Raw genomic sequence first — 43,852 nt, 5'->3', positions numbered from 1 at the left:
CCGTTCCCATGCCGAACACGGAAGTTAAGCGTCTCAGCGCCGAAAGTAGTTGGGGGATCTCCCCCTGTGAGGATAGGACGTTGCCAGGCAACAACGCAGTAGACGATCAAGCATATGCTTGATCGTCTTTTTTTCATAGTCAATAGTTAAGGAGGAATAACAGATGGCTCCTTCTCGGAAAAATCCTTTTACATTTCTAGAGTCTCTAGAACAGCATGTGAGTGAACATCGCGTATCCTTTCACGTCCCTGGGCATCATAATGGTACCGTGACTGATCATACGTTACCGAGCGCATTTGCCAAGGTGATGCCATATGACCTGACAGAACTAGCGCATTTAGATGATTTGCATGACGCTTCTGGGATTATCGATCAAGCAGAAAAAGCATTGGGTGAACTGTATGAAAGTAAAAGTAAGTGGCTCGTCAATGGTTCAACTGTTGGAAATTGGAGCATGCTTGCGGCAACTGTAAAACGTGGTGAGCGAGTATACGTTCAACGAAACTCACATAAGTCGGTCTGGAACGCAATTGAATGGTTAGGGTTAAAACCAATCCTATTAACACCTACAATTGAACGTGGTACAGGAATTCCAACCGTGGTGACATTAGAAACGATTGAACAGGCTGTTCAAGAATTCCCGGGAGGACGAGCCGTCATGTTAACGTCTCCTACGTACTATGGAGACATGGCCGATATTCGTGCGATTTCAAATTATTTGTCTTCACTTGAGATTCCATTACTCGTCGATGAAGCACATGGTGCCCATTTAATTCATCCTAAATTGCTTCAGCGTTCTGCGATTTTTGAGGGAGCGAGTGCAGTTGTACAGTCTGCACATAAAACACTACCTGCATTGACGATGGGAGCTTGGATTCACTATAAAGAAGACATCGATGAAATTCGGTTAAAGCATGCATTATCTTCATTTCAGACATCAAGTCCTTCTTATCTTATTATGGCTTCATTAGACTATGCACGGTCCTATTTAGAAAGTCTAACGGACGAAGCATGGTCTTCTATTCAAAAGAGTCATGCTCATTTTGTACTTGAGCTGAAGCGTGCAGGTTTTACTGTCAAAGTGGGGGACGATTTTACGAAAGTAACGGTCATGACGTATCCGAAAAATGGATTAGTCTTTAGTGAACATCTTGCATCAATCGGAATCGATATTGAATTAGCTGCAGTGGATCATGTGTTATTCTGTTTGCCATTAAGGGAAATAACAAAGCAGGAAATTGAGCATTGGATTAAATTGATTAAAAAGGCAGCTACACATGTCCCGATCATTGATGAGGATGAAACGATTTTTCCTTTCCCTCAAACACAACGTGTATCTGAACTCTATACGTTAGTTGGGAATGAACAAGTGCAACGTTTATCCTTCAAACAAGCAATCGGATTTGTTTCAGCAGAAACGGTGATTCCATATCCACCAGGGATTCCATGGATTCTAAAAGGAGAGCGGATTACTGAGGAAAAAATACGAGTGCTCCTAGAGTGGATTTCTTTAGGGAGGAAGCTTCAAGCAAGTAAGCATGTTATGATAGAGCAAATTGACGTTATTGTAGAGGAGTTTTAAAAAGTGAGCGGAATGTTTATAACGGTTGAAGGACCAGATGGATCAGGTAAGTCTACACAACTTCAACTATTAGTCGAGAGTCTAAAACAAAAAGGATATGACATCGTTGTGACCCGTGAACCTGGAGGAACAACTGTGGGAAATCAAATCCGCGAAGTCTTATTATCCCCGGATCATCATGAGATGACACCACGAGTGGAAATGATGCTTTACGCTGCTTCACGAGCACAGAATGTGGAACAAGTGATTCGTCCGGCATTGGAGCGAGGGGCAATCGTTCTATGTGATCGATTCATCGATGCATCTATTGCTTATCAAGGATACGGTTTACAATATGACCTTGATCAAATCCAATCGCTGAATGAATGGGCAACGAACGGTTTGACACCGGATTTGACTTTCTTGTTTGATTTAAGCCCTGAAAGAGCGAGTGCACGAATGAAAGATCGAGGGCAACTCGATCGGATTGAAAGTCGTGATCAAGCGTTCCATGAGCGTGTTTACGAAGGATTTCAAACGTTACTTAAACAGTACCCAGAACGAATCATCCGAATTGATGCCGATCAATCGATTGAATGTATTCAAGATGAGGTACTCGATTATACAATAGAACGATTACAACAAGGAGGCGTACAACAATGATGAAAATGGTGATTGCAATTGTACATGATAAGGATAGCGCACGTTTGTCTGACGCATTGGTCGAACAAGATTTTCGTGCAACGAAATTAGCTACAACAGGTGGATTTTTAAAAGAGGGGAATACAACGTTTATGATGGGTATTCCACAGGAACGCCTCGATGATTTAATGGATGTGATTCAATCGAACTGTTCGAGTCGTGATCAAATGATTACGCCAATCTCTCCAATGGGAGGACATGCTGATTCGTATATTCCTTACCCAGTCGAAGTACAAGTTGGAGGTGCGACTGTATTCGTCTTGCCGATTGAAGGATTCCATCAGTTTTAATGGGAGTTGGGCATATGCGTTTTCAGGAATTAAATGAGTCGCAAACAGTGGTTGCTCGAATCATTCAAAATTCAATCATTTCGAATAAAGTTGGGCATGCGTACATCTTTTCGGGCGATTATGAACCCTACTTAATTGAAACAGCCACATTGTTTGCGAAAGCCTTGTTTTGTGAATCACCACAGGGAGCAGAACCGTGTGGAGTGTGTCGAAACTGTCGACGCATGGATTCAAAAAACATTGTTGACTATATCGAAGTGGAGCCGGATGGGGCTAGCATCAAAAAAGAACAGATTCAACAATTACTCAGTGACCTATCGTTACGAGGTGCTGAAGGAGATCGCCAAGTGTATGTCATCCATCAAGCTCATAAGATGACGACTCAAGCGGCAAATAGTTTATTGAAGTTCTTTGAAGAACCAGGTGTGGGGAAGCTTGCTATTTTGGTGACGACACAACCACAGTTACTTCTTCCGACGATTCGTTCGCGAGCTCAACAACTTGCTTTTCGCCCGATTGACCGCGCGAAGTTAGCACAAACGATGTCAGAAGAATTGTCATGTACGTACGATATGGCTTACCTTGCTTTGACCGTTTATCCAAAATGGGATGATGCGAAAGAAGCAGTTGAGCAGGAGTGGTTTGTACAGGCGTATGGGCTAGTGGTACAATTAATTGAAGTATTGACGAAACGACCTCAAGAGTTGCTCTTGTTCGCCCAGGAAAAATGGTTAGGACATTTCAAAGGACGAAATGAGTTACGAGTTGGCCTCGAATTATTCGAACATTGGTTAGAGGAGGCACTTCATCTCAAAGTGCGAGATACGTATACTCCAAAGCTATTTAAGAACGAGGCGGCTTTATATCACGCATTTATTCAGAATCGATCTGTCTCTAAACTCACACATGCAATTGAAAGTGTGCATGCGGCAATTCGACGTCTCGAGGCAAACGTCAATCCTCAATTAACTTTCGAACGACTTTCGTTCGATTTGCAGAAAGGATAGAAGCGCGTGCTTGAAGTAGTTGGAGTCCGCTTTAAAGAAGCGGGAAAAATCTATTACTTTTCACCAGGCGATGCAACGCTTAAACGTGGGGAACATGTCATCGTTGAAACGGTACGTGGCATTGAGTATGGCGAAGTCGTCCAAGTCGATAAAAAGCTCGGCGAAGATGAAGTCGTCATGCCGTTGAAGACAATCCTTCGCGTCGCGGACCAAAAGGATGCGGATATCGTACGCGATAATCGACTGGCAGCCGTTGATGCTCACGCCGTCTGTGAAGAAAAAATTCGAGAACATCAATTAGACATGAAGTTAGTCGATGTTGAGTATACATTTGATCGCAATAAAGTGATCTTTTATTTTACTGCCGAGGGTCGCGTCGACTTTCGAGAATTGGTAAAGGACTTGGCTAGCGTGTTTCGGACACGGATCGAACTCCGACAAATCGGTGTTCGTGACGAAGCGAAGCTACTAAGTGGGATTGGACCATGTGGTCGAGTTCTTTGCTGTTCGTCATTTCTTGGGGAGTTTGAACCAGTCTCCATCAAAATGGCCAAAGACCAGAATCTTTCGTTAAATCCGAATAAAATTTCTGGAGTGTGTGGTCGTTTGATGTGCTGTTTAAAATATGAGAATGACACGTACGAAGAATTAAAACGCGATTTACCAGACGTCGGCAAGCGAATCAAAATTCCAGAAGGTGATGGTCGTGTAATCGGTCTCAACATTTTGGACCAACTTATTCAAGTTGAACTCCACGATCGGACGCGTGTCGTCACATATACGATTGATGAACTTGTTGAAGTGGGTGCGATTAAACGAAAACCGTCAAAACAGTGATGGGGTGCTGAGCAGTGGAAAGAATGGACAAAAAAGAAGTGATGATGCGTGTAGATGCGATCGAGCAACAGATGCAACTCTTGACGGAGCACTTAGGCGTATTAAAAGAACAGCTCGCCTATTTGCTTGAAGAGAATCAGCATATGTATCTAGAGAATCATCACTTGCGCGAAAAAGTCGAACAATTGGCAGAAGTTGATACGACAAATGGTGATTCACAAATCGCATTGTCTGGAAAAGGGCAGAACAATTTGGCTGCGCTGTATCAAGAAGGATTCCATATTTGTAACCTCCATTACGGACAGGTACGAAAAGATGGGGATTGTCTCTTCTGTTTGTCGATGCTCAATAAACATTAATACGTGGCGATAGATAGGGATTCCCTATCCGTCGCCTTTCTTTTATAGAAGGAGGAAACAATGGTAACGGTAAAGGATGGAGAGCGCCTCGATGATTTGCTTGGACGCCCTGGCAAGATTATTCAAAGTGACGATGTGTTCTCGTTTTCATTAGATGCGGTACTACTGGCAGAGTTTGTATGGGTACCGATTCAAAAAGGGCAATTGGTCGATTTGTGCGCCGGTACGGGAGCAATTCCACTTTTCTTGTCGTATCGTACAAAAGGAACGATTACAGGTGTAGAGATTCAATCGAAACTCGTTGATATGGCGAATCGAAGCATGGCGGTCAATCGCCTCGAGAATCGCATTCAAGTTGTAGAGGGGGACGTCAAAGCGGCAGCGGCACAACTCGGGCACGCTCGTTATGATGTGGTCACGTGTAATCCCCCGTATTTTCTAGCAAATGAAACGTCATTGCGGAATCAAAACGAACATCATACCATTGCACGCCATGAGGTGTTGTGCACGCTAGAAGATTGTATTAAAACGGCTAGTCAACTCGTCAAACCAGGAGGGAAAGTGGCGTTCGTGCATCGGCCAGAACGCTTACTCGATATCCTGACATTGATGCGTACCTACCGAATTGAACCGAAGCGAATGCAGCTCGTATATCCGAAAGCTGGACGCGAAGCGAATACGTTATTAATCGAGGGATCGAAAGATGGAAAAGCAGGTCTTAAAATTTTACCACCATTTGTTGTATATGAAGAAGACGATACGTATACGGAAGCGATGCGAGCCATTCTCGATGCCTAAACATTATACGTATATCGTGGAATGTCAGGACGGGACGTATTATACAGGCTATACAACGAACGTGGAAAAGCGAATCATTGCACATAATGCCGGGAAAGGGGCGAAGTATACGAAAGCTCGACTTCCCGTAAGACTTCGGTATGTGCAATCGTTCGATACGAAACGGGAGGCCATGCAATACGAATGGTCCATTAAACAATTGACCCGCGCGCAAAAAGAGAAGTTGATGGAGGGGACGACTAATGAATTCACAGAAGAGTTATCAAACTGAACAACCAACGTTGTATGTCGTACCAACGCCAATCGGCAATTTGGAAGATATGACATATCGAGCGGTGCGAACGCTTCAAGAAGTGGATTTAATCGCAGCGGAAGACACTCGCCAAACGATGAAGCTTTGTCGCCACTTTGAAATTCCAACAAAACTGATTAGCTATCATGAACACAACAAAGAAGTAAGTGGACCGAGACTGATTGAGGATCTGTTGGCTGGAAAGTCGGTTGCGGTTGTTTCGGATGCTGGAATGCCTGGTATTTCAGATCCGGGGAGTGATCTCGTACGGTTAGCCATCGAGGCAAACATTCCGGTAGTCGTCTTACCAGGTGCCAATGCAGCACTTACGGCGTTGGTTGCTTCAGGTCTTCCGACAGAACGTTTCCTCTATTACGGTTTTTTACCACGTAAAAAGAAAGATCGCGTCGATGTCCTCGAGTCGATTCAATATGAACAGGGTACGATTATTTTCTATGAAGCCCCTCATCGATTAAAGGAGATGTTAACGGCGATTCGACAAGTGTTTGGTAACCGTCAGCTTGTATTAGGTAGAGAGTTAACCAAAACGTTCGAAGAGTTTTTGAGAGGATCAGTCGATGAAGCGTTACAGTGGTGCGAAGGTGAAGTACGCGGAGAGTTCGTCGTTCTTGTGAGCGGTGCGACAGAAGCGGCACCTACGACAATGTGGTGGGAAGCGCTCTCTGTCTATGAACATGTTGTTCATTATATAGAAGAGGGATTGAAGCCAAACGCGGCCATTAAACAGACCGCAAAAGATCGTGGTGAATCACGAAACGATGTCTATGATGCGTATCATCAACTGCACAAAAAAGAGTAAGCAAGGAAATCCTTGCTTACTCTTCGCTGTAGTAGTTTTCGAGCATGTTCTTCAATTCAACGAGAACACGTTGTGCACCTTCTGGTGACAAGATAAGTTTGCCGTCTGCCAATTTGAAGTTATCGTCTGATACTTCACCTGTAACTTGGCAAGTCATGTTTGGCTTATATTTTTTCAAAACGATTTGATCGTTGTCGACGTAAATCTCGAGAGCATCTTTCTCTGCGATCCCAAGTGTACGGCGCAATTCGATTGGAATAACGACACGACCAAGCTCATCAACCTTACGAACAATACCTGTAGATTTCATTTGTGTTTCCTCCTCCAATGGTGTCGAAATCTCATGGTGACATGAATCGTCAAAATTCGACAATGTGACTACAGCAAAAAGCATACTAAACTTTCCAATTGCAGTCAACTGCTTACTATCTGGAAAAGCAATTTTTCGAAATTTGTCGAATCAAGAGCGATATATACCTAAATTTCCCCGATAGTTTGAACTTGAAACAAAGAAAGGGTATTTTTGGAACATTTATGACGAACTAAACGCAAAATAATTCCAAACAATTAGGTTTGGAAATTCTTTTGTCGAACCGTGTATAATGAGAATTGCATATGTCGAAAGGATGGAGAATAAATCATGGCGAAGCCGACTTTTTATATTACAACCCCAATTTATTATCCGAGTGCAAAATTGCATATCGGACACGCATATACCACGGTAGCAGGTGATGCGGTTGCTCGCTACAAACGTTTAAAAGGATTTGACGTCCGCTATTTGACGGGAACGGATGAGCATGGTCAAAAGATTCAAGAAAAGGCGAAAGAAGCAGGCGTGACGCCACAAGCCTTCGTCGATGAAGTTGTCGAAGAAATCAAAATCCTATGGGACCGTCTTGAGATTTCATACGATGATTACATCCGTACGACAGAAGACCGTCATAAGAAGGTTGTCGAACACGTCTTTGAAACGTTACTTAAAAATGGAGACATTTATCTTGGTGAATACGAAGGATGGTATTCTGTACCAGATGAGACGTATTATACAGAGTCTCAGCTTGTCGATGGAAAAAGTCCTGACAGCGGACATCCGGTCGAGCTCGTGCGCGAAGAGTGCTATTTCTTCCGTCTCAGCAAATATGCGGATCGCTTGATTGAATATTTCGAGTCACATCCTGATTTCATCTTGCCAGAATCTCGTAAGACAGAGATGATCAATAACTTCTTGAAGCCAGGTCTTCAAGATTTAGCGGTATCACGTACGACGTTTGACTGGGGCGTACAAGTCCCATCGAACCCAAAACACGTTGTTTACGTATGGGTCGACGCGCTCACGAACTATATCTCGTCACTCGGGTACGGGACAGACAACGACGAGCTCTTCAATCGCTATTGGCCGGCTGATGTCCATTTAGTCGGAAAGGAAATCGTTCGTTTCCATACGATTATTTGGCCAGCTCTCTTGATGGCGCTTGACCTTCCGTTACCAAAACAAGTGTTTGCGCATGGTTGGTTGCTCATGAAAGACGGGAAGATGTCGAAATCAAAAGGAAACGTGGTGGATCCGATTCCGTTGATTGACCGCTACGGATTGGATTCTGTTCGTTACTACCTTCTTCGTGAAGTACCATTCGGAGCAGACGGTACGTTCACACCGGAAGCGTTCGTCGATCGCTTGAACTTTGATTTAGCGAACGATCTCGGGAACTTATTGAATCGTACGATTGCGATGATTAAAAAGTATTTCGATGGGAATATTCCGGCGTACAACGGAAATGTCACAGCGTTTGATGACGCGTTATTGAGCATGGTGAAAGAAACGACTCGTAAAACAGAAGAAGCTATGGAGCACATGGAGTTTTCGGTCGCCCTCACAAACATCTGGCAGCTCGTCAGCCGTGCGAATAAATATATTGATGAGACACAGCCGTGGGTACTCGTGAAAGATGAATCGAAGCGCGAAGAACTCGCTTCTGTCATGACACACCTCGCGGGCGTACTTCGTCACGTTGCCATCATGATTCAACCGTTCATGACACGTGCACCGAAAGAAATGTTCCGTCAGCTCGGACTCGAAGGGGAAGACATGTCTTGGGAAGCGCTAGAGACGTTTGCCGACTTCAATAACGCTGTTGTAACAGACGGGACACCAATCTTCCCACGTCGTGACGTGAAGGAAGAAGTGGATGCGATCCAAGAAATGATGCGTCAAGCGTCGAAAGCGCGGATTGAGGAAACGGAGACAGCGACAGAAGAAGTCGATGAAGACGTTCGTCCTGAAATCACGATTGATGTCTTTGATCAGGTCGAATTCCGTGTCGGTCAAATCGTGGAAGCCGATAAGATCAAAAAAGCGAAAAAACTGTTGAAACTTCAAGTTGATCTCGGGAAAGAGACGCGTCAAATCGTGTCAGGTATTGCTGAATGGTATGCCCCTGAAGATTTAGTTGGCAAGAAAGTGATCGTTGTCGCAAACTTGAAACCAGTCAAGCTCCGTGGAGAATTATCACAAGGAATGATTTTAGCTGCGGACCGTGACGGCAAGTTAGAACTTGCGACAGTCTCGGATCAAATGCCGAACGGTGCCATCGTCAAATAATGAAATGGGGGAGACCACGGTCTCCCTCTCTTTTTCTAAGGAGGAACCAAGATGTTGATTGATACACACACGCACATTAATGCGGAGCAGTTCAATGAAGATGTGGAGGAGACGATTGAGCGGGCAAGAGAAGCCGGCGTTTCTCCGCTACTCGTCGTCGGATTTGATACGCCGACCATCGACCGAGCCATCGAGCTAGCCGAAACACATGAAGACATCTATGCCATCGTCGGATGGCACCCGGTCGATGCGATCGACTGTACGGATGCAGATTTAGAACGGATCGAGACTCTCATGAGTCACCCAAAAGTGATGGCACTCGGTGAAATCGGTCTCGACTATCATTGGGATAAGTCACCGAAAGATGTACAACAGCGCCTATTCCGTCAACAGATTGCCATCGCGAAACGGACAAATATGCCAATCGTCATCCATAACCGCGAAGCAACGGCAGACGTGCTCGATATTTTGGAAGAAGAACATGCGGAGGAAGTCGGTGGGGTGTTCCATAGTTACAGCATGTCGGTAGAACTTCTCCCTCGTTGCCTAGACTTGAACTTCTATATTTCTTTAGGAGGACCGGTCACGTTTAAAAATGCGAAAGTTCCAAAGTTAGTCGCACAAGAAGTACCGTTAGATCGTCTTCTTGTCGAAACGGACTGCCCATACTTGACGCCGACTCCGTTCCGCGGAAAACGAAACGAACCGGCCTATGTGAAGTACGTTGCGGAAGAAATCGCGTCACTTCGAGACATCTCGTATGAGGAGTTGGCAGAAGCGACGACGGTCAACGCGAAGAAACTGTTCCGCCTCCCATGATCAAGCGTGTATTCGCCAGTATAGGCGTGATTGTGACTGCAGCTGTCGCATACGTCATGTTGCAACCTGAACCGATCAAGGTCATCGATGATGATGTGGTAATTGAACATGAGACACGGGCTGATTCCGTCCTTGAGGTACTCGAGGAATTGAATATCACATTAGACGAAACGGATTATGTTACTCCGGCATTGAGTGAGGACGTTCCAGAAGATCGACTCATTCGAATCGAACGTTCACATGAGGTTTCGCTTCAAATCGGATACGGACAAACAGAAGTCATTCAAACGAGAGAGCGGACCGTAGAAGATGTCTTATTGCGGTACGGGGTGACTGTACGGGACGGAGATACGGTTTATCCGTCTGTACGCACTGCCGTCACGAATGGGATGACAATTCGCTACCAGCCGGTTGTTGCCGTCAATTTAATCGTCGGGCAAGATGCGTCGACCGTCTATACGATGGCAACGGATGTAGCGCAATTACTGAGGGAAGCGAATGTTGACGTGACAGAACGTGACACAGTGCTACCAGACGCATCGACACCGATACGGGATGGCCTGACGATCACGGTCAATACGAATCGTGACGTCGTTCAATACGAGAGTCAATTGATTCCGTACGACATGGTCGAGGAAGAGGATGACACGCTAGAAGAAGGTGTGAAGCAAACCGTGCAGGTCGGAGTTCCTGGACTCGAACGGACAAGGTATGCACTTACTGTGGAAAATGGTACAATTACAAATCGTACGAAAACGGATGTCGAGACGTTACGTAAAGCAATGCCACAGATCATCAAAGTCGGGACGAAAAAGGTCACAGAGCCCGTTACAGAGCCTACGACAGCGGACGAGTCGAGCCCGTTCATCCCGGAAGCTGAAGTCGAGATAGCAGAGCCACCGAAAACGGACGATGTGTTAGATTTCTCATCCGCGAAGCAGTTACTCGTAGAAGCAACAGCTTATACGAACAATCCAGAAGACACGGTGACGTATGACGGACGAGTACTGACAAGAAGCGGTTATGATGTGACGGATACGATTCTCTTCGAGGGTATGCGCATCATTGCCGTCGACCCGGCAATCATTCCTCTCGGTACCCGCGTGTATGTGGAAGGGATTGGCATGGCGATTGCGCTAGATACGGGAAGTGCGATCAAAGGTCAAAAAATCGACATCATGATGGATGAAAAGGAGGAGGCCGTGACGTTTGGTCGCAAGCCGCTTACCATTTGGGTCATTCCAAAGCAGGAAGAAGAGAAAGAAGGAACAGACAATGCGTGAGAAAATACAAGAAATTATCGTCGTAGAAGGGCGTGACGATACGGCGCGGCTTCAGGAAGTGTTTGAGGTCGATACGATTGAAACGAACGGCTCTGCCGTATCCAATCAGACGATTGAACGAATTCGCCGTGCGCAAGAGAAGCGTGGGGTCATCATTTTGACCGATCCGGATTATCCAGGAGACCGTATTCGAGCAATCGTCGAAGAGCGGGTCAAAGGGTGTAAGCATGCCCATCTGCCACGTGCTGAGGCAAAAGGGAAACGTGGGAAAATCGGGGTGGAACATGCGACCCCGGAGTCGCTTCGTCGAGTCTTACGCGCCGTATTTGAACCACGTGTTGAAACGAACCAGCCGATTGTCACGCGAAAAATGGTGTTGGACGCGGATTTAATCGGTGGAGAAGCGGCAGCGAAACGTCGAAAGCGACTCGGTGTATTGCTTCGAATCGGTGAGCCGAATGCGAAACAATTCGTGAAACGAGTCGAGGCGCTCGGCGTCACAGTCGAAGAGTGGGAGCAAGCACTTGCTCAATTAGAGGAGGAACAGGGTTGAAAGATATTGCAACAATCCAACGAACGAAAGCCATTTTAGAGCGACATGGTTTTTCATTTAAAAAATCGCTCGGTCAAAACTTTTTAATCGATTTAAATATTTTAAGTAAGATTGTCGGTGCGGCGGAACTCAGTGAATCGAGTGGTGTCCTCGAAATCGGACCCGGGATCGGTTCTTTGACTGAACAATCGGCCAAGCGCGCCAAGAAAGTTGTAGCACTTGAGATCGATCAGCGTCTCTTACCGATTCTGGAGGATACGATGTCTCCGTATCCTCACGTGAAAGTTATCCATGGAGATGCTTTAGAATTAAATTTACGTGAGATTGTAGAGCAAGAATTTTTGAAAGAAGGCATTGAAGACATCTCGGTTGTTGCCAACTTACCATACTATGTCACCACACCGATTATCATGCGATTGCTTGAAAGTGGTGTGAAATTCCGCTCGCTCGTGATGATGATTCAAAAAGAAGTGGCAGAACGGATTGGGGCAAAACCTGGGACGAAGGCGTACGGTTCGCTATCGATTGCGATTCAGTATTATGCAGAGGCCGAAGTCAGTTTTGTCGTTCCAAAGAACGTGTTTATTCCGGCGCCGAACGTCGATTCGGCAGTCATTACACTCCGTATGCGCAAAGAGCCGGCGGTGCAGGTGAAAGACGAAGCCTTTTTCTTTGATATCGCACGCGCAAGCTTCGCACAACGCCGTAAAACCATTCTGAACAACTTAACAAACTATATTGGAAAAGAACACAAAGTCGAACTTGAACGCGCGCTTCATGAGGCAGGAATCGATCCGAAACGTCGGGGAGAGACGTTAAGCCTAGAAGAATTCGCACGATTGTCTGACACAATTTTACCACTTAAAAATAGTTGACGACCTTAAAACGAGTCGTTATAATATTAAACTTTATTTTCATATTCAATTATGCTATACTTGTAACAGTGAGGTGAAGCGTATGCCAAAGACGTTACAAGAAATCAGACAGAAGCTCGAATCGCATGTTGGTGAACGATTGACGTTGAAAGCAAACGGCGGTCGTAAGAAAGTCGTTACTCGGTTTGGAACGCTCGTTGAGACATATCCTGCGGTGTTCGTTGTGAAATTGGATGAAGACCTGCATAATGTGGAACGTGTCTCGTATAGCTACGCTGATGTCCTAACGGATACAGTTAAAATTGAATTCGGCAATTGATTTATAAATGAGGGGCGGATGCATTGGCAGCTGCTTCTTTTTTTGTGCGCCTGTTTACGGTACAATGTCGAACAGGAGACAAATGGGAAGGGTGAACGTGATGCGCACGATCAGTGTGAAAGCGCCGGCAAAAATTAATTTGACGCTCGATGTCCTCGGAAAGCGTCCGGACGGCTATCATGAAGTAGAAATGGTAATGACGACAGTCGATTTAGCAGACCGCTTAGAGTTGACGATTTTAGATTCGAATGAGATTCGGATTCAATCAGAGCACGCCTACGTGCCAAATGATCATCGAAACTTGGCATATCGTGCAGCAGAGTTGTTGCGGGAGCGTTTTAATATTCAACAAGGTGTGGAGATTGTACTCGATAAACAAATTCCAGTGGCAGCTGGGCTTGCTGGTGGCTCGAGTGATGCAGCGGCGACGCTTCGTGGGATGAACGAGTTATTCTCGTTAAACCTGTCATTAGAAGAGCTAGCAGAGCTCGGTGCGGAGATCGGGTCTGACGTTTCATTTTGTGTCATCGGTGGGACAGCCATTGCCCGAGGTCGTGGTGAACAGTTAGAAATGATTCCGGCACCGCCGCCATGCTACGTCGTACTCGGAAAGCCCAAGCTAGGAGTATCGACTGCAGATGTGTATCGCGCCGTGCGTATGGATGAAGTTCATCATCCGAACACAGGTGCGATGGTGGAAGCGATTCGTCAAAAAGATTTTCATGGGATTTGCGAAAATCTTGGAAACTCACTCGAGAGTGTGACGCTCAAGCTTCATCCGGAAGTGAAACAAATCAAAGAAACGATGCGGCATTGTGGGGCAGAAGGTGTGCTCATGAGCGGTAGTGGACCGACTGTGTTTGCACTCATTGAGCATGAGCAAAAGGCGCATCGCATCTACAACGGTCTAAAAGGATTTTGCCCAGAAGTGTTCGTCGTTCGGATTCTCGGCAAAAGACATTGAACAAAAACGAATGAAAGTGATATATTCTCAATAGAACATTCGTTTATTATTGAAGATGTGAAGGAGAATCCGTATGAAAATTCGTAGAAGTGGTCGTCTCGTCGATATGACCCGTTATTTGCTTGACCATCCGCATCAGCTTGTCTCGTTGTCGATGTTTTCAAGTCGCTATAAAGCCGCAAAGTCGTCAATCAGTGAAGATCTTGTCATCGTGAGTGAGATGTTATCTCATGATGGGATCGGAAAGCTTGTGACCGTTCCTGGTGCAGCGGGTGGTGTGATGTTTATCCCAGGCTGGAGTAAGGAAAAATCGCTTGAGATGATTGATACGCTCTGTGAGCAATTATCAAAACCGGAGCGTCTCTTACCAGGGGGTTATCTCTACCTTACAGATGTACTAGGTAATCCGAGTCAGGTGAAACCGATGGGACAAGTCTTTGCGTCTGTATTCGCCGATCGTAAAGTCGACGTGGTCATGACGATTGCGACGAAAGGAATCCCCCTTGCTTATGCTGTCGCAGAACAATTAGGTGTACCATTCGTCATCGTCCGTTCAGATAGTCGTGTAACGGAAGGATCGACAGTCAGTATCAATTATGTATCAGGTTCTTCGAAGGCGATTCGCACAATGGCGCTCGCACGTCGTAGCCTGCCGCGTGGCGCGAATGTGCTCTTGATCGATGACTTCATGAAAGCAGGGGGAACGATTCGGGGGATGATGAGTCTCTTGAACGAATTCGAGGCGAACCTGGCAGGTGTCGGTGTGTTGATGGAAGCAGAAGGCGCCGAGAAGAAGATGGTCAGCGAATACGTCAGCTTGATGAAATTGACGAACGTCGACCCGGATGAAGGGCTTGTCACCATTTCACGGGGGAATGTGGAACAGTTCCTAAAATGATTGGCAAAATTTTGATTTCGATTTATGATTAGAGGGTATAGAGTTATCAATATCGAGTCATGACGTTCGTTCGAAACCAACTGAACCTTATAGAAGACCACACCATGGCATAGACAACGATGAAAAAGGGGATGCGAAACATGCAGATCACAGACGTAAAAATTCGCAAAGTCGCGACAGAAGGCAGAATGAAAGCGTTGGCCTCAATCACACTTGACCATGAATTCGTTGTACATGACCTTCGAATCATCGAAGGAAGTAGCGGTCTATTTGTCGCCATGCCGAGCAAACGGACACCAGAAGGTATTTTTCGGGACATCGCGCATCCGATTAACGGGGAGATGCGACAAAAAGTTGAAGCAGCTGTATTGGAAACCTATTCCAATATGGAAGTGGAGGTGCTGGACCCTCAGCACGTGTCGTACGGCACGAATGAATGACAGCAAACAGCGGTTAGGTTACCTACCGCTGTTTTTTTGCGTTTCATTGGTTAAGGAACGGTACAACTATTGAAACGAAGGCATGGTTTCGATATAGTAGAAACGGTGTAAATAGGATTTAGTTGCAGAAAAGCCGAACTATACAGACCAATCACAGCTGTTGTGAGATAGGAGCGAATGAAGAATGGAGCGTTTTGCAGTCATTTTGGCAGCAGGAAAAGGGACGCGAATGAAGTCGAAGCTTTATAAAGTACTTCATCCGGTTCTAGGAAAACCGATGGTCGAGCACGTTGTCGACCAGTTAGACCAAATCGGTGTCAGTCGTCAAATCGTGATCGTTGGCCATGGGGCGGAAGCGGTACAAGATACGCTCGGCACACGAGTGGAATATGCGGTCCAAGAAGAACAACTTGGAACAGGGCATGCTGTTCAAATGGCGGAAGCAGAGCTTGCGGGTAAAGCAGGGGCGACACTTGTCGTCTGCGGAGATACACCGTTACTAACGGCAGAAACGTTGGAAGCCCTTCTCGCTCATCACGAAGCGCAACAAGCGAAAGTTACTGTGTTGACTGCGATTGCAGATGATGCGACAGGATACGGTCGTGTTGTTCGTGGTGAAGATGGGAACGTGACGAAAGTCGTTGAGCATAAAGATGCTTCTGAGACAGAACTTGCCATCAATGAAATCAATACGGGAACGTACGTGTTCGATAACGAGTTATTGTTCGACGCGCTCAAACAAGTCGGAAACAATAACGCGCAAGGCGAATACTACTTGCCTGACGTCATCTCGATTGCAAAAGAAGCTGGCGAAGTCGTCGCAGCACATACAGCGCCAACGTTTGATGAGACAATCGGGGTCAATGACCGCGTTGCCTTGTCACAGGCGGAAGCAATCATGCGCAAACGCACGAACGAACGTCTCATGCGTGAAGGCGTCACGTTCATGGACCCGGCATCGACGTATATTTCTCCAGATGTGGTGATTGGTTCGGATACAATCATCTATCCGGGTACGGTCATCCTTGGGAAGACGACAATTGGTTCGGAATGTGTCATCGGACCGAACTCAGATATCCGCAACAGTGTGATTGAAGATCATGCAGTCGTACGTCAGTCTGTCGTGACAGATAGCAAAATCGGTGAAGCGGCTCAGGTCGGACCGTTCGCTCACTTGCGCCAACAAGCTGTACTTGGTGCGAACACACGCGTCGGAAACTTCGTCGAGATTAAAAAATCGTCGTTTGGTGACGGTGCGAAAGCTTCGCACTTGAGCTACATCGGGGATGCGTCAATTGGCGAACGTGTCAACTTAGGTTGTGGATCAATCACGGTCAACTATGACGGCAAAAACAAGTTCGAGACAGTGGTAGAAGACGATGCGTTCGTCGGCTGTAACGTCAACTTGATTGCCCCGGTAAAAGTCGGAAAAGGTGCGATTGTCGCAGCCGGTTCGACAATTACAAATGACGTACCGGAAGAGGCGCTCGCGATTGCGCGTGAACGCCAAACAAATAAAGAAGGTTACACAAAACGATAACTTGCTGCCAATCACTATGGAAAACGATGGAGGAGAATCCTAAACATGTCTACTGTATACGAACGAGAAATTCGTCTATTTAGCTTAAACTCGAACCGCCCGCTTGCTGAAGAAATCGCGAAAGAAATTGGTGTCCCGCTCAGTGATTGCCAAGTCAAACGTTTCAGCGACGGTGAACTCTATATCAACATCGAGGAAAGTGTTCGTGGAGATGATGTGTATGTCATCCAATCAACAAGCTCACCTGTAAACGAAACGCTCATGGAATTGCTCGTCATGATTGATGCACTCAAACGTGCTTCTGTCCGTACGATCAACATCGTGATGCCGTATTACGGGTATGCACGTCAAGACCGTAAAGCGCGTTCGCGTGAGCCGATCACGGCGAAACTTGTCGCTGACCTTCTGACGGTAGCAGGTGCGACACGCGTCATCACAATGGACTTGCATGCAGCGCAAATCCAAGGATTCTTCAATATTCCGGTTGATCAATTACTCGGTGTGCCGCTCATCTCGACGTACTTTGAAACAGAAGAGTTTCAAGCGAAGGATATCGTGGTTGTCTCTCCAGACCACGGTGGCGTGACACGTGCGCGTAAATTGGCAGAACGTTTGAAAGCTCCGATTGCCATCATTGATAAGCGTCGTCCGAAAGCAAATGTCGCTGAAGTGATGAACATCGTCGGAAGCGTTGAAGGGAAAACAGCAATTTTGATTGATGATATCATCGATACAGCGGGAACGATCACGCTTGCAGCGGATGCAATCGTCCAAGCTGGCGCGAAAGAAGTATATGCGTCTTGTACGCACCCAGTCCTTTCTGGTCCAGCGATGGAGCGTATCGACAACTCATCAATCAAAGAATTGGTTGTTTTAAATACAATCGATTTGACGGGTCGTCCATGCTCGAGCAAAATCAGACAGATGTCGGTTGCCCATTTGCTTGGGGAAGCGATCATGCGTGTCCACGAGCACAAATCGGTCAGTACCCTATTCGATTAAAAAACGAGGCCCGGAGGCATTCGCCTTTGGGCTTTTTTGTTCAGGAGGAAATGATATGAAATGCATCGTCGGTCTTGGAAACCCTGGGAAAAAGTTTGAGATGACCCGACATAACATCGGTTTTTTGGCAATTGATCGCCTCGCTGAAAAGCATGGGATCTCGCTGAATGAAGCGAAGTTTAACGCCCTCATGGGAACGGGAAGAATCAATGGTGAGCGCGTTGTACTTGTTAAACCCCTTACGTATATGAACTTATCGGGTGAAGCCGTCCGTCCAATTTTAGATTATTATAAGATTGAGATTGACGATTTACTTGTCATCTATGACGATTTGGATATGGTGCCAGGAAAACTGCGCTTCCGTCCAAAAGGGAGTGCAGGTGGTCACAACGGAATCAAATCGCTCATTCAACACTTAGGAACTGCAGAATTCAAGCGATTGAAACTTGGGATTGGACGTCCGCCTCACCCGATCAAAGTCGTCGACTGGGTGTTGATGAACTATCGGAAAGAGGACTTGCCGGAGTTGAACGAAACACTCGACAACGCCGTAACCGCAGCCACTGATTTCATAGATACAGATTGGCTAGCGCTGATGAATCGATACAACTAAAGGGTCATAGCACCCTTTTTTGTCGTATGAGTTGGAGGAAAACAAATGAATGCTTTAGAGAGATTTATGGTGGCGCTCCCGGAGACGAACGTGATTCGTGAGCGGCTACAAAAAGTAGACCGTCAATTGGTGACGGGACTGACAACAAGCGCGAAAGCTCTCGTCCTCGCAGGACTTGTGAAATCGTCATCGAGACGTCTCGTCGTCGTGACGCATAACATGTATCAAGCACAAAAAATGTTCGATCAACTCGAATCACTCATCGGACCGGACAAAACATTGCTTTATCCGATTGATGAGACGCTGGCCGCTGAATTGTCGCTGACGTCTAGTCCTGAGCTGTTGGCCGCTCGAATCGATGCCCGTACTCGTCTCCTTGACCAAACAGGAGGCGTCGTTGTCGTGCCCCTCGGTGGATTACGACGCTATATGCCGAGCCCAGAAGCGTGGCAACATAGTCGTGTCATGCTAAAGCCGGGAAGTGATCTCGAGTTGGCAGACTTTGCGAAGCAATTGACGGACATGGGATATGAACGGACAGCTACTGTGACGACGCCAGGCGAGTTTTCCGTACGAGGCAGTATCTTGGACGTCTACCCGCTCACGGAAGCGCGTCCGTATCGGATTGATTTATTTGATACCGAGATTGATTCCATTTTCACGTTCGATGCCGAGACGCAACGTTCGCTCGGTGTGGTAGGGGAAGTGTGTATTACGCCCGCCACCGAGTTCATCGCTACTGACGATCAGTTGAAACAAGCCGGTCGTTCACTCCGAAAACAATATGACCGGACCGTCGAATTGATTGAGAACGAAGTGATTCGTCAAGCGCTTGAGGAAGGAGTCGTAACCGACATCGAGCGCTTAGAGCGTGGTGATTTCCCGGATAAAGTTGGAAAATATTCGCCACTCCTTTATACGTCCACGCTCTTAGACTACGTAGGCAAAGACGCTGTACTTATTTTAGATGAAGTGGCACGAATCGATGATGCCGCGGACGTACAGGAGCGTGAAGAGGCGGAATGGTTCTCTTCACTCATCGAAAAAGGGGAAGCCGTCAGCAATTACACGCTTGCTGTCCCGATGCACAAAGTGTTTCGTGACTTGAAACAAGTGGCATTCTCGCTACTTCCATCTCGTCGTTCTGGGATTCCGGAAACCGCGACGGTACATTTGAGCTGTCGTCCACTCCCGGCATTTCATGGGCAGATGCACCTGTTAAAGCAAGAAGTAGAACGCTGGCAACAAGGGGATCAACGCATTGTCGTGCTTGCGGGAGACAAGTCACGCGCGGACAAGATTGAAGCGCTCCTTTCGGACTACGGCATTCATTCGACGTTCACGAATATCGATGGAGAATTAGAACCGAGACGCGTATCCGTCATTATCGGTCAAATCGAAGGTGGATTCGAATTGTCGACGAGTCGTCTCGTCGTCGTATCAGAAGAGGATTTGTTTAAGCGTGTGACGAAGCGCAAGCGTCAGACGAAGAACTTAACGAACGCAGAACGGATTAAGAGCTATCAAGAGTTGAAGCCGAACGACTATGTCGTCCATGTGCATCATGGGATTGGGAAGTACTTAGGCATTAAAACCATCGAGGTCGGAGGGATTCATCAGGACTATCTCCATCTCGTGTATGCCGGTGATGATGCGCTCTATGTGCCGGTCGATCAAATTGATCTCGTTCAAAAATATGTCGGAGCCGAAGGAAAAGAACCGAAGATTTATAAACTCGGGGGCACCGAGTGGAAGAAAGTGAAATCGAAAGTTGCCAAGTCGGTTGAAGATATCGCCGATGAACTCATTAAATTGTATGCGGCACGAGAAGCATCGGTCGGATTTGCGTTTCCACCGGATGATGAGGAGATGGGACAATTTGAATCCTCCTTCCCTTATGCGGAGACAGAGGACCAGGTCCGCTCGATTGCTGAGATTAAAGCAGACATGGAACGTTCACGTCCGATGGATCGTCTTTTATGTGGTGATGTCGGCTACGGCAAAACAGAAGTGGCAATCCGAGCAGCATTCAAGGCGGTGCTCGCCGGAAAACAAGTCGCATTTCTCGTCCCGACGACCGTCCTCGCCCAACAACATTATGAAACGATGCTCGAGCGATTCAGTGAATTCCCGATTAACGTTTCTGTCATGAGTCGTTTCCGCTCAAAGAGTGAGATGGCTGCGACGAAGAAGGGCTTGAAGGAAGGGACAATTGATATCGTCGTCGGGACACACCGAGTGTTGTCAAAAGACGTGACGTTCGCGAACCTCGGTCTCGTCATCATCGATGAAGAGCAACGGTTCGGCGTCAAGCATAAAGAGCGTCTGAAACAGTTGAAGACGAACATCGACGTACTCACGTTGACGGCTACACCGATTCCGCGAACGCTTCATATGTCGATGATTGGAATCCGCGACTTGTCTGTCCTCGAAACACCACCAGAGAACCGCTACCCGGTTCAGACGTATGTTATGGAATATGACGGCATCGTCTTACGTGAAGCGTTAGAGCGTGAACTTGCTCGTGGAGGACAGGCGTTCTTCCTCTACAACCGTGTCGAGGGCATCGAGCGGAAAGCGGAAGAGATTCGAGCCCTATTGCCTGAAGCGCGTATTGCGACGGCACACGGTCGCATGACCGAGAGCGAACTCGAAAGCCAGTTGATCAGTTTCCTTGAAGGAGAAGCGGATATTTTAGTCTCGACGACGATTATCGAGACGGGAATCGACATTCCAAACGTCAATACACTCATTGTCCATGATGCTGACAAAATGGGACTTTCCCAACTGTATCAACTTCGTGGTCGAGTCGGACGTTCGAATCGAATTGCGTATGCTTACTTCACGTATCGAAAAGATAAGCGCTTGACCGAAGTAGCAGAAAGTCGTCTTCAAGCCATTAAAGAATTCACAGAACTCGGAAGCGGCTTTAAAATCGCGATGCGTGACTTGTCGATTCGAGGTGCTGGTAACTTGCTAGGTGCACAACAATCTGGATTCATCGATTCAGTCGGTTTCGACCTCTATTCTCAAATGCTCTCCGAAGCAATCGAGGAACGGAAAGACCGGATGCGTGGACAGGCGAAACAAGTCGTCTTCAAGCCGGAAATCGCCTTCCAAGCGGATGCTTACATCCCGGACGACTATTTGTCGGATAGTGAGCTGAAGATTGAGATGTATAAGCGTTTCAAATACGTCGATACACCAAACGCATTGTTCGCCTTACAAGACGAATTGATTGAGCGATTTGGGGAATTCCCAGAACCAGTCGCCCTTCTCATTCAGCTGACACGTCTACGGATTTACGGAGAACTGGCGAAAGTGAGCCGAATCAAACAAACGCCTGGACGGATTGAAATTGTCTTATCGAAAGATTCGACGACAGCCCTCGATGTACCATTCTTTATGGAATGGACGATGCCACTCGGTCGTAAACTAGGAATCGGTCAAGAAGACGGAGCCTTGAAATTGTCACTCAGTGGTCGAATGCCACTCACAGAGCTCTTGAATGATGCCGATACTGTATTAGAAGAACTGACGAAGCGGTTGGTGGGCGATGCGGTCGCCAAGTAAGTTTGCACAAGGTGTCGTTCTGTTCGCCCTTGCCGGTTATGTCTCTAAACTGATCAGCTTCGCGTATCGCGTCCCATATCAAAATTTGGCGGGTGATTTTGGACTCTATGCTTATCAAACCGTCTATCCGTTCGCTGCGATTGTCGCATCGCTCGGAATTTATGCGATGCCGGTCGTCATTGCGAAAATAGGTGTCGGCGCGAAGGGATCGAACCAGAAGTTAGAAGTGTTATGGGGCAGTTTTTATGCGTTACTTCTGCTTTCTATCACGCTTGTTGTCACGATGTGGATCTTCGCACCGACACTCGCAATGTGGCTCGGGGATGAACAGTTGGCCCCGGCGCTTCGCGTAATCAGTTTGAGTTACTTACTCATGCCGGCGTCCGCCGTGTTACGTGGTGCCTTTCAATCAAGGGATGATTTACGGCCGAGCGCGTGGTCGCAAGTGTTAGAAAATTTTGTACGCGTGACGGTCATGCTGTCGCTCTTATGGATTGGCGTACGTCTTGGAAAAGATGCATACACGCTCAGTCAATATGCGTATGGCGCGACGCTTGTCGGTGGGGTTGCGGCGATAGCCTTTTTAATCTATCAGGCGCGCGGCTTACGAATCGTAAAAGTGCGACGTGTCACGTTTCAACATGGATTGCGCCTATTGTTGACGACAGGGCTCGCGGTCGGATTTGCCTCGCTCGGAATCTTATGGATGCAACTCGTCGACTCCTTTACAATCGTCAATTTAATGGGGGGGACGTACGAGGCGAAAGTGAGCAAAGGCGTGTTCGACCGGGGATACCCACTTGTCCAATTTGCGATCCTGTTCGCAACGACCATCGGTATGGCCAACGTCCCAACACTCGTCCGACACTATCGAGCGGGACATCTGCAAAAAACGACGCAAGGGCTCCGTTCGATGATTCGGGTGACAACAGCCATTGCGGGTGCGGCGACCGTCGGATTGATGGGGGTGATGTTTTTCTTAAACGTTGCCTTGTTTGAAGATGGCTCAGGCACGCGGGCGCTCGTGTTATTGGCGACGAGTACGTTTGCGGCATCGCTAGCGATTGCAAGCATGACTTGCCTTCAAGCAATCGACCGTGAATGGATTGCGGCTCGCAGTATGATTGTCGCGATTTTGGCAAAAGGTGTCGTAAACGTCGGGCTTGTCCCCATCTATGGGATTGAAGGGGCGGCCATCGGTACCTCATTCGGCTTTTTGGCGATGGCGTTCTATAACTTTCGGGCGCTCGACCGTTCGATTCCGCTCGGGTCATTTCGGTCGAAGCATTACAAATCGCTATCGAAAGCGCTGGTGCCCATGTTATTCCTTGTTGCCGTGTTAAACTGGATGGGTCAGATGTGGGTCGATTCGCGAATCGCAGCCTTCGGATGGTTAATCGGGATGGTATGTAGCGGAGCCGTCCTTTATATATGGAGATTATGGAGCACGCGAATGCTATCACTTGCGGAATGGGAGTTCATCCCGTTTGGTGGTCGCCTCCTCGATGTGCTCGAAAAAAAGGAGAACTAGTATGGGTTATACAATCACGGTGGTCGGTCTTGGGTCTGGTGAGCTGAATCAATTGCCACTCGGGGTGTACCGTCATTTGAAGCAACAACCGCTCGTTTGGCTACGGACGAAAGAACACCCTGTCGTACGTGAGTTAGAGTCAGAAGGGCTCGCATTCGAGTCATTTGATTCAATTTATGAATCGAGTGATACGTTTGAAGAGGTGTACGATCAAATTGTCGAGACGTTGATGAACAAAAGTGAAGAGATGGCTATCACGTATGCTGTACCCGGTCACCCGTTCGTCGCCGAGCGAACTGTCGAGCTTTTAGTGGAACGTGGAGCGGACCTTCACGTACTCGGCGGGCAAAGCTTCTTAGATGCGATGTTCCAGGCACTGCAAATCGATCCAATCAACGGCTTTCAGTTGTTGGATGCGACGGCGCTCGACCTTGAACGCCTGCAGGTGACGCAACATGTGTTGATTGGCCAAGTGTACGATGGATTTGTAGCGGGGGATGTAAAAGTGCAGCTGATGGAACGATATCCGGATGAGCACCCTGTCACCCTCGTAACAGCTGCCGGTACCACACAAGAACGAATCGAACACATTCCATTGTTCGAGATGGATCGCATGGCGGAAGTGAACAACTTGACGACGCTCTATGTTCCGCCACTCACGGATGAAGCTTATTTGGCGAAAGACTTTGCAACGCTCAAACAAATCATCGCCACACTTCGTGGACCGGACGGTTGCCCATGGGATCGCAAACAAACGCATGAGTCGCTTCGGAAGTATTTATTAGAAGAAGCGTATGAACTCATTGAAGCCATCAATGCAGAAGATGACGATGACATCATCGAAGAACTCGGTGACGTGTTGCTTCAAGTCATGTTACATGCCCAAATTGGTGCAGACGAAGGGTATTTCGATATTCGTGATGTCATCGGGGCAATCAGTGAAAAAATGGTCCGCCGTCATCCGCACGTCTTCGGAGATGTCACCGTCGAAGATGCCTCTGATGTGGTAAAAAATTGGAATACGATTAAACAAGCGGAAAAAGGGGAAAAGAAACAATCGCAACTCGATGGTGTACTCGTCGACCAACCTTCATTGATGCGTGCTGAACAACTTCAAAAGAAAGCCGGCCAAATCGGATTCGAATGGGATGACGTGTCGGGCGCTTTTGAAAAATTGGAAGAAGAACTGCACGAGTGGCGTGAAGAGTTGAGTGACGAATCAGAACTTGGCGATGTATTATTCTCCATCGTCAACATCGCGCGATACGTTGGGCTAAATGCCGAGCAAGCGTTAGAACAGACGAACCGAAAGTTCAAACGTCGATTCGAGTATATAGAAGCGAATGGTGATCTTCAGCAGATGACGCTCGAACAGATGGATGCTCTTTGGAACGAGGCAAAGGAGAAAGGGTTATGAGATTAGATAAATTTTTGAAAGTATCCCGCTTGATCAAGCGACGCACGCTCGCAAAAGAAGTGGCAGATCAAGGGCGGATTCAGCTAAATGGCCAAGTGGCGAAGGCGAGTACCGATGTTAAAGTCGGAGACGAGCTGCAAATTCGATTCGGAAACAAGCTTGTCACGGTCGTCATTGACTCGATTGCGGAACATGCACGCAAAGAAGATGCGAAAGAAATGTATCGTTTACTTAAAGAAGAGAAGATGGACGGTAGTATCGACTCGTAAAAAAAAGTATACTTAATGTATTAAGAGGAGGGGGATGAGGCGATGAACGGACGTAATCCGATGGATCGACAACGGCGCATTCGAGCGCTAGATGAGCGTAGAGAACAGCTGGAAAAAGACACACATCGCCGAAGAGTTCATCTTCGACGTCGTTTGGCGGCAGCCTCACTCCTATTTTTATTCGTCATGGTATTAATTGGACAGAGTTACTTTTCAAAGGTAGGCTATGTATCGGACCAACAACAAGCTTACGCACAAGCGAAAGTGGAGTTGCAAGAGCAGAAAGCCGAGCAAGATGAGTTGAAGGAACAAGTGGAACGTTTGCAGGATGAGGATTATATCGCGAACTTGGCGCGAAACGAGCTCCTCTTCTCCAAAGATGGAGAGATTATTTTCTACTTCTCCCCAGAGGAATAAGTTGGTTCGTTGACCGCTAGGGAAACGACTCGTATAATTGAAAAGAATCAATCAAAAAAGGAGTACATTATTTTATGTCAATTGAAGTAGGAAGCAAGGTACAAGGTAAGGTTACAGGGATTACGCATTTCGGAGCGTTCGTTGAGCTCCCAAACGGCAAGACAGGATTAGTACACATCAGTGAAGTGGCGGACTCTTACGTCAAAGACATTAACGAAGTGTTGACAGTCGGTCAAGAAGTCACGGTCAAAGTGTTGAACGTCGAAAATGATGGGAAAATCGGGTTATCCATCAAGAAAGCAGTCGATCGTCCTGTAAGTGAACGCCCTGAACGTCCAGAGCGTCCAGCCGGTGAGCGTTTCTCTCGTGGCCCACGCCCAGGTGGCCCAGGTCAAGGTGGTCCGCGCGGTGGCGGCCCACGCGGTGGCGGCGGCCCACGTGGCGGCGGCCGTCGTGGTGAACAACGTCGTGAACCAGAAACATTCGATACGTTGATGAGCAAATTCTTGAAAGACAGCGACGAGCGTCTTTCGACGTTGAAACGTCAAACAGATTCGAAACGCGGTGGACGTGGAGCCAAACGCGGGTAATCCTTCGATACCAATTAGCTTCTACTCGTAACCATATAGGTCTTGTAACAAGACAAGTCGTGAACATTTTTGTTCACGACTTTTTTTGTTTTAAAAAAATTATAAAAAATAACTAAATATAGTTGATTTTTTTCGAGGAAGAGAGCAAAATAGGGAACATGAAAAAATAGTTATGTTTTATAAGTGAAGGTGGAGAGAAAAAATGAATGGATGGAAACTATGGACGGCGGAGTGGCGGAGTATCTTTAAGAACCCACGTGTGTTGGTTCCGATTCTCGCAGTCGCGCTCGTACCATTAATGTATGCCGGTATGTTTTTGTGGGCTTTCTGGGATCCGTATGGACAGATGAAAGATTTACCGGTCGCCATCGTCAACGAAGACAAAGGGGCATCATTTGAAGGGGAGTCACTTGAAATCGGGAACAATCTGATTGATAAGTTACTAGATTCGGAAGCCTTCGAGTTTGTCGAGACGACAAAGAAAGAAGCAGAATCTGGATTGAAAGACCATGATTATTACATGGCAATCGAGATTCCAGAAGACTTTTCGGAGAAAGCGACGACTGCTCTAGATGAACATCCAGAGCAACTTGAATTGAAGTACATTGCGAATGAATCGTATAACTTCTTAGCCGCACAAATCGGTGGCTCTGCAATGGAGCAAGTGAAAGCAGAGCTTTCGACCGAGGTATCGAAACAGTACGTCAGTGCATTGAAAGATGGATTAAATGACGTAGCGGACGGACTTGGTGAAGCCGCGGATGGCGCGACAAAACTTGCCGACGGTTCTACGTCAGCAAAAGATGGTGCCGTCAAATTAGCGGATGGGACGAAACTTCTCGCCACAAAACAACGCGAACTTGCAGATGGTGCAAGTGAGTTAAATGACGGAATCGCTCAGTTGTCCGATGGTTCATCTGAACTCGCGGACGGGACGAAACTACTCGCCTTGAAACAGCGTGAGCTCGCTAACGGTGCAAGCCAGTTAAACGATGGTGTGACTCAGTTGGCAGAAGGTTCATCGGCACTCGCGGATGGAAGTCAGCAAGTGTACGACGGGTCAACTGCTTTGTCAGACGGGGTACACCGCGTGAATGATGGCGCATCCGCCTTACAAAACGGAACGAGCCAGCTCGTCGAAGGAACAGGGGCGTTCGCGTCCAAATTGGATGAACTACACACAGGTGCGAAAACGTTGAATCAAGGCGTTCAAGACCTTGCTGCTGGCATCGAGCGCTCAAAAGAAGGGGCGGCCGCATTGAATGACGGCGCAAACCAACTAGCAGGTGCATTGACAAAAGCGAAAGAAGGAAACGCTGCTCTCATCGCGGGTCAAACTGAAGTGGTCAATGGAATCGAACAAATGAAATCCGAATTGACGGCGAAACAGGATGAGTTGATTGGACAATTGACGGCACTTGCTGAGTCCGGTCAATCTGCGTCACCTGAAATGCTTCAAGCCATCGCAGCACAACTCACTGAAGGAAAACAAGCGACAGCGGCTGGGTTTGATCAATTAGCTGCAGGGGCGACGCAAGTGAAAGAGGGACAGACCTCATTGGCGGCGGGTCTTGCCCAAGCAGAAACAGGTGCAGGACAACTTTCGTCAGGACTTTCTGAATTGAACACGGGTCAAACGAAGTTAGCGGAAGGTGCTCAGGCGTTAGCAAGTGGTTCGAGTCAAATCGAACAAGGAACACAAACTGCAGCCGACCGTTCACAAGAACTCGTGTCAGCGAGTTCAAAACTTAATCAAGGTGCAACACAACTTCAAGACGGGACAACTGAACTTACGGCAGGCAGTGAAAAACTCGTAGCCGCGACTGGACAGTTGTCTGAAGGTAGTGTGAAGCTTGCCGATGGTGCGAAAAGCGCAAGTTCGGGAACGAGTGAGTTGGCGAATGGTGCTACTCAATTAGCGGACGGTGGACAAAAACTTCAAGAAGGTAGTCGTGAACTTGCTGATGGCGCGAAGGCTGCCGGGGCAGGAACAAGCAAGTTGACGGACGGCGCGAATCAGCTCGCGGACGGCGGACGAGAACTTTCAGATGGTAGCGGAGAACTCGCAGATGGAATGACAGATCTCGCATCAGGTAGCGATGAACTTCGTGACGCTCTAGTCAAAGGTGCGAAAGATGCAGACATCGGATTGAACGATGAGAATGTCGAGATGATGGCAGGACCAGTGTCACTCGTTGATAACTCGATTCACGAGGTACCGAACTATGGTACAGGGTTCGCTCCATACTTCATGTCACTCGGACTCTTTGTCGGGGCACTTCTCTTATCGATCGTCTATCCATTGTACGATCCAGCTGGACGTCCGAAACGTAGTCTATCATGGGTATTGTCGAAGTCTGGTGTTCTCATGGTTGTCGGGTTCCTTCAAGCGCTCATTTTAGACGTGGCGATGGTGCAGCTGTTAGGACTTGAAGTAAGCGAACCATTGAAGTTCTTTGGATTCAGTTGGTTGACGAGCATCACATTCCTCTTTATTGTGCAGTTACTCGTCACCACACTCGGGAACCCAGGACGTTTTGTAGCAATCGTCTTATTGATCTTGCAATTGACGACTTCTGCTGGAACGTTCCCGCTCGAGTTGATTCCACGAGCGTTGCAACCGTTCAATGCGCTCCTTCCAATGACGTATACGGTTGCCGGATATAAAGAAATCTTGTCAGCTGACGGTGCGCAGTATTTGCAGACGGCGACAACGTATTTAGCATTTGTGGCTGCTGGATGTTTTGCATTACTGTGGGCGTACTTCCGAATCGCATGGAAGAAAAAATATCGTCAAGTTGTATCAGAAGCATGATGTAAAAATGTAATGAAATCGTGTATAGTGATGAAGATGACACTATGCACGATTTTTTTATTAAAAAAATTTCAAAAAAGAATTGACACTCGAATGGTGACTGGTTATTATAGAAAATGTGCTTAGGACACAACAATAACATGGCGGTGTAGCTCAGCTGGCTAGAGCGTACGGTTCATACCCGTGAGGTCGTGGGTTCGACTCCCTCCGCCGCTACCATTTTATTTAGGCCCGTTGGTCAAGCGGTTAAGACACCGCCCTTTCACGGCGGTAACACGGGTTCGAATCCCGTACGGGTCACTTAGCCTAAGCGAAAAGAAGCCATCTCAATCGAGATGGCTTCTTTTGTTATATCAAGGAGGGAATTCATGAAAAAAGTGCTCGTCGCAGTGTCTGGTGGGGTGGATTCCATTGTCTTGTTGGATCGTCTCGTCAAAAAGGGCTGGGATGTTGCGGTGGTGCATGTCCATCATGGCGTACGAGAAGCTTCAGACGAAGAGTATAGGTTCGTCGCTCGCATCGCAGAAACCTACCACATTCCGTTTCATGGAACGCGTCTCTGTTTTCGAGATGGAGGGTCACAAGCCCGATATCGGGAAGCACGCTATCAATTTTTTGAAGACGTCATGAACACATATGGATACGACACATTGGCCACAGCGCACCATGCGGATGACGAGTTAGAAACAGTGCTCATTCAACTACATCGAAACGTGGTCGAAGTAAAAGGGATTCCCGAAAGCCGGCAATTTGGTAACGGGAGGCTCATCCGTCCGTTGTTACATGAGTCGAAAGCTCAACTGATCGAGTATGCACGACAGAATGAATTAGAGTGGCGCGAAGACGCAACGAACCAAGAACGTACTTACTTAAGGAATCAAATTCGCCATGAGATCGTGCCACGACTGAAACAGATGCGGCCCTCGATTGTGGGAGAAGTCAGCGAAGCGGCAAAGGTGGCCCGTTCCGATTGGGATAGCAGGTATCAATCGTGCGAACGATGGGTGGAGGCATATGTCAAACTTGAAATGAAAGCGTTTCATGTGAAACTCGAGGATTTCGAGCGCTTATCATTCCTTGAACGGTATACGGTCGGTCGATTGCTGTCCTCTCGTTACGAGGTGAATGTGAACGAGGCGATGGAGAAGCTACTCCAGAGTCAAAAAGATACAGGATCCTATCATCTGACAGGCGAGTGGTTCATGACGAAGCAGAATAGGGTACTGAATCTTGTACAGCGTTCTGCGTCAGGTTCACTTCATCCCATTCAAATTGATTCGTTGCCGACCGTTGTTGAATTCGGAGACCGAACCATCTCTTTATCCGTCGAGGAGGGGAGAGAGGGCATTCCGTTACATGAGATCACTTATCCGCTTACGATTCGAACAAGTGCACCAGGTGACCGAATGCGATTGGCCGTGGGGACAAAGAAAGTGTCCCGTATCCTGATCGATGAAAAGATTGAGCGGACGGTTCGCCCAACGCTACCCCTGCTTGAAGATGCCTCAGGACGAATTCTCGCGATTGTCGGGGTACGAGTTTCAGAATTTCTAGACAAGTCGGATGCGATTTGCCTACGATTAATGGTAAAATGATGATTGTGTCGAAACAGAAAGAGGAGGATTTCAAGATGTCATTAATGAACGATATGGAGAAAATTTTAATCTCACGTGAAGAGATTCAAGAAAAGGTGAAAGAGCTCGCTGGAACGCTTAGCGAAGACTATAAAGAAGAGTTTCCGCTTCTCGTGTGTGTATTGAAAGGCGCGATGCCATTTATGTCTGACCTCGTCAAAGAAATGGATATCCATTTAGAAATGGATTTCATGGACGTGTCGACGTATCACGGAGGTACTTCTTCAACAGGTGAAGTAAAAATCGAGAAAGATTTAAATACATCTGTAGAAGGACGCGACATCTTGATTGTAGAAGATATTATTGATAGTGGATTGACGCTTGGCTATCTCGTCGATCTTCTTAAATACCGTAAAGCGAAGTCTGTGAAGATTGTCACGCTTCTCGACAAACCGACAGGACGCAAAAATGGTTTATCAGCAGACTATAGCGGTTTCGTGATTCCGCACGAATTCGTTGTCGGTTACGGTCTCGATTATGAAGAGAAATATCGTAACCTTCCTTACGTCGGTGTGCTCAAACCGAGCGTTTACGGGGGCTAACGTTTTTCTTTTGAAAATGTGACGTGGTAAGATAAAAGAAATCCCCAAAGTATAGGCATATACTGAATGGGCGAGAACATCGTTTCTCGGAATAGGAGGCAGAGAATGAATCGTGCAGTGAAAAACACATTGGTTTTTGGTGTGATTTTCCTAGCCTTGATCTTGTTCCTTCAATATTTGCAGAATCCGAATAGTCAGAGTGAAACGCTCTCGTATTCGAAATTCCTAGAATATGTGGAAGATGATCGGATTGAGACGGCAACCGTACAAGAAATCCCGGGGGCTATCTCGATTACAGGCGACCTTACAGGAGATGACGACCAGCGTTACGAAACAAACATTCCAGCGAACGAAGCTGAATATGCGGATGTATTAACGCAGCTTCGAGCGAATACGGATATTCAAATCGAGGAGGCTGAATCGAACAGTAGCTGGTTCAGCATCGTCTTCGCGATTTTACCGTTCATTATCATCTTCATCTTGTTCTTCTTCTTGTTGAACCAGGCGCAAGGTGGTGGCGGTGGTGGTCGTGTGATGAACTTCGGGAAATCGAAGGCGAAACTATACGACCAAGAAAAACGTCGCGTCACATTCAAAGACGTGGCCGGAGCAGACGAAGAGAAACAAGAACTCATCGAAGTTGTTGAATTCTTGAAAGACCCTCGTAAGTTCTCGAAACTCGGTGCGCGTATTCCGAAAGGGGTCTTACTCGTTGGTCCTCCAGGGACAGGTAAAACACTTTTGGCCCGTGCAGTAGCCGGAGAAGCCGGAGTACCATTCTTCTCGATCTCAGGTTCTGACTTCGTTGAGATGTTCGTCGGGGTCGGTGCGTCACGTGTCCGTGACTTGTTCGAAAACGCGAAAAAGAATGCTCCATGTATCATCTTCATCGATGAAATCGATGCGGTCGGACGCCAACGTGGTGCCGGTCTCGGCGGTGGTCACGATGAGCGTGAACAAACATTGAACCAATTGCTCGTTGAAATGGATGGATTCAGTGACAATGAAGGGATTATCATGGTTGCGGCGACAAACCGTCCGGATATTCTCGACCCTGCCCTACTTCGTCCAGGTCGTTTTGACCGTCAAATCACGGTCGATCGTCCAGATGTAAAAGGGCGCGAAGAAGTGTTGAAAGTCCATGCACGCAACAAGCCACTTGACTCAACTGTAGACTTGAAGTCAATCGCACAACGTACACCTGGTTTCTCTGGGGCTGACTTGGAAAACCTCTTGAACGAAGCAGCACTCGTTGCAGCACGTTCAAACCGTACGGCAGTATCGGTTGTCGATGTCGAAGAAGCAATTGACCGTGTCATTGCAGGACCTTCGAAGAAGAGCCGAATCATTTCTGAAAAAGAACGTAACATTGTCGCTTATCACGAAGCGGGTCACACAATCATCGGTCTCGAGCTTGAGAATGCGGATGAAGTACACAAAGTGACGATTGTCCCACGCGGTAACGCTGGAGGATACGTCGTCATGCTTCCAAAAGAAGATCGTTACTTCATGACAAAACCTGAACTCGAAGATAAAATTGTTGGACTTCTTGGTGGACGCGTCGCCGAAGATGTCATCTTTGGTGAAGTGTCAACAGGAGCGAGCAACGACTTCCAACGTGCGACAGGGATTGCGCGGAAGATGGTCATGGATTACGGGATGAGCGATAAGCTTGGACCGCTCCAGCTCGGTTCAAACCATGGCGGACAAGTCTTCCTTGGCCGTGACTTCCAGACAGAGCAGAACTACTCGGATGCGATCGCTCAAGAGATCGATTTAGAGATTCGCGAAATCATCAACCGCTGTTACGCGAAAGCGAAGCAGATTTTGACAGAACGTCGCGAAGACCTCGAACTCGTTGCGAAGACATTGCTTGATGTGGAAACGCTCGACTCGAAACAGATTCGTCACTTGATCAAGACACGCGAATATCTCCCGCATGAGCCGGAAGAAGACGTGGATGCATCGACGGACTCGGACGACGCAGCGAAGAAAGATGAGGCGGCCGTGCAACACGGACAAATCGTCGATCAACCTGAAGTTGTTCAAGACAGCCAACCGGATGTCGTACCTGAAGGCGATAAGCCAGAGGCGACTCCTACGGAACGTCCGAACAACGAATCACGTTAATGAATGAGACGAATGCCCTTGACGAGGCATTCGTCTTTTTTCGTGTTATAATTCGAGCGAACTGCAATTGACAACAAAGTGAGGAACTATATCATGATTTTAGTGATTGATGTTGGAAATACAAATATTGTTCTAGGGATGTACGATGGAGACAATCTCGTACACCATTGGCGAATTTCAACGGACCGGACGAAAACGACGGATGAGTATGGCATGCTAGTGAAATCGCTCTTTGACCATTCGAACGTCTCGTTCGATCAAGTCGACGGTGTCATTTTGTCCTCTGTCGTACCTCCTGTTATTTTCCCACTTGAACAAATGTCACAACGATACTTCAATGTACGTCCAATCGTTGTGGGCCCAGGTGTGAAGACAGGATTAGACATTCACGTCGAGAATCCCCGCGAAGTCGGGGCCGACCGAATTGTCAACGCGGTGGCAGGAATCGCCAAGTATGACGGTCCGCTCATAATTGTTGATTTTGGAACGGCAACCACGTATTGTTACATCGATGAGAAACGTCGCTACCATGGCGGCATCATCTCACCAGGTATCATGATTTCAGTGGAAGCACTTTATCAACGTGCTGCGAAATTACCACGGATTGAACTGGCAACCCCACCAACGGTTATCGGGAAAAATACGATTCAAGCGATGCAATCTGGGACGTATTATGGCTATGTCGCCCAAGTGGATGGCATCGTGAATCGGATGAAGCGTGAAGTTGGTGAAGCGACCGTCATTGCGACTGGAGGATTGGCACGATTGATCAGTGAACATGCAGAAACGATTGACCATGTGGATTCGTTCCTGACACTCGAAGGCCTCCGCCTCATTTACGAGCGCAATCAAAAGTAAACTAAAGGAGTTAACTCATATGATTCATTCAGAACAACAAGTATTACTCGATCAAATGAAAGACGATTATCTCGTTCGGGCCCTCGGCTTTAATGGAGAGGTGCGTGCATTTGCAGCCCGTACGACAAAAACAGTATACGAAACACAACTTCGTCATCAGACGACACCGGTTGCCTCAGCGGCCCTCGGACGGACGATGACAATCGGTTCGATGATCGGAGCCATGCAAAAAGGTGCGGCACGCGTCACACTTAAAGTGGAAGGTGATGGTCCAATCGGGAAAATCATCGTAGACGCAGATACAGCAGGAGATGTCCGTGGATACGTATCTTACCCTCGTGTCGATGGTGGGACGTTCGTCAACGACCAAGGATTGACGAAGTTGAAAGTCGGCGAAGCGGTCGGGAAAGGAACGGTCTCGGTCATTAAAGACTTAGGCTTGAAAGATTATGTCGGTGGTTCTTCAGAGATTCAAACAGGTGAAATCAGTGAAGACTTCACCTACTACTTCGCAACATCTGAACAAGTACCATCAGTCGTCGGAGCAGGTGTTCTCGTCTTACCAGAAGATGAATCGATTCTTGCTGCGGGTGGTGTCATCGTTCAGTTGCTGCCGAACGCTTCCGAAGAGACGGTACAAGCGCTTGAAAAAGCACTTCAGACGTTCCCGCCGGTATCTGTTTTAATCGGTGAAGAAAAAACACCGGAAGAAATGCTGCAATTACTTCTCGGCGATAGCCTGGATGTCCTCGATACGAACCCGATCCAGTTCAATTGCACATGCAGTCGTGAACGAATGGAAAGTGCCATTATCGGTCTTGGAAAAGAAGAGATTCGCCAAATGATCGAGGAAGACGGCGGAGCCGAAGCGGTTTGTCACTTCTGTGGTGAAAAGTATCATTTCTCGGCTGAACAGTTAGAAACGATGAAAGAACAGGCACAATCGTAAGCAACGTTCCAAATTGCATATTTTCAATTCGATAGGGTATGATAACAATATCGGAATAGTCGGAATTATGAAGGAGGAAATGGAATGCGAATCGTAAACTCAGTGACAGACTTGATTGGAAAGACTCCGATTGTGAAATTGAACGGAATGACTGGACCAGAAGATGCCGATGTGTATCTGAAGCTTGAATATATGAACCCAGGGTCAAGTGTCAAAGACCGGATTGCTCTCGCCATGATCGAAGCGGCAGAAAAAGACGGAATCTTGAAGCCGGGTGATACCATCATCGAGCCGACGAGCGGGAACACAGGAATCGGTTTAGCGATGGTCAGTGCCGCGAAAGGATATAAAGCCATTCTTGTCATGCCTGAAACGATGAGTATGGAGCGTCGTAACCTTCTTCGTGGATACGGGGCCGAGCTCATCTTGACGCCAGGGCCAGAAGGAATGGGTGGAGCGATTCGTCGTGCTACTGAAGAAGCTGAGAAAAACGGCTACTTCCTTCCGCAACAATTCAACAACGCAGCGAACCCGAACGTGCATGAGATGACGACGGGACCTGAAATTGTCGAGGCGTTCGAAGAGTCAGGACTTTCGGTAGATGCTCTCATCGCGGGAGTCGGTACAGGTGGTACGATTACCGGTGCAGGAAAAGTCGTGAAAGCGAAATATCCAGACGTGAAAATTTTGGCGGTTGAACCGGTTGATTCCCCAGTCTTGTCGGGTGGGAAGCCAGGACCTCATAAGATTCAAGGAATTGGTGCCGGCTTTGTCCCATCCATTCTGGATACTGAGATTTATGAGGGTGTCCTTCAAATCACGACAGACCAGGCGTTTGAATACGCGCGCCAAGCGGCACGCACGAACGGTGTCCTCGGTGGAATTTCTTCAGGGGCTGCCATTGCAGCGGCACTTGATACGGCGAAACGCCTCGGTAAAGGGAAAAACGTATTGGCGATTATCCCGTCAAACGGAGAACGTTACTTGAGCACACCGCTTTATCAATTTGATGAAGAATCAAACGAGAGTCGCGTATAACATTTCAGGCAGTAATCGAGAGACATTCTCTTTCGGTTGCTGCCTTTTCTTGTGTACAATAAAAGGCATGAATGAATAGACGGAGGAATGACAAGTGAGATCGACAGCGTTCAGAACGAAGCGGATGACGAAAGAAAAGATGTATGAGGCATACATGACGTTGACAGCAGACCAGCCGTACCACGCATGGCTAGAAAGTGGAAGGGCAGGACGGTATACGATTGCGGGGATCGAACCGTTCGGTCGCTTCCATGTAAAAGACGGTGTCGGTCTCTTACAAATAGGGGAAACGACTGAAACGATGTATGGGAAACCACTCGAGATGGTTAGTGAAGTGCGGAAACGATTTGAAGCTGAGCGTCCGGAAGGGGCACCTCCCTTCTTCGGTGGCATGATTGGTTATGTCAGCTATGACGTTTCTCGAACGATTGAGCGACTCCCTAGCCAGGCAGAAGATGATTTAGCGACGCCGGACGTCTCGTTTCTGTTGTTTGATGAAGTGGCTGTGTTCGACGAAAAGAGTTCGACTCTCTATTTGATGGTCACAGCAGAAGGCAATGCCGAACGTAAAGCGGATCGCTTGGCGGCCATGTGGAACGTCGAATCACACTACGCATTCAAACCGACTGAACAATTGCCTGTCGAGCGTTCGCGCTCCATGTCTCAAGACGAATTTGTGGAGGCGGTCAAACGAATTCAGTCTTATATCGTGGAAGGTGACGTGTTCCAAGTGAATTTGAGCGTTCGTCAATCCGAACCGTTACGCGCCGACCCACGTCGTGTTTACGATACGCTTCGTCAAATGAATCCATCTCCGTACATGGGATACTTTGTGGATGACGCACTGACAATGGTCTCCGCTTCACCGGAACTATTGCTTGAGAAACATGAATCTGACATTTCAACGCGACCGATCGCGGGTACGCGTCCACGTGGAAAAGACGATGTTGAGGACTTGGAATTGGCGAACACGCTACTTGAAAACGAGAAGGAGCGAGCGGAACACGTCATGCTCGTCGACTTGGAACGGAACGATCTCGGGAAAGTCGCGGCATACGGTAGTGTTCATGTGGACGAGTTGATGGTGATTGAAAAGTATTCACATGTTCAGCATATCGTCTCCAACGTACGGGGTACGATTCGTGATGAAGTATCAGGAGCGGAGGCGCTAGCCGCGATGTTCCCTGGTGGTACGATTACCGGTGCACCGAAAATTCGAACGATGGAAATTATCGAGGAACTTGAACCAGTTCGCCGGGGATTATACACCGGGTCATATGGATGGTTAAGTTGGGACGATGATCTCGTCTTCAACATCACCATTCGAACGATGGTCGTGAAAGATGGGATTGCATACGTTCAAGCGGGAGCGGGCATCGTCATCGATTCGGATCCGGTCTCAGAATATGAAGAATCTCTGTCCAAAGCGAAGGCGCTATGGGCGGCGAAGCAAATGACGGAGGAGACGACATGATTGTACTAATCGATAACTATGACTCATTCACATACAACTTAGTGCAGTATTTTGGAGAACTTGGTGAAGAACTGGTCGTTTATCGAAACGATGAAGTGACGATCCAAGACATTGAGAAACTTGCTCCGAGCTACCTGGTCATTTCCCCTGGACCTTGTACACCGAATGAAGCCGGGATTAGCGTCGAGGCGATTCAAACGTTCGCAGGTCGCATTCCGATTTTAGGTGTGTGTCTCGGTCATCAAGCGATTGCACAAGCGTTCGGAGGAGACGTCGTTCATGCGGAACGGCTGATGCATGGGAAAACGTCGAAGATTCAACATGACGGTAAGTCGATTTTCAAAGATATTCCTCAGCAGACGGTCGTGACCCGTTATCACTCGTTATCTGTGGAACGTTCTACCTTACCGGAATGTTTGATGGTCACAGCAGAAACAGAAACGAAAGAAATCATGGCACTCCGGCATCGGACGCTCCCGATTGAAGGCGTTCAGTATCACCCTGAAGCAATTTTGACCGAGCATGGAAAAGAGATGATTCGAAACTTTATCGAGGAGTACCGCCATGTGGTATTGGCATAACGGGGACCTTGTTGAGCGAGAGGATGCATGGATTCCTGTCGAGGACCATGGATTCTTATATGGGATGGGTCTATTCGAGACGTTTCGAACATATGGTTTCATTCCGTTCTTGTTCGATGCGCATTGGGAACGATTGATGAAGAGTGTAGATGAACTGTGGATTGATTTTCCGTACACAAAGGAAGAAATCGAGACAGCGATTCAGCAATTGTGTCTTCAAAATGAAGCTCCTGACTTGTATATCCGATTGAACGTATCGGCAGGAGTCGCGCCGCTCGGTCTGTATGCCGGACGATATGAAAAACCGAACGTCACGTTGATTGCCAAACCGCTCTCCTCAGAAGTTGTGCCACAGGAGAAGCGAGTCGAACCGATCCCTTTTCCAAGAAGTCGTCCTGAAGCGGCTTTTCGATTAAAATCGCATCATTACATGAACAATATCCTCGGAAAACGCACCTTGCAAGACCAGGATGCTGAAGGATTATTTGCGGACGAACAGGGCTACGTGGTGGAAGGGCTCGTGTCGAACATCTTTTGGGTCGGATCTGATGATGTGTTGTATACGACACCCCTTTCGAGTGGAGCACTCGCGGGCGTGACGCGACAATGGGTGATCGATTGCTTTCACGTGGTGGAGCAATCGGTGACATTCGATGAATTAACCGCAGCGAAAGAGATTTGGATGACGAACTCGATTCAGCAAGTCGCTCCGGTGACGCATTATGGAAATCTGCAATACCCAGGTAAAGACGGAGAACGATTTAACGAAGTGTGGGCGGAGCTCGTTCGTTCACTTGGATAGGAGGCTGAAACATGACGAAAATCATGGGTATTTTAAACGTGACCCCGGACTCATTTTCAGACGGAGGACGATATACAGCGGTCGAAGAAGCCGTACGTCACGCAAAGCAACTCGTACGAGAAGGTGCGGATGCGATTGATGTCGGTGGTGAATCGACGCGACCCGGTGCAGCGCTTGTTTCTGCAGAAGAAGAAATTGAACGTGTCGTCCCAATCATCGAACGATTGGTAAAAGAAATTGATGTGCCAATCTCGATTGACACGTATAAACCTGCTGTTGCGAGGGCGGCATTAGAAGCGGGTGCGACAATCATCAATGACGTGTGGGGCTCGAAATGGGGAGATCGGTCTATGGCGCGTGTCGCCTTTGAATATGGCGTCCCCATCATTTTGATGCATAACCGAGAAAATCGAGACTACCATCATTTTATTGAAGATGTGGTGAGTGATTTGCAGGAGTCGATTGAGATTGCTCATGCAGCAGGTGTGAGAGATGAGCATATTTGGCTAGACCCAGGAATCGGGTTCGCAAAAGACGTGGCGCAAAATCTAGAGCTCATGAATCACCTCGATGTGATCGCGCGTCTTGGCTATCCGGTGTTACTAGGTACGTCCCGTAAATCGTTTATCGGCCAAACGCTCGATTTACCAACCGAAGAACGCGTAGAAGGGACGATTGCGACGACGTGTTTAGGCATCATGAAAGGGTGCGATTGGGTACGCGTCCATGACGTGAAAGAGAATATGCGTGCAGCGAAGATGATGGATGCGATGATGAGGGGGAATGGACATGGATAAGATTTTTGTGAACGGCATGCGCTTTTATGGATATCATGGTGTGTTTGAAGAGGAGAACCGTCTCGGTCAACGGTTTCACGTGGATTTAATATGTGAGTTAGACCTTGCACCTGCTGGGAAGTCAGATGATTTACAGGATGGAGTCAGCTACGCGGGGTTATATCAAGTCACAGAAGACATTGTGACAGGAGAACCGGTCAATTTACTCGAAACACTCGGAGAACGAATCACGACGGCCATTTTGGCACATCATGATTTGATTCAAAGCGTGACAGTAAAAGTAATCAAGCCGGACCCACCAATCCCAGGACATTACGACTCGGTGGCGATTGAGATGACAAGGAGACGCACGTCATGATTTTTATCGCATTAGGAGCAAACATCGGGGAGCGGGCCGCACAATTGTCTGACGCGATTGATGAAATGGGAAAAATGGGTGTTACGGTCACGAAACAATCATCGGTTTATGAGACCGCCCCTGTCGGTTATACCGATCAACCATCATTTTATAATATGGTGGTCGAAGTGGAGACTCATCAATCTGTAACGGACTTGTTAGACACCCTTCAACAAATTGAACGGCAGTTAGGTCGAGAGCGTCTCTTTAAGAACGGTCCGCGCACCATCGACCTTGACATCCTCTATTATAATGGGGAAGATATACAATCAGAACACTTGACGGTACCACATCCGCGGATGCAGGAACGTGCGTTTGTGCTCGCTCCGTTAGCTGAGATTGCGCCAGAACTCATCGTCCGCGGACGAACGGTCGCATCATGGCTAGCAGATTTACCGATGGCAGACCGCCAAGATGTCGTTCGGTTACAGTTGCTAACGAATTTGGTGAAATGAAGGATGTGTTGTCTTGACAGGCTTTAAGATTGGAAATATAGATATTAAAAACCGTGCAGTCCTTGCACCGATGGCTGGCGTGACCAACCCGGCATTCCGATTGATCGCAAAAGAATTCGGGGCGGGACTCGTCTGTGCTGAAATGGTCAGTGATAAAGGGATTTTGCTGGAGAACGCGCGGACGATGCGCATGCTATATGTCGATGAACGAGAAAAACCGCTCAGCTTGCAGATTTTTGGTGGTTCTAAAGATACACTCGTCAAAGCGGCGCAGTACGTCGATCAAAATACGAATGCCGACATCATTGATATCAACATGGGTTGTCCTGTGCCGAAAGTAACGAAATGTGACGCAGGTGCAAAGTGGTTACTTGATCCGGATAAAGTGTATGAGATGGTCAATGCCGTCACGAATGTGGTCGAAAAACCGGTCACGGTGAAAATGCGCCTTGGTTGGGACGATGATCACATCTTTATTTTGGACAATGTCAAAGCGGCTCAGACAGGTGGAGCGGCAGCCATTGCCATTCATGGACGTACGCGAGCCCAACAATATGAAGGAACTGCGAACTGGGATTGGATCGGTGAAGCGAAGAAAGTCGCGACCGTACCGATTATCGGGAACGGGGACATTGCCACACCACAAGACGCTAAGCGTGTCATTGACCAATATGGCGTGGATGCCGTCATGATTGGGCGCGCTGCACTTGGAAACCCGTGGATGCTCTATCAGACGGTTCAGTACCTCGAAAGTGGAGAACTTCCGCCGGAACCAGCAGCTCGTGAAAAAATTGATATTTGCATGTTGCACCTCGACCGATTGAGTGCAATTAAAGGTGAGCTGACGGCCGTTCGTGAAATGCGTCAACATGCGGCTTGGTATTTAAAAGGATTAAAGGGCAGTGGTCCGATTCGCAAACAAATCAATGAGACGGAATCGCGTGAGGCTTTCGCAGCGGTCCTGTATGGATTTGTTGATCAACTCGAGCGACAACTGTCAGAAGTGTGAACTAGAGAAAAGAACTAATTTATGGTAAGCTTGTTTGGCGAAAAAGTGCACCACAACGAATGAACGGCTTCGGCTGTGCTGTTGGCCATCGGGTCGACAGTTTTTTGTTAGGGATAAACCCAATATGGATAGAGGAGTGAATGGAATAGTGAGCCACGAGTTAGAAATGAATGATCAAATGCAGGTTCGTTTTGAGAAGATGACCGATATGCGCGAGCGCGGTCTCGACCCGTTCGGTCAACGCTTTGATCGTTCTGCGCACGCAGGTGAATTACATGAGCAGTATGAATCAATTGAAAAAGAGGCTTTAGCAGAGCAGGACGTAGAAGTCACGCTAGCGGGTCGCATCATGACGAAACGCGGGAAAGGGAAAGTATTTTTTGCCCACATTCAAGATGTGACAGGTCAGATTCAAATTTACGTTCGTAAAAACGATGTCGGGGATGAGCCGTTTGACTTATTCAAATCATCAGACCTCGGTGATATCGTTGGTGTCAAAGGAAAGCTCTTTAAAACAAATGTAGGTGAACTCTCGATTCATGTGGAAGAGTTTGAGCTCTTGACGAAGGCGCTTCGCCCGCTTCCGGACAAATATCATGGATTGAAAGATGTGGAACAGCGCTATCGCCAACGTTATCTTGATTTGATCACAAACCAAGATTCACGCCAGACATTCATTTTGCGTAGCCGCATCATTTCTGAGATTCGCAACTTCTTAAATCAAAAAGGATATTTAGAAGTGGAAACACCGATGTTACACACGATTGCGGGTGGAGCAGCGGCGCGTCCGTTCTTAACGCATCATAATGCGTTGGATATGGAACTTTATATGCGTATTGCCATCGAACTTCACTTGAAACGCTTGATCGTTGGTGGACTCGAGCGTGTTTATGAAATTGGACGTGTGTTCCGTAACGAAGGAATCTCGACACGCCACAACCCTGAATTCACAATGATCGAATTGTATGAGGCATATGCGGATTACAACGACATCATGGATTTGACGGAAGAATTGGTTGCGCACGTAGCGAAAGAAGTACTCGGTACAACAGATGTACAATATGGTGAAGATACAATTCACCTTGGCATCGGTTGGAAACGTGCACACATGGTCGATCTTGTTAAAGAAGAGACAGGTGTAGACTTCTGGCAACAAATGTCCGACGAAGAAGCACGTGCCCTTGCGAAAGAGCATGGTGTGGAAGTTCAGGACCATATGACGTTCGGTCATATCGTAAATGAGTTCTTTGAGCAAAAGGTCGAAGAGACATTGCTTCAACCAACATTCGTGACAGGACACCCAGTTGAAGTGTCGCCGTTAGCGAAGAAAAACGAAACGGATCCACGCTTCACAGATCGTTTTGAATTGTTTATTGTTCGTCGTGAACACGCGAATGCCTTCACGGAGTTGAACGATCCAATCGATCAACGTGAGCGTTTCGAAGCACAATTGCTTGAGAAAGAAGCAGGTAACGACGAGGCGCACGAACTCGATAACGATTTCCTTGAGGCACTTGAGTACGGTATGCCACCAACAGGTGGACTTGGAATCGGGATTGACCGTCTTGTCATGTTATTGACGAACGCACCATCAATCCGCGACGTTCTTCTTTTCCCTACAATGCGTCATCAACAGTAAATAATAGTAGAGAAGCCGGTTTGTACGTAGGTGCAATCCAGCTTCTCTTTTTTTATTTTTCCGTATGAGCGCTTGGAAACAAGCCGTTGAATAAAGGGGAAACTCTAACGAAAAAACTTTTTTGAAAAAACTTTATAAAAAACCCTTGCGTTAATTAAAGGTGTGCGGTAAAGTAATAAACGTTGCCGCTGATGGCAGCGGAAAGAAATAAAAAAGTGGTTGACAACTGTGTCGATGACTTGTATTATTTTAAGAGTCGCCAAGAGCGACAGACGAACTTTGAAAACTGAACGATGAGGCAAAAATAAGTTTTACAATTTTTGAATGAAGCGCAAGCTTCGTCAATCTAAGAGCTATATCAAAT

Annotated in this window: 43 protein-coding genes, 2 tRNA genes and 1 rRNA gene; 45 read left to right on the top strand and 1 reads right to left on the bottom strand. The window is 47.4% G+C overall.

The genetic code is table 11. The features are described from left to right. The 10 genes from rrf to rsmI all read left to right on the top strand — a co-directional run. Positions 1 to 89 (top strand): 5S ribosomal RNA (gene rrf, locus ACQKD4_RS14530); the annotation flags it as partial. Positions 90 to 163: 74 nt separating this feature from the next. Continuing rightward, positions 164 to 1,582: an aminotransferase class I/II-fold pyridoxal phosphate-dependent enzyme gene (locus ACQKD4_RS14525; RefSeq protein ID WP_427373825.1), complete on the top strand. Its 1,419-nt coding sequence runs from the start codon at positions 164 to 166 to the stop codon at positions 1,580 to 1,582. A gap of 3 nt (positions 1,583 to 1,585) precedes the next feature. Then, positions 1,586 to 2,224 carry a dTMP kinase gene (tmk, locus tag ACQKD4_RS14520; protein ID WP_214761660.1) on the top strand — a complete coding sequence of 213 codons (639 nt, stop codon included), beginning with the start codon at positions 1,586 to 1,588 and terminating at the stop codon, positions 2,222 to 2,224. Continuing rightward, positions 2,224 to 2,553 (top strand): cyclic-di-AMP receptor, encoded by a 330-nt coding sequence (locus ACQKD4_RS14515; RefSeq protein ID WP_031421800.1) that lies wholly within the window; start codon positions 2,224 to 2,226, stop codon positions 2,551 to 2,553. Before tmk ends, ACQKD4_RS14515 begins: the two co-directional genes overlap by 1 nt. 14 nt (positions 2,554 to 2,567) lie before the next feature. Beyond that, on the top strand, positions 2,568 to 3,560 hold the full coding sequence (locus ACQKD4_RS14510) for a DNA polymerase III subunit delta' (RefSeq protein ID WP_427373824.1): 993 nt from the start codon (positions 2,568 to 2,570) through the stop codon (positions 3,558 to 3,560). Between the two features lie 6 nt (positions 3,561 to 3,566). Beyond that, positions 3,567 to 4,397: a PSP1 domain-containing protein gene (locus ACQKD4_RS14505; protein WP_074036570.1), complete on the top strand. Its 831-nt coding sequence runs from the start codon at positions 3,567 to 3,569 to the stop codon at positions 4,395 to 4,397. Positions 4,398 to 4,420: 23 nt separating this feature from the next. Next, positions 4,421 to 4,756 carry a DNA replication initiation control protein YabA gene (gene yabA / locus ACQKD4_RS14500; RefSeq protein WP_012727746.1) on the top strand — a complete coding sequence of 112 codons (336 nt, stop codon included), beginning with the start codon at positions 4,421 to 4,423 and terminating at the stop codon, positions 4,754 to 4,756. A 60-nt stretch (positions 4,757 to 4,816) separates the two neighbouring features. Next, complete coding sequence (locus tag ACQKD4_RS14495) at positions 4,817 to 5,554, top strand: tRNA1(Val) (adenine(37)-N6)-methyltransferase (protein ID WP_214697164.1); 738 nt, start codon at positions 4,817 to 4,819, stop codon at positions 5,552 to 5,554. Continuing rightward, a complete protein-coding gene (locus tag ACQKD4_RS14490; protein WP_074036574.1) occupies positions 5,547 to 5,825 on the top strand; it encodes a GIY-YIG nuclease family protein in 279 nt (92 codons plus the stop codon). The genes ACQKD4_RS14495 and ACQKD4_RS14490 overlap by 8 nt, the downstream gene beginning before the upstream one ends. Next, on the top strand, positions 5,797 to 6,666 hold the full coding sequence (gene rsmI / locus ACQKD4_RS14485; protein ID WP_427373823.1) for a 16S rRNA (cytidine(1402)-2'-O)-methyltransferase: 870 nt from the start codon (positions 5,797 to 5,799) through the stop codon (positions 6,664 to 6,666). Before ACQKD4_RS14490 ends, rsmI begins: the two co-directional genes overlap by 29 nt. Before the next feature lie 16 nt (positions 6,667 to 6,682). On the opposite strand, the gene ACQKD4_RS14480 is transcribed toward rsmI, so the two are convergent. Further along, positions 6,683 to 6,976 (bottom strand): AbrB/MazE/SpoVT family DNA-binding domain-containing protein, encoded by a 294-nt coding sequence (locus ACQKD4_RS14480; protein WP_012727742.1) that lies wholly within the window; start codon positions 6,974 to 6,976, stop codon positions 6,683 to 6,685. Between the two features lie 330 nt (positions 6,977 to 7,306). Here ACQKD4_RS14480 and metG point away from each other — a divergent pair, with 330 nt between their 5' ends. From metG to lysS, 35 genes are all read left to right on the top strand, one after another. After that, positions 7,307 to 9,265: a methionine--tRNA ligase gene (gene metG / locus ACQKD4_RS14475; RefSeq protein WP_427373822.1), complete on the top strand. Its 1,959-nt coding sequence runs from the start codon at positions 7,307 to 7,309 to the stop codon at positions 9,263 to 9,265. 51 nt (positions 9,266 to 9,316) lie between these two features. Next, complete coding sequence (locus ACQKD4_RS14470) at positions 9,317 to 10,084, top strand: TatD family hydrolase (protein WP_274664919.1); 768 nt, start codon at positions 9,317 to 9,319, stop codon at positions 10,082 to 10,084. After that, positions 10,081 to 11,367: a ubiquitin-like domain-containing protein gene (locus tag ACQKD4_RS14465; protein ID WP_427373821.1), complete on the top strand. Its 1,287-nt coding sequence runs from the start codon at positions 10,081 to 10,083 to the stop codon at positions 11,365 to 11,367. Before ACQKD4_RS14470 ends, ACQKD4_RS14465 begins: the two co-directional genes overlap by 4 nt. Continuing rightward, positions 11,360 to 11,920: a ribonuclease M5 gene (gene rnmV / locus ACQKD4_RS14460; RefSeq protein WP_427373820.1), complete on the top strand. Its 561-nt coding sequence runs from the start codon at positions 11,360 to 11,362 to the stop codon at positions 11,918 to 11,920. The genes ACQKD4_RS14465 and rnmV overlap by 8 nt, the downstream gene beginning before the upstream one ends. Further along, the gene (rsmA, locus tag ACQKD4_RS14455; protein ID WP_214761670.1) at positions 11,917 to 12,795 is read left to right on the top strand and encodes a 16S rRNA (adenine(1518)-N(6)/adenine(1519)-N(6))-dimethyltransferase RsmA; all 879 of its coding nucleotides are present in this window, start codon (positions 11,917 to 11,919) and stop codon (positions 12,793 to 12,795) included. The genes rnmV and rsmA overlap by 4 nt, the downstream gene beginning before the upstream one ends. Before the next feature lie 82 nt (positions 12,796 to 12,877). Next, the gene (locus ACQKD4_RS14450; RefSeq protein ID WP_012727736.1) at positions 12,878 to 13,114 is read left to right on the top strand and encodes a Veg family protein; all 237 of its coding nucleotides are present in this window, start codon (positions 12,878 to 12,880) and stop codon (positions 13,112 to 13,114) included. A 100-nt stretch (positions 13,115 to 13,214) separates the two neighbouring features. Then, positions 13,215 to 14,078 (top strand): 4-(cytidine 5'-diphospho)-2-C-methyl-D-erythritol kinase, encoded by an 864-nt coding sequence (gene ispE / locus ACQKD4_RS14445; RefSeq protein WP_427373827.1) that lies wholly within the window; start codon positions 13,215 to 13,217, stop codon positions 14,076 to 14,078. A 73-nt stretch (positions 14,079 to 14,151) separates the two neighbouring features. Next, positions 14,152 to 14,976, top strand: a complete 825-nt coding sequence (gene purR, locus ACQKD4_RS14440) for a pur operon repressor (protein ID WP_012727734.1) — start codon at positions 14,152 to 14,154, stop codon at positions 14,974 to 14,976. A gap of 140 nt (positions 14,977 to 15,116) precedes the next feature. Continuing rightward, positions 15,117 to 15,416, top strand: a complete 300-nt coding sequence (spoVG, locus tag ACQKD4_RS14435) for a septation regulator SpoVG (protein WP_074036597.1) — start codon at positions 15,117 to 15,119, stop codon at positions 15,414 to 15,416. Between the two features lie 184 nt (positions 15,417 to 15,600). Beyond that, on the top strand, positions 15,601 to 16,956 hold the full coding sequence (gene glmU / locus ACQKD4_RS14430; protein ID WP_214761674.1) for a bifunctional UDP-N-acetylglucosamine diphosphorylase/glucosamine-1-phosphate N-acetyltransferase GlmU: 1,356 nt from the start codon (positions 15,601 to 15,603) through the stop codon (positions 16,954 to 16,956). A 45-nt stretch (positions 16,957 to 17,001) separates the two neighbouring features. Further along, positions 17,002 to 17,958 carry a ribose-phosphate diphosphokinase gene (locus ACQKD4_RS14425; RefSeq protein WP_214697188.1) on the top strand — a complete coding sequence of 319 codons (957 nt, stop codon included), beginning with the start codon at positions 17,002 to 17,004 and terminating at the stop codon, positions 17,956 to 17,958. A 55-nt stretch (positions 17,959 to 18,013) separates the two neighbouring features. Continuing rightward, positions 18,014 to 18,571, top strand: a complete 558-nt coding sequence (gene pth, locus ACQKD4_RS14420; protein ID WP_214749835.1) for an aminoacyl-tRNA hydrolase — start codon at positions 18,014 to 18,016, stop codon at positions 18,569 to 18,571. 45 nt (positions 18,572 to 18,616) lie between these two features. Beyond that, on the top strand, positions 18,617 to 22,144 hold the full coding sequence (gene mfd, locus ACQKD4_RS14415) for a transcription-repair coupling factor (protein ID WP_427373819.1): 3,528 nt from the start codon (positions 18,617 to 18,619) through the stop codon (positions 22,142 to 22,144). Further along, entirely contained in the window at positions 22,128 to 23,675 is a 1,548-nt protein-coding gene (locus ACQKD4_RS14410) for a polysaccharide biosynthesis protein (RefSeq protein ID WP_427373818.1), read from the top strand. The genes mfd and ACQKD4_RS14410 overlap by 17 nt, the downstream gene beginning before the upstream one ends. Position 23,676: 1 nt before the next feature. Then, a complete protein-coding gene (gene mazG, locus ACQKD4_RS14405; RefSeq protein WP_427373817.1) occupies positions 23,677 to 25,092 on the top strand; it encodes a nucleoside triphosphate pyrophosphohydrolase in 1,416 nt (471 codons plus the stop codon). Continuing rightward, positions 25,089 to 25,361 carry an RNA-binding S4 domain-containing protein gene (locus ACQKD4_RS14400; RefSeq protein ID WP_214697198.1) on the top strand — a complete coding sequence of 91 codons (273 nt, stop codon included), beginning with the start codon at positions 25,089 to 25,091 and terminating at the stop codon, positions 25,359 to 25,361. The genes mazG and ACQKD4_RS14400 overlap by 4 nt, the downstream gene beginning before the upstream one ends. 42 nt (positions 25,362 to 25,403) lie before the next feature. After that, entirely contained in the window at positions 25,404 to 25,778 is a 375-nt protein-coding gene (locus ACQKD4_RS14395; RefSeq protein WP_074036621.1) for an FtsB family cell division protein, read from the top strand. Positions 25,779 to 25,852: 74 nt separating this feature from the next. Continuing rightward, entirely contained in the window at positions 25,853 to 26,368 is a 516-nt protein-coding gene (locus ACQKD4_RS14390; RefSeq protein ID WP_214697200.1) for a S1 domain-containing RNA-binding protein, read from the top strand. A gap of 202 nt (positions 26,369 to 26,570) precedes the next feature. Then, a complete protein-coding gene (locus tag ACQKD4_RS14385; protein WP_427373816.1) occupies positions 26,571 to 29,183 on the top strand; it encodes a YhgE/Pip family protein in 2,613 nt (870 codons plus the stop codon). Positions 29,184 to 29,325: 142 nt separating this feature from the next. Next, positions 29,326 to 29,402 (top strand) — tRNA-Met (locus ACQKD4_RS14380). A 9-nt stretch (positions 29,403 to 29,411) separates the two neighbouring features. Beyond that, a tRNA-Glu gene (locus tag ACQKD4_RS14375) sits at positions 29,412 to 29,483 on the top strand. A gap of 68 nt (positions 29,484 to 29,551) precedes the next feature. Beyond that, complete coding sequence (gene tilS / locus ACQKD4_RS14370; RefSeq protein WP_427373815.1) at positions 29,552 to 30,778, top strand: tRNA lysidine(34) synthetase TilS; 1,227 nt, start codon at positions 29,552 to 29,554, stop codon at positions 30,776 to 30,778. A 35-nt stretch (positions 30,779 to 30,813) separates the two neighbouring features. Beyond that, complete coding sequence (hpt, locus tag ACQKD4_RS14365) at positions 30,814 to 31,359, top strand: hypoxanthine phosphoribosyltransferase (protein WP_012727721.1); 546 nt, start codon at positions 30,814 to 30,816, stop codon at positions 31,357 to 31,359. A gap of 105 nt (positions 31,360 to 31,464) precedes the next feature. Further along, positions 31,465 to 33,489, top strand: a complete 2,025-nt coding sequence (ftsH, locus tag ACQKD4_RS14360; protein ID WP_427373814.1) for an ATP-dependent zinc metalloprotease FtsH — start codon at positions 31,465 to 31,467, stop codon at positions 33,487 to 33,489. 93 nt (positions 33,490 to 33,582) lie between these two features. Continuing rightward, positions 33,583 to 34,347 carry a type III pantothenate kinase gene (locus ACQKD4_RS14355; protein WP_214749858.1) on the top strand — a complete coding sequence of 255 codons (765 nt, stop codon included), beginning with the start codon at positions 33,583 to 33,585 and terminating at the stop codon, positions 34,345 to 34,347. Positions 34,348 to 34,366: 19 nt separating this feature from the next. Continuing rightward, positions 34,367 to 35,296: an Hsp33 family molecular chaperone HslO gene (hslO, locus tag ACQKD4_RS14350; protein ID WP_305794034.1), complete on the top strand. Its 930-nt coding sequence runs from the start codon at positions 34,367 to 34,369 to the stop codon at positions 35,294 to 35,296. An 84-nt stretch (positions 35,297 to 35,380) separates the two neighbouring features. Next, on the top strand, positions 35,381 to 36,334 hold the full coding sequence (gene cysK, locus ACQKD4_RS14345) for a cysteine synthase A (protein WP_074036641.1): 954 nt from the start codon (positions 35,381 to 35,383) through the stop codon (positions 36,332 to 36,334). Between the two features lie 94 nt (positions 36,335 to 36,428). Then, positions 36,429 to 37,808, top strand: coding sequence for an anthranilate synthase component I family protein (locus ACQKD4_RS14340; RefSeq protein ID WP_427373813.1), 1,380 nt, complete (start codon positions 36,429 to 36,431; stop codon positions 37,806 to 37,808). Beyond that, entirely contained in the window at positions 37,805 to 38,389 is a 585-nt protein-coding gene (gene pabA, locus ACQKD4_RS14335; protein WP_214761688.1) for an aminodeoxychorismate/anthranilate synthase component II, read from the top strand. The genes ACQKD4_RS14340 and pabA overlap by 4 nt, the downstream gene beginning before the upstream one ends. Continuing rightward, the gene (locus tag ACQKD4_RS14330) at positions 38,373 to 39,191 is read left to right on the top strand and encodes an aminotransferase class IV (protein ID WP_427373812.1); all 819 of its coding nucleotides are present in this window, start codon (positions 38,373 to 38,375) and stop codon (positions 39,189 to 39,191) included. The genes pabA and ACQKD4_RS14330 overlap by 17 nt, the downstream gene beginning before the upstream one ends. A gap of 11 nt (positions 39,192 to 39,202) precedes the next feature. Further along, positions 39,203 to 39,988, top strand: a complete 786-nt coding sequence (gene folP / locus ACQKD4_RS14325) for a dihydropteroate synthase (RefSeq protein ID WP_427373811.1) — start codon at positions 39,203 to 39,205, stop codon at positions 39,986 to 39,988. Then, positions 39,981 to 40,346: a dihydroneopterin aldolase gene (gene folB / locus ACQKD4_RS14320; protein ID WP_427373810.1), complete on the top strand. Its 366-nt coding sequence runs from the start codon at positions 39,981 to 39,983 to the stop codon at positions 40,344 to 40,346. Before folP ends, folB begins: the two co-directional genes overlap by 8 nt. Next, a complete protein-coding gene (folK, locus tag ACQKD4_RS14315; RefSeq protein WP_427373809.1) occupies positions 40,343 to 40,840 on the top strand; it encodes a 2-amino-4-hydroxy-6-hydroxymethyldihydropteridine diphosphokinase in 498 nt (165 codons plus the stop codon). The genes folB and folK overlap by 4 nt, the downstream gene beginning before the upstream one ends. A gap of 70 nt (positions 40,841 to 40,910) precedes the next feature. Further along, positions 40,911 to 41,849, top strand: a complete 939-nt coding sequence (gene dusB, locus ACQKD4_RS14310; protein WP_427373826.1) for a tRNA dihydrouridine synthase DusB — start codon at positions 40,911 to 40,913, stop codon at positions 41,847 to 41,849. A gap of 148 nt (positions 41,850 to 41,997) precedes the next feature. Further along, the gene (gene lysS / locus ACQKD4_RS14305; RefSeq protein ID WP_214697220.1) at positions 41,998 to 43,488 is read left to right on the top strand and encodes a lysine--tRNA ligase; all 1,491 of its coding nucleotides are present in this window, start codon (positions 41,998 to 42,000) and stop codon (positions 43,486 to 43,488) included. Positions 43,489 to 43,852: the final 364 nt, after the last annotated feature.

This window comes from Exiguobacterium sp. NPDC077395 (assembly GCF_050269125.1).
Taxonomy (GTDB): Bacteria; Bacillota; Bacilli; order Exiguobacteriales; family Exiguobacteriaceae; genus Exiguobacterium; species Exiguobacterium aestuarii_A.
The sequence above is the reverse complement of the archived record's forward strand: the minus strand, read 5'-3'. Positions and strand labels throughout refer to the sequence as shown.

What these genes read in the sequence shown, in the direction of transcription:
- ACQKD4_RS14525 (WP_427373825.1), top strand. Translation starts at nt 164, where the DNA reads ATGGCTCCTTCTCGGAAAAATCCTTTTACATTTCTAGAGTCTCTAGAA.
- ACQKD4_RS14515 (WP_031421800.1), top strand. Translation starts at nt 2,224, where the DNA reads ATGAAAATGGTGATTGCAATTGTACATGATAAGGATAGCGCACGTTTG.
- ACQKD4_RS14510 (WP_427373824.1), top strand. Translation starts at nt 2,568, where the DNA reads ATGCGTTTTCAGGAATTAAATGAGTCGCAAACAGTGGTTGCTCGAATC.
- yabA (WP_012727746.1), top strand. Translation starts at nt 4,421, where the DNA reads ATGGACAAAAAAGAAGTGATGATGCGTGTAGATGCGATCGAGCAACAG.
- ACQKD4_RS14495 (WP_214697164.1), top strand. Translation starts at nt 4,817, where the DNA reads ATGGTAACGGTAAAGGATGGAGAGCGCCTCGATGATTTGCTTGGACGC.
- ACQKD4_RS14490 (WP_074036574.1), top strand. Translation starts at nt 5,547, where the DNA reads ATGCCTAAACATTATACGTATATCGTGGAATGTCAGGACGGGACGTAT.
- rsmI (WP_427373823.1), top strand. Translation starts at nt 5,797, where the DNA reads ATGAATTCACAGAAGAGTTATCAAACTGAACAACCAACGTTGTATGTC.
- ACQKD4_RS14480 (WP_012727742.1), bottom strand. Translation starts at nt 6,976, where the DNA reads ATGAAATCTACAGGTATTGTTCGTAAGGTTGATGAGCTTGGTCGTGTC.
- metG (WP_427373822.1), top strand. Translation starts at nt 7,307, where the DNA reads ATGGCGAAGCCGACTTTTTATATTACAACCCCAATTTATTATCCGAGT.
- ACQKD4_RS14470 (WP_274664919.1), top strand. Translation starts at nt 9,317, where the DNA reads ATGTTGATTGATACACACACGCACATTAATGCGGAGCAGTTCAATGAA.
- ACQKD4_RS14465 (WP_427373821.1), top strand. Translation starts at nt 10,081, where the DNA reads ATGATCAAGCGTGTATTCGCCAGTATAGGCGTGATTGTGACTGCAGCT.
- rnmV (WP_427373820.1), top strand. Translation starts at nt 11,360, where the DNA reads ATGCGTGAGAAAATACAAGAAATTATCGTCGTAGAAGGGCGTGACGAT.
- ACQKD4_RS14450 (WP_012727736.1), top strand. Translation starts at nt 12,878, where the DNA reads ATGCCAAAGACGTTACAAGAAATCAGACAGAAGCTCGAATCGCATGTT.
- ispE (WP_427373827.1), top strand. Translation starts at nt 13,215, where the DNA reads ATGCGCACGATCAGTGTGAAAGCGCCGGCAAAAATTAATTTGACGCTC.
- purR (WP_012727734.1), top strand. Translation starts at nt 14,152, where the DNA reads ATGAAAATTCGTAGAAGTGGTCGTCTCGTCGATATGACCCGTTATTTG.
- spoVG (WP_074036597.1), top strand. Translation starts at nt 15,117, where the DNA reads ATGCAGATCACAGACGTAAAAATTCGCAAAGTCGCGACAGAAGGCAGA.
- glmU (WP_214761674.1), top strand. Translation starts at nt 15,601, where the DNA reads ATGGAGCGTTTTGCAGTCATTTTGGCAGCAGGAAAAGGGACGCGAATG.
- ACQKD4_RS14425 (WP_214697188.1), top strand. Translation starts at nt 17,002, where the DNA reads ATGTCTACTGTATACGAACGAGAAATTCGTCTATTTAGCTTAAACTCG.
- pth (WP_214749835.1), top strand. Translation starts at nt 18,014, where the DNA reads ATGAAATGCATCGTCGGTCTTGGAAACCCTGGGAAAAAGTTTGAGATG.
- mfd (WP_427373819.1), top strand. Translation starts at nt 18,617, where the DNA reads ATGAATGCTTTAGAGAGATTTATGGTGGCGCTCCCGGAGACGAACGTG.
- ACQKD4_RS14410 (WP_427373818.1), top strand. Translation starts at nt 22,128, where the DNA reads ATGCGGTCGCCAAGTAAGTTTGCACAAGGTGTCGTTCTGTTCGCCCTT.
- mazG (WP_427373817.1), top strand. Translation starts at nt 23,677, where the DNA reads ATGGGTTATACAATCACGGTGGTCGGTCTTGGGTCTGGTGAGCTGAAT.
- ACQKD4_RS14400 (WP_214697198.1), top strand. Translation starts at nt 25,089, where the DNA reads ATGAGATTAGATAAATTTTTGAAAGTATCCCGCTTGATCAAGCGACGC.
- ACQKD4_RS14395 (WP_074036621.1), top strand. Translation starts at nt 25,404, where the DNA reads ATGAACGGACGTAATCCGATGGATCGACAACGGCGCATTCGAGCGCTA.
- ACQKD4_RS14390 (WP_214697200.1), top strand. Translation starts at nt 25,853, where the DNA reads ATGTCAATTGAAGTAGGAAGCAAGGTACAAGGTAAGGTTACAGGGATT.
- ACQKD4_RS14385 (WP_427373816.1), top strand. Translation starts at nt 26,571, where the DNA reads ATGAATGGATGGAAACTATGGACGGCGGAGTGGCGGAGTATCTTTAAG.
- tilS (WP_427373815.1), top strand. Translation starts at nt 29,552, where the DNA reads ATGAAAAAAGTGCTCGTCGCAGTGTCTGGTGGGGTGGATTCCATTGTC.
- hpt (WP_012727721.1), top strand. Translation starts at nt 30,814, where the DNA reads ATGTCATTAATGAACGATATGGAGAAAATTTTAATCTCACGTGAAGAG.
- ftsH (WP_427373814.1), top strand. Translation starts at nt 31,465, where the DNA reads ATGAATCGTGCAGTGAAAAACACATTGGTTTTTGGTGTGATTTTCCTA.
- ACQKD4_RS14355 (WP_214749858.1), top strand. Translation starts at nt 33,583, where the DNA reads ATGATTTTAGTGATTGATGTTGGAAATACAAATATTGTTCTAGGGATG.
- hslO (WP_305794034.1), top strand. Translation starts at nt 34,367, where the DNA reads ATGATTCATTCAGAACAACAAGTATTACTCGATCAAATGAAAGACGAT.
- cysK (WP_074036641.1), top strand. Translation starts at nt 35,381, where the DNA reads ATGCGAATCGTAAACTCAGTGACAGACTTGATTGGAAAGACTCCGATT.
- pabA (WP_214761688.1), top strand. Translation starts at nt 37,805, where the DNA reads ATGATTGTACTAATCGATAACTATGACTCATTCACATACAACTTAGTG.
- ACQKD4_RS14330 (WP_427373812.1), top strand. Translation starts at nt 38,373, where the DNA reads ATGTGGTATTGGCATAACGGGGACCTTGTTGAGCGAGAGGATGCATGG.
- folP (WP_427373811.1), top strand. Translation starts at nt 39,203, where the DNA reads ATGACGAAAATCATGGGTATTTTAAACGTGACCCCGGACTCATTTTCA.
- folB (WP_427373810.1), top strand. Translation starts at nt 39,981, where the DNA reads ATGGATAAGATTTTTGTGAACGGCATGCGCTTTTATGGATATCATGGT.
- folK (WP_427373809.1), top strand. Translation starts at nt 40,343, where the DNA reads ATGATTTTTATCGCATTAGGAGCAAACATCGGGGAGCGGGCCGCACAA.
- dusB (WP_427373826.1), top strand. Translation starts at nt 40,911, where the DNA reads ATGGCTGGCGTGACCAACCCGGCATTCCGATTGATCGCAAAAGAATTC.